Below are 55,081 nucleotides of genomic sequence, written 5' to 3'. Positions count from 1 at the left end.
GTGCGCTTCATGATGCTGACCAAGCGGACCGATTCGATGCTCGAATTCGACTTCGCCAAGGTGGTCGAGGCGTCGAAGGACAATCCGGTGTTCTACGTCCAGTACGCCCATGCCCGGATCGCCTCGATGCTGCGCAAGGCGGGCGAGATCGGCGTGTCGCTCGACGTGCCCGCCGACCTCGATCGGCTCGACGGCGAGGAGCTGGCGCTGGTCAGGACGCTGGCGCAATATCCGCGCACGCTCGAAGGCGCGGCGATGGCCCATGAGCCGCATCGCATCGCCTTCTATCTTTATGATTTGGCAGCGCAATTTCACGCGCTATACAATCGCGGCAACGACGATCCGCAGCGGCGGTTCCTGCGCGAGGACGCAAAGGAATTGACCCGGGCGCGGCTCGAACTGGGCCGGGGGGTCCAGCGGATCCTTAAATCCGGCCTCGCGCTGATGGGCGTGGAGGCCGCCGAAGAGATGAGGTGAGGGCAGGGTGAGCGGACAGCCGATGATCGATCCGGACCGGCTGCCGTGGCTCGAGCCCTATCGCGAGCCGGCCAAGCCCGCACCCGCGGCGAAAAAGCCCGCGCCCGCGCCGCAACAGGTCGCGAAGGCGCCCGACCCCGCGCCGCTCCCGCCTGCCGCACCCGCGCCGCGCCGTGCCGCTGCGCGACCGCGCCCGGTCTTCTCGACGATCGGCTCGACCCTCGCGATCGCCGGGGCGGCGGCGCTGGCGCTGGCGGGCTATATCGTCGGGCGCGAGACGAAGCCGGAGACGGCGCCGAGCGGGGTCAGCGCCGCGCTTCCCGCCGGGCCGACCAAGGTGCTCGCCTATCCGACGATCGGCGACGAGGCGTCGCTGTCGGCGCCAACGCCGGCGCCGGCGCCCGAGACGCCGCAGCCGCTCGCCCCGCCGATCGCCCGCCTGACGAAGGCGACTCCGGCCCGCGAAGCCGCGCGGGTCGCGCCGCCTCCGCCGCCCGCGCCGCCACTGCCCAAGGCGGTCGTCAAGCCGGTCGCGCAAGCCGCGCCCGCGCCGATCCCGGTCACGCCCTACATCGCTCCCGCGCCCGTTCCGCCCGCCGCGATCACCCCGCCGCCGGTCGCGCCGCGGATCCAGGCCCCGGCGCGGATCGCGCCCAAGGGGACGGTCGCGCTGCTCGGCTATTACGTCAGCCAGCCGCACGCCGAAGCCGGGTTCCGCCGCGCCAAGCGCCGCTACCCCTATGTCGGTCGCCTCGGCCGCAGCGTCGCGCCGATGGTGCTCGGCGGGCACACCGTCTACGCGCTCCGGCTCGCGGCGGGGAACGGCACCAATGCCAAGACGCTGTGCAATTACCTGCATCGCACCGGGACCGCCTGCGCGGTCGAATAAAGCGGATGGCGGGGGCGCGGCTTTGCGCTACTGATTCAGTCATGAATCGCGATCTTGTCCCGAGGCCCGAATGAACGACGGGCGCGCTTATGACGAACAGGGCCTGCCGTGGCTCGAAGCGGTCGACGACGAGGACGGGCCGCGCCCGATCCCGGCGGGCAAGATGCTGGCCGCGATCGTGGTGGTGCTCCTCGCGATCGGCGCGGTGGCGGGCACCTTCTACTGGATCGGCCATCGCGAGCCGGTGGTGAGCGGCGCGCCCGAGCTGATCAAGGCCCCGCCCGGCCCGTACAAGGTCAAGCCCGACGATCCCGGCGGGCTCGATGTCGCGGGCGACAGCAGCACCGCCTTCGCCACCAGCGCGGGGCAGGACACCGACGCCGCGCTCGACCAGAGCAAGATGGGCAGCGAGGACCTTCCCGCCCCGCCGCCGCCCGCCGCCGCGACGACGCCCGCCAAGCCGGTCGCGCCGCCTTCGCCCAAGCCTGCGCCCACGGCCACCGCGCCCGATGCCGCACCGTCGGGAATCCGGATCCAGCTCGGCGCTTACGGCTCGACCACCAAGGCCGACACCGCCTGGTCGATGCTGTCGAGCCGCTTCCCCGCGGTCGGCGGGCTGTCGAAGCGGGTCGAGAAATATAGCGGCGGCTATCGCCTGCGCGCGGTCGCGCCCGACATGGCGGCGGCCAAGGCGGCGTGCGCGGCGCTGACCGCGGGCGGCGAAAACTGCTTCGTGGTGCCATGACGATGCAGGCAGCGATCTACGGGCTCGAGGGCACGGCGCTGACCGCCGACGAGCTGGCGTTCTTCAGGGACGCGAAGCCGGCGGGTTACATCCTGTTCAAGCGCAACATCGAGAGCAAGGCGCAGGTCCGCGCGCTGACGGACTCGCTGCGCGCGCTCGAAGGGCGCGACGACGTCGCCATCCTGATCGACCAGGAGGGCGGCCGGGTCGCCCGGATGCGTCCGCCCGAATGGCCCGCCTTCCCGGCGATGGACAAGTTCGACGCGCTTTACCAGCTCGGCCCGTCGAGCGCGATCGAGGCGGCGCGGGTCAACGGCCGCGCGCTCGGGCTGATGCTCGCCGAGGCGGGGATCACGGTCGATTGCGCGCCGATGCTCGACGTCCGCCAGGCGGGCGCGCACGACATCGTCGGCGACCGCGCCTTCGGGCACGAACCGATGCAGGTCGCCGCGCTCGGCCGCGCGATGCTCGACGGGCTCGCCTCGGCGGGCGTGGTCGGGGTGATCAAGCATATCCCGGGGCACGGCCGCGCGCTGTGCGACAGCCACCTCGACCTGCCGGTGGTCGAGGAGGGCGAGGAGGAACTCGCGATCGACCTCGAACCGTTCGAGCGGCTCCGCAATGCGCCGATGGGGATGACCAGCCACCTGCTCTACAAGGCGTGGGACGCCGAGCGGCCGGCGAGCCAGTCGCCGATCGTGATCGGCGACATCATCCGCGGGCGAATCGGCTTCGACGGCTTCCTGATGAGTGACGACATCGGGATGGAGGCGCTGGCGGGCGACCATGGCCAGCGCGCCGCCGCCTGCGTCGCCGCCGGGTGCGACGTCGCGCTCCACTGCGACGGAAAGCTGGACCATATGGTCGCGGTGGCGGGCGCGGTCCCGGCGCTTAGCGCCGAGGGCGAGGCGCGACTGGCGCGGGCGATGGCGGGGATCTTCGCGATCGACGACGAGATGGACCTCGCCACCGCGCTGGCCAAGCGCGACACGCTGCTGGCGATCGCGCAGGCATGAGCGAGGCGTTCGACTTCGTCGAGGGCCCGCCCGCCCGCGACGAGGCGGCGCTCAACCTGTCGCTCGGGGCTTGGGAGGGGCCGCTCGACCTGCTGCTCAACCTCGCGCGGGCGCAGAAAGTCGATCTCCACCAGATCTCGATCCTCGCCCTGACCGAGCAATATCTCGCCTATCTCGAACAGGCGCGCTCGCTGAAGCTCGAGATTGCCGCCGACTATCTCGTGATGGCGGCGTGGCTGGCTTACCTGAAATCCTGCCTGTTGCTGCCCAAGGACCCCGAGCAGGACCCGAGCCCCGAGGAGCTCGCGCTTCGCCTCCAGATGCGGCTCCAGCGGCTCGACGCGATGCGCGAGGCCGGCGCCCGGCTGATGGGCCGCGACCGGCTCGGCCGCGACGTGTTCATCCGCCCCGCGCCCGAGGGGCTGCGGACGGTGCGCCGCTCGGCGTGGGTCGTTTCCGGGTTCGACCTTTACGCCGCCTACGGCCGGGTACGCGCGCGGGCCCAGCCGGCCATGCACGTCGTCGCGCACCGTGCGGTAATGACTCTCGAGGACGCGATCCAGCGGGTCGCCGGGTTGATCGGGCAGGCGCTCGACTGGACCACGATCGAGGCGTTCCTCCCCGCCACCGCCGACCCGGCCTATCGCAAGTCGGCGCTGGCGAGCAGCTTCGTCGCCGCGCTCGAACTTGCGCGGCAGGGGCGGGTCGAGCTCGCGCAGGACGGCCCGTTCGCCGAGCTGATGGTCCGGCGGCGCGCGGCATGACCGACGAGCCCCTGCGCGCGGTCGAGGCGGTGCTGTTCGCGGCGGAGACGCCGCTGACGCCCGACGAGATCGCGGCGCACGCCGGGGAGGGCGACATCGCCGCCGCGCTCGCCCGGCTGCAGGCCGACTACGCCGGGCGCGGGATCGAGCTGGTGACCCGCGGCGGGCGCTGGCATTTCCAGACCGCGCCCGACCTCGCGCATATCCTGCGCCGGACCCGCGAGGAGCCGCGCCGCCTGTCGCGCGCGGCGACCGAGACGCTGGCGATCGTCGCCTATCACGAGCCGGTCAGCCGCGCCGAGATCGAGGCGATTCGCGGGGTGCAGATCTCGAAGGGGACGCTCGACGTGCTGATGGCGGCCGGGTGGATTCGGACCGCCGGGCGGCGCGAAGTGCCGGGACGACCGCTGCTCTATGCGACCACCCCCGATTTCCTGACCCATTTCGGGCTCGCCGGACGCAACGAGTTGCCGGGGATCGACGACCTCAAGGCCGCCGGGCTGCTCGACCCGCTCGACGAGGCGCTGACGCTTCAGCTGCAACTGGAAAGTGGCGACGAGGAAGCCTAAGAGCGTCTCAAACGTTCTATTAGGTGGAGATTTTTTCGATGGGCGGTTTCAGCCTCTGGCATATCCTGATCCTGGCGATGATCGTGTTGCTGCTGTTCGGCGGCAACCGCTTCTCGGCGATGATGGGCGATGTCGCCAAGGGGCTGAAGAGCTTCAAGCAGGGCATGGCCGACGACGACGATTCCCGCCGCCTGCCGCCGCCGAACCAGTACCAGCAGCTCCCGCCGCAGCAGACCTACGCCCCGCCGCCCGCGACCCCGCAGCAGCCGCCGCAGCAGGGCTATGCGCCGCCGCATCAGCAGCAGCCGTACGCGCCCCCGCCGCAGCAGCCCCACGCCCCGCCGGCCGACCCCTATGCCGCGCCGCCGCCGCCTCCCGCCCCGGGCGACGATCAAGCGCGCTAAGCCGCCGAACACGCCATGTTTGGCGTCGACACGTCCGAATTGCTGGTGGTCGCCATCCTGGCGCTGCTGTTCATCGGCCCCAAGGAACTGCCGACGGTCATGCTCCGGCTGGGGCGGATGATCGGCAAGGTGCGCGGCTATGCGCGCCACTTCACCAGCGGGATCGAGGAGGCGATCCGCCAGGCCGAGATCGAGGAGATGGACCGCAAGTGGCGCGAGCAGAATGAGCGGATCCTCGCCGCGCACCCGGCCGACGCGGTCTATCCCGAGCCGGGGCCGGTGATGACCGCGCTGCCGCCGCCGGGCGAGGGCGAGATGCCGGGCGCCGCGCACGACCCCGACCAGCCGCCGCTCCCGCTCGAGGCGCCCGCCGCGCCCGACGACGATCCGCGCCCGCCGCGCGAGAGGCCGCTGCCATGATCGACGAGATCGACGACACCAAGGCGCCGCTGCTCGAACATTTGATCGAGCTTCGCAAGCGCCTGCTTTGGGTCGCGGCGACGCTGCTGCTCGCCTTTTTCGCCTGCCTTACCGAGGCCAAGCCGATCTTCGCCTTCCTCGTCCAGCCGCTGCGCGTCGCGGGGCAGGGCAAGCTCATCTACACCGATATCTTCGAGGCGTTCTTCTCGGAGGTGAAGGTCGCCTTTTTCGCCGCGCTGATGATCGCCTTCCCGATGTTCGCGGTGCAGGCGTGGCGGTTCGTCGCGCCGGGGCTCTACGCCAAGGAAAAGCGCGCGTTCCTGCCGTTTCTCGTGATGACGCCGTTCTTCTTCGTCGGCGGCGCGGCCTTCGCTTATTACGTCGCGATGCCGTGGGCGCTGAAATTCCTGCTCGGCTACCAGGGCAATGTCGGCGGGGTGCAGCAGGAGGCGCTGCCCGGCGTCGGCAATTATCTGAGCTTCGTCACCCGTTTCCTGTTCGGCTTCGGGGTCGCGTTCCTGTCGCCGGTGCTGCTGATGATCCTCGAGCGCGCGGGGATCCTGACGCTCGAGCAACTGACCAAGTCGCGGCGCTACGCGGTGGTGATCTGCGCGGCGATCGCGGCGGTGCTGACCCCGCCCGACGTGGTGTCGATGCTGCTGCTGCTGGTACCGCTCTATTCGCTCTACGAGTTCGCGATCCTCGCGATCCGCCTCACCCACTGGCGCGCGGCGCGAAAGGCGACCGCGAGCGGCTCAGTCGATGACGAAAACCCCGGACGCAATTTGGGCCCGAAATCGCCACCGGGGGGGGGGAGGGTTGGCGATTCCGGGCCCATTTGAGTGGATAGCGAGAGCGGGGGGGCAAAAGGTCACTATCCGAACTGTAGAACGCTCTGATTTTCCGGCTAGTTCCGCCCGCCCGCAATTTTTTTTGAAGGCCGCGGTTCAGCCGCGCGGAAACACCGGCAGGTCGACGCTGTAGCGCCCCTGCTTGCGCTCGAGCGGCGAGCGCAGCTGGCGCGCGAGGCCGTCGAGAATCCGCTCGAACTGGCGGCGCTCGCTCGGCCCGTCGGCGCTGTCGTGGTCCTCCATCAGCACCGCGGCGATCAGGGTCAGCTGGCCGGTCAGCTCGCCCGACCGGCGAAGGACGACTTCGACCGCGCCGCGCGGCTGGCCGTGAAGCATCGCATATTCGACCACCTCGGTGACGATGAAGGCGGCGGCGACCGCGGCGTCCTGCGTGGTGAACAGCGGTTCGAGCTCGAGCTCGAGCGGCATGGCGCGTGCGTTCTCGGGCGCGCTGGCGCGAAGCTCGCCGGCCAGCTCGGTCAGCATCGGGCGAAGCGAAATGCCCTTGTTTTCCTCTAGCTCGGCATAATGGTTGCGGTGGACCACCGACAGCGCCGACACGCGCCGCCCGATCGCCGAATAGGCGGCGCGCGCCTCGGGCCCGTCGGCGGTGCGGCCATGAATCGACAGCATCGACGCGACCACCTGGAGGTTGTTCTTCACCCGGTGGTGGACTTCGCGCACCAGCTTGCGCTGCCCCTCCAGCGCCTCGGCCATCGCCTTTTCGCCCTGCTCGATCCGGTCGATCGCGCGCGAAAAGGCCAGCCCGAGCGAGCGGATCTCGACCGCCTGTCCGCGATCCTCGGGAACGACCAGCCCGGTGGTGTCGCCGGCCTGGAGCTCGCTCGCCGCCGCCTGGAGCCGCCGCAGCGGGACGATCAGCAGGCGGTTGACCAGCAGCCAGCTGATCAGCACGGCGATGACCCACATCAGCACGGGCAGCAGGATGAATGCCCGCTGCAGAAGCCCGATTGTCGGGATATCGCTCGTCACGACGAGGTGGAGGCGGTTGGCGGCGATTCCGCGTGCGTTCGCTTGGCCGCGCTGGCCTGCCGGGTCGGGATTGGCAAGGAGCGCGATCTTAACGTCGCCGTCGCTCAGTTCGGCGCCGATCGATTGGCTCGAGGCACCGATGAGAGCGCGTCGCAATTCGTCCTGTGACAGGCGGGTCGTGGCGCTGCCGCCACGGACCCCGACACGCAGCAGAACCGAATCGGGGTTATGGCTGACCCACGCCCGGATTTCGCCGGGCATCGTCGCCGGCCCGTCGATCATGCCGGCGGCGTCGTCGCTGGTGCACAGCGGTTTCCCGGCGGAATTCTCGATTTCGATCATGTGCGCGACGCCCGGTGCCGCGGCCAGCACCTTTTCCGCCGCGTCGCACGATTGCGGACCGGCCTTGTCGACCACCGACTGCGCGGCGAGCCGAAGCGCCAGCACGTTGCGCGCGATCAGCGCATCGATCGTCTGGGTCGCGACATCCGCCTCTTGTTCCGCGTCCTGGTGGATCGACCGTTCGGCGCCGCGCAGGCCCATCACCGACCAATAGACCGACAAGGCGCCAAGCGGCAGCAACGCGCCGGACAGCGCGAGCATCAGGCGCAGCGGGGTCGAAAGCTGCGGCTCGGAACGCTCGTCGCTCACGCGCCGCGCCCGAGGCGGCTCGCAGCGTCAGCCGAGCTTCTTGAGCAGGTCCATGAAATCGTCGGGGACGTCTTCGCGAAGCGTGTCGTCGTAGACCGACCGAAGCGCGCGCCCGACCGGGGACGCACGATCCTTCTTGCGCCCGGGACGCACGGTCTCGGGCGAGGCGCCTTTTTCCTGGTCGTTCGAACCTTCACCCAACCTCACATCCCCCTCGCGCGGGGCGACCGCGACGAAACGATGAAATACGCACCATAACGCGCACAGGGGGACGCAAAAGACACGAAGCCGCCCCTATTGCCGCGTGGGAAGTTCGTCAATCGACGTCTCTCCACCCGCGTCAGATGTGGCTTGGAAACCAAATCGCGGTTGCTTTGTTCCGACCATCGACCGCATGCCGTGGGGGCTGTCGCAAAATGGCAACGCTACCCCTTCGACAAGCGGCGGTTGAAACGTGCGCGCCGGACGGCCAATACGTCGGCGTAACAAGATTGGAGTCGCGAACGTCATGTCGCTTGGCCAGGAACTAGCCCCGCATCTGCCCTTTCTTCGCCGCTATGCGCGCGCGCTGACCGGGAGCCAGACGCACGGCGACAATTTCGTTCGCGCGACGCTCGAGGCGATCGTCGCCAGCCCCGAGGATTTCCCCAAGGGGGTCGATCCGCGGCTCGGGCTGTACCGCACCTTCCACGCGATCTGGTCGAGCGCCAACATCGACGAGGGCGAGGACCCGGCGTTCGGCGGGGCCGGGGCCGAAGGCATCGCCCAGGCGCGGCTGGCGCGGATCACCCCGCTGTCGCGCCAGGCGCTGCTGCTGACCAGCCTCGAGGGCTTCTCGACCGAGGACACCGCCTACCTGATCGACGCGCGGCCGGCCGACGTCGACAGCCTCGTCGCCGAGGCGCTCGCCGAGATCGAGCGGCAGACCCATGCCGACGTGCTGATCATCGAGGACGAACCGATCATCGCGATGGATATCGAGACGATCGTCCGCGACCTCGGCCACAACGTTACCGGGGTCGCGGTGACCCGCGACGAGGCGGTCGCGCTGGCGCGCAAGAGCCCGCCGGGGCTGGTGCTCGCCGACATCCAGCTGGCCGACGACAGCAGCGGGATCGACGCGGTCAAGGACATCCTCGGCGAATTCTCGGTCCCGGTGATCTTCATCACCGCCTTCCCCGAGCGGCTCTTGACCGGGACGCGGCCCGAGCCGACGTTCCTGATCACCAAGCCGTTCCAGCGGTCGACGGTCAAGGCGGCGATCAGCCAGGCGCTGTTCTTCGACGCCGCGACCGTCCCGGCCGTCTGACACACGAAGGAGCCGACGAGTGAGCGAGCCCGAAGAGCATCTGACGACCACCGAAGCCCGCGCCGGGAGCGGGGTGAAGGACAATGAGGTGGCGCTGTTCGCCGGCCTCGCGCTGGTCGTCGTGATTTTTGCCGTCGTGTTGTTTGTGTGGCGCTAAGCCCCTACATTCGTTCAGCCGACTGACAGCATAAGAGAGTATCCGCCCGACGGCACGGGCACGCGTTGAAGGGCGGGGAATGACGGATAGCGAACAGCAGGGCATGGTGGACGGCGAGCCGCGTGGCGAGCCGGTGCCGCTGCCCGATCCGGAGTTCAAGGAACAGCTGGCGCAGGTCATCCCGCATCTTCGCGCCTTCGGTCGCTCGCTGTCGGGCAGCCGCGACCTCGCCGACGATCTCGTCCAGGAAACGCTGCTGAAGGCGTGGGCGGCGCGCAAGCGGTTCCAGGCCGGGACCAACATGCGCGCCTGGACCTTCATCATCCTTCGCAACCTGTTCCTCAGCCAGATGCGCCGTGCGCGATTCAAGGGCGAATGGGACGACGTCACCGCCGCCAAGATCCTCGCCGCCCCGGCAAGCCAGGACCGGCATATCGAACTCGGCGACATGCAGCGCGCGCTGATGCAGTTGCCGCAGCCGCAGCGCGAGGCGCTGATCCTCGTCGGCGCGGGCGGGTTCGCCTATGAAGAAGCCGCCGACATTTGCGGCTGCGCGGTGGGCACGATCAAGAGCCGCGTCGCGCGCGGGCGCGTCGCGCTCGAAGGCCTGCTGTCGGGCGGGGCGCTGCCGTCGCGTCGCCAGCACGTCACCGATCCCGATCGGTCGGCACTGCAGTCGATCATGGGGCAGGTCGACGAGTTGAGCGGCGGCCGCGACTAGGCTCTTCGCCGCTACCGGCGTCAGTCGAGGCGAGCCAGCAGTTCGTCGAAGGTGCGGTCCATCTCGTCACGGCTCGACACCGAACCGAACGCACGCCGGAGCGCCGCCGCAATTCCTTGCTGGCGCTGCGGGAATTCCACCCGAATCAGCTGGCGGTCGGGGTCGTCGGACACCGCCGCTTCGGAGATTCGAACATGTTGCATGGTCGGGCTTAAACGAGCGAGGTGCGTGACGGTTTCGTGCGCTTCGCATTTGGTCCATGGATCGAGCCATGACGGCGACTAATCGCGAGGCCGCGATCGCACGGAGCGAGGCGAGCCCCTTCCTGCGCGACGCGCGCGCGCTTTTCCCCGCGATCGCCGCGACCTTCGTCGATGTCGGGGCCGAGGCGGCAATCGTCGCGGCGCGCGGCATCGACGCGAGCGGCTTTGCCGAGCGCTGGCGACGGCGGCGCCGTGCGCAGGCGCTGGCGGTCGCGCTCGGCGACCTGGCGGGGGAACTGTCGCTCGAGGCGGTCACCGCCGCGCTCAGCCATTTCGCCGACGCGGCGCTCGACGCGGGGGTCGCCGAGGCGATCGGCGAGCGGATGCCGGGCACCGTGCCGGAGGGGCTGGCGGTGCTCGCGCTCGGCAAGCTCGGCAGCCGCGAGCTCAACTATTCGTCCGACGTCGACCTCGTCCTGCTGTTCGACCCCGCCACCCTGCCGCACCGCCCACGCGAGGAGCCGGGCGAGGCGGCGGTGCGCTACGGCCGCCGGCTGATCGAGCTGCTCCAGGCGCGCACCGCCGACGGCTATGTCGCGCGGGTCGACCTTCGGCTTCGCCCGTCGCCCGAAGTCACCCCGATCGTGCTGCCGGTCGACGCGGCGATCGGCTATTACGAAAGTGAGGCGCTGCCGTGGGAGCGCGCCGCCTTCATCCGCGCCCGTGCCTGCGCCGGGGACCGGGCGCTGGGTCGGCGGTTCCTCGCCGAGATCCAGCCGTTCGTGTGGCGCCGCGCGCTCGATTTCGGCGCGATCGAGGAGATTCGCGACATCAGCCGCCGGATCCGCGACCATTATGCGCAGGGCCAGGCGTTCGGGCCGGGCTTCGACCTCAAGCGCGGGCGCGGCGGGATCCGCGAGGCCGAGTTCTTCACCCAGGTCCAGCAGCTGGTCCACGGCGGCCGCGAGCCTGGCTTGCGCGCGCCCGCCACCCTCGACGCGCTTCGCGCGCTGACCGCGGGGGGGCAACTGGACGCGCCGACCGCCGCGGCGATCGCCGACGGCTATCGCGCGCTTCGCACCGCCGAGCACCGGGTGCAGATGATCGACGACCGGCAGGAACATCGGCTGCCCGCCGCGCCCGATGCGCTCGACCGGGTGGCGCGGCTCGCCGGGCTGGCCGACGGCGCGGCGCTGCTCGGCACGCTGTCTGCCCATGTCGCGGCGATCGGCGGCGCGTTCGACACGCTGGTCGGCGAGCGCGACGACCGGCTGCCGGGCGACCCCGACCTGCTGGCCGATGCGCTCGGGCAGATTGGCTTCGACGACCCCGCCGCCGCCGCGCGCCACATCGCCGACTGGCGGTCGGGCAAGGCGCGCGCGCTTCGTTCGCCCGCGGCACGCGCGGCGTTCGAGGCGATGCTGCCCGGACTGCTGCGCGCGATCGCCGCCGCGCCCGACCCGGCGCACGCGCTCAACCGCTTCGGCGACCTCGTCGAGCGCATGTCGAGCGGCCTCAACTTCTTTCGCCTGATCGAGGCGCGCCCCGACCTTGCCGAGCAGCTCGCGCTGATCCTCGGCCAGGCCCCCGCGCTCGCCGAGCAGCTGGCGCGGCGCCCGACGCTGCTCGACGGGCTGGTCGACCGCAGCGCCTTCGACCTGCCGCCCGACGCGCCGACGCTTGCCGCGCGCTTCGCCGCCGAGCTGTCTTGCGACGGGCTCGACGAGGCGCTCGACCGGGTTCGGCGGCTGGTCGGCGAGCGGCGCTTCGCATTGGGGGTGCAGCTGGTGTCGGGCGCGCGCGACCCGCTCGACGTCGCCGGAAGCTACAGCGACCTCGCCGAGGCGAGCATCGTCGCGCTCGCCGCGCGGGTCGCCGACGCCTTCGCCGAGCGGCACGGGCGGATCGCCGGGGGCGAGCTGGCGGTGCTCGCGCTCGGGCGGCTCGGCGGGCAGGCGCTGACCAACGCCAGCGACCTCGACCTGATCTTTTTGTTCGACGCGCCCCCCGGCGCCCAGTCCGACGGCGAGAAATCGCTGACCGCGACCGACTATTACAACCGGCTCGCCAGCCGGATCGTCGCCGCGCTCAACGTGCCGACCGCGGCGGGGCCGCTCTACGAGGTCGACACGCGGCTTCGTCCGCAGGGGGCGCAGGGGATGCTCGCGGTCAGCCTCGAGGCGTTCGAGCGCTACCAGCGCGACGAGGCGTGGACGTGGGAGCATATGGCGCTGTGCCGCGCGCGACCGCTGACCGGGTCGGCGGCGATGCGCGAACGGATCGCGGCGCTGGTCCGCGCGATCCTTTCCGCCCCCGCCGACCCCGCCAGGATCCGCGCCGACGCGGCGGCGATGCGCGAGGAGATGGCGCGGCACAAGCCGCCCGCCGGGCACCTCGACGTCAAGCTGGGGCCGGGCGGGCTGGTCGACCTCGAGTTCGCGGTCCACACGCTCCAGCTCACCCGGCACGTCGGGCTCGACCCGAGGCTCGAGGTGGCGATCGCCGCGCTGGCCGGGGCGGGGCTGATCGATGGCGGGGCCGACGCCGACCTCAGGCTGCTGAGCCGCGCGCTGGTCGTGCTTCGCTTGGTCAGCCCGCGCGGGGTCGAGGTGCCCGAGCAGAGCCGCGCGCTGGTCGCCCGGCTGTGCGGGCACGACGACTGGTGCGCGCTGCTGGACGCGCTGGCGGCGGCGCGGCAAAGGATCGCGGCGCGCTGGGCCGCGGTTAAGGAGGACGCATGATCGACGATGGCGACAAGGTGCCGGGCTGGACCGGGCCGCTGAGCGACGGGACGCGCCTCGACCTCGCGGTAGCGGGGCCGCTGGTGCTCTATTTCTACCCCAAGGACGACACGTCGGGCTGCACCCGCGAGGCGCAGGATTTTACCGCGCTGGCGGGCGAGTTTGCGAAGGCGGGGGTCAGGGTCGTCGGCGTGTCGCGCGACCCGATGAAGAAGCACGAGAAGTTCGTCGAGAAATACGATCTCAAGGTGCCGCTCGCCGCCGACGAGGACGGGGCGCTGAGCGACGCGTTCGGGACGTGGACCGAGAAGTCGATGTACGGGCGCAAATATATGGGGATGGAGCGCTCGACCTTCCTCATCGGCAAGGACGGGCGCGTCGCGAGGAGCTGGCGCAAGGTCAAGGTGCCGGGCCATGCCGCCGAGGTGCTGGCGGCGGCGAAAGCGCTTTAGGGACTTCGCCTCAGTCGATCTTGAGCCGGACGAACGCCATCGCGCCGTTGCGGTCGCCGCCATAGGCCGCGTCGAGGCTGGCGGGGACGACGTTGCGCGCGACGAGCCCGCCGAGCCCGACCTTGACGTGCGGGGCCAGCGCGAAATCGCGGATCGCGCCCGCCGAGAGTTTGCCGACGTTCGCGGTGACGCCCTCGACCAGCTCGTCATTCTCGGTCCACTCGGCGCGGCCGAACAGCGTCCAGTCGTCGACCCGGTACCCGAGCTCGCCCGCGAGCGCGTCGAGCCGGCGTCCGTCGTGGCTCTTGCGGCCCCACGCCAGCGTTGCCGAGAGGTGCCCCGGGCCGAGGTCGCGGGCGTAGAGCGCGGAGGCCGACCAGCGGGTCTGGTTCGCGTCGGGCTCGAGCTGCTCGGGGTGCTTGAAGCGGCCCCAGCTCGCCTGCAGCGACCAGTTCGCGTTCGGGTTCCAGCTCAGCCGGATCGCGGTCGAATCGAGCGGGCCGGTCTCGATATTGTAGCGATACTGGTCGGGCTCGCGCGCGTTGAAGCGCGACACTTCAAGCTTGGCGTTGCCGAGCACCAGCCCGCCGGTGAGCACGCCGAAGCTGATGTGGGTCGAATCGAGCCAGTGGTGGCTGATCGGTGCCTCGGGGCTGTCGAGCACCGCCTCGCGGTGCATGAAGGCGGGCGGGCCGAAGGCGGGCTCGCCGGGGAGCGCGGCGTAGAGGAAGGCCGAGGCGTTCGGCCCGACCGGCTGCGACACGCTGGCCGACAATTCCATGAACAGGTCGTGCGGGTGCTGGCGGTCGACCAGCGGGGTGACGCCGTCGGCGGTCTCGCCGCTCGCGAGCAGCAGCGGATAGCCGCGCTTGCCCATCAGCGGGTCGGGCGAGAGCATCGCCTTGAACTGGAGCGTGCCCGGCCCGAGCGGGCGCTGCGCCATGCCCATCACCATGCCGCTGACGAAGCCCATGTCGTCGCCGCGCGGGCCGCCCTGCGTGTCGTAAACAGCATTGAGGCGGGCGTGGCCCATCAGCATCCAGTCGCCGGCCATGGCCATGACGCCCGAATGTTCGCTGGCGTCGGGCTGCCACGCGGTGCCCGACGATTCGCGGGTCGAAGGGTAGCGGCCGAGCGCGGCGCGCATCGCCATCATATGGTCCATGCCGGGCATGGCGGGGTGGGTCATGGCCGCGTGGTCCATCGCCGAGTGATCCATCGGGGCTTCGGGCGCGGCGGGCATCGTCATTCCCGGCATCGCGCCATGGTCCATCGTCATCTGCCCGCCCGACGGGGATGTCGTCGCTGGCATCGTCATGCCGGGCATCGACGAGTGGTCCATCGTAGAATGGTCGACCGGATTCGGCTTGGCGGCGGGCGGGGCCGATTTCAATTTCTTCGCCGTCGTCTTTTTCTTGACGACGGTCTTGTTGGCGACCGACCTCTTGTTGGGAGGAGCGGAGTGGTGGGGCATTGCCATGCCGGGCATATTCATCCCGGGCATCGACTGCGCGGTCGCGGGGGCGGCCAGCGCGATTGCCGCCGCACCGGCCAGCGTCATCGTTACCGTCTTCATGCCATGCCCCGCATCATCCAGATCGCCATCGCGACCATCATCACATTCTCGGTCAGCGAGACGAATCCCAGCGGGACGTTGCTCGACCCGCCCACGCACGCGCATTTGAGCTCGCGTTTGTCGACGTACACCGCCTTGAACACGCTGAGGGCACCGATCGATCCGATGGTGAGCGCGATTGGCACCGACAGCCACTTCGCTCCGCCCCAGACCATCAGTACCCCGGCCAGCCCCTCGAGGAAGGGATAGAGGCTGGCATAGGGCACCCAGCGCTTCGCCAGCAGGTCGTAATTGAGGAACATCGCCGAGAATTTGCCGACGTCCTGCAGCTTCAGCAGCGCCAGCACGCACATCGAAAAGGCGATGAACCATTCGCCCGCGCGGATCGTCAGCGGCGTGCCCTCGACCGCCGCGCTCGCCGCCAGCGCCATCGCCGCGGTCATCGCGAACAGCGCGATCACCGGGCTGTAGCTGGTCTCGCCCGGCGCGGCGACGTGAAGCCCGAGCCGGCGGCGAAGGTCGTCGTAGCCGCCGACGCGTTCGTCGCCGATAAAGATCTGCGGGGTGGTTTTCACGCCGAGCTTCGCCTTGAGCGCCTCGGTCTCCTCGCGGGTGCGAAGCGGGCGGTCGTCGACGGCGAAGCCCTTTCGCTTCAGCAGGTCGAGCGCCTTGAGGCCCCACGGGCAGGTATGGCCGGGCATGACCATTCGATAGAGGGTCGCGCGGCGCGCGGCGGGGGTGGTGATTGCGTCCATGCCGCCCCATATAGCGTCCGTACCATAGTCCGGAGTCAAGCCGCATGAGCCTTACCATCGCCCAGCTGGCGAAAGGCGCCGGTGTCGGGGTGGAGACGATCCGCTATTACCAGCGGCGCGGACTGCTCGCCGTGCCCGAGCGCGAGGCCGGGTCGATCCGCCGTTACGGCCAGGACGACGCCGCGCGGCTGGGCTTTATCCGCTCGGCGCAGCGTGCCGGTTTCACCCTGTCGCAGATCGCCGAACTGATCGCGCTCGATTCGACCGCCGACCGCGCGCGGGCGCGCGACATGGCGCGCGAGCGGATCGCCGCGCTCGACGCCGAGATCGCCGCGCTCAAGGCCTCGCGCGCGTCCCTCGAGCGGCTGGCGCGCGATTGCGCCGACGGCCCCGCCGGCCCCTGCCCGATCCTCACCGCGTTCGAGGTTTGAACGCATCCGCGCGCCATGCTAGCGGCGCGTCACACCTAGTCGCCGAGGACCCCCGTGGCCGAATTCACGCTTCCCAAGAACAGCAAGATCACCAAGGGCCGCCGCCACGCCGCCGAGGGCGGGGCGAAGCCCAAGTCGTTCAAGATTTATCGCTACGATCCCGACAGCGGCGCCAACCCGCGCTACGACAGCTACACGATCGACCTCGCCAAGACCGGGCCGATGGTGCTCGACGCGATCATCCGCATCAAGAACGAGATCGACCCGACGCTGACCTTCCGCCGCTCGTGCCGCGAGGGGATCTGCGGGTCGTGCGCGATGAACATGAACGGCAAGAACGGGCTCGCCTGCACCACCGCGATCGAGGATTTGAAGGGCGAGATCCGGATCACCCCGCTGCCACACATGGAAGTGGTCAAGGACCTGGTCCCGGACATGACCCATTTCTATGCGCAATATGCCTCGATCCAACCGTGGCTGAAGTCGTCGACCCCCGAGCCCTCGGGCAAGGAACGCTTCCAGTCGCCCGAGGACCGCGCGAAGCTCGACGGGCTGTACGAGTGCATCCTGTGCGCCTGCTGTTCGACCAGCTGCCCGAGTTACTGGTGGAACGCCGACAAGTTCCTGGGGCCGGCGATCCTGTTGCAGGCCTATCGCTGGCTGGTCGACAGCCGCGACGAGGCGACCGGCGAACGGCTCGACCAGCTCGAGGACCCGTTCCGCCTCTATCGCTGCCACACGATCATGAACTGCGCCAACGTCTGCCCGAAGGGGCTGAACCCGGCCAAGGCGATCGCCGAGACGAAGAAGCTGGTCGCCGAACGAGCCGCCTAGCGCAGCGAGCCTGGCGCGAAGCGCCACGTGAGCAGCGCGAAGAGCCGGCGAGTTCCGGACGGCCTGCGCGAAGCGACAGGACCGACGGCGCGGATTTACTCCGCGCCAACCCCCCTCTAGGCCACCCCAATGACCACCCCCCGCCTTCCCAACGGCGCCGTCCCCGACCCCGAGCATGACGGCTGGTACAGCTGGGGCGACTTTCCGCGCGGGAGCTTCGCCGCCGCGACCGGCCGCCTGCTCTTCCGCCCGGCCGGCGAGGGCAGCGCCGAGGTGCGGATGGACCCGACCGAGGCGCACCAGAACATGGGCGGGTCGATCCACGGCGGGGCGGTGATGAGTTTCATCGACATGAGCCTGTTCGCCGGGGGGCGCTGCGCGGGGATGGCCGAGGGGCATTATGTCACGCTGGAGATGCACACGCGCTTCCTTAAGCGCGGCGAGATCGGCACGCCGCTGACCGCGCACGTGCGGCTGGTGCGACAGACGCCGGGTGGGATCGCTTTCCTGTCGGGCTTCCTCGAGCAGGGCGGCGAGCCCTGCTACGATTTCACCGGCACATTGAAGAAGGTGAAGCGGGCCGCCGACGATGACCGGCAGCGTCGCTGACGCCTATGCCGCGCTGGTTGCGGCGGGCGAGGTGCGCGACGACCCCGACCAGCGGCGCGGCGCGCTGGCGCTCGACCGGTTCGCGGCGGCGCTCGGGCGGACGCGGCAGGGGTTCCTCAGCCGCCTGTTCGCGCGCGAGACCCCGGTACGCAGCGGCGTCTATCTGTGGGGCGGGGTCGGGCGCGGCAAGTCGATGCTGATGGACCTCGCCTTCGCGAATATCGCGGTCGAGCCGAAGCGGCGGACCCATTTCGCGCCCTTCATGATCGAGGTCCACGAGCGGCTGCGCGACCTGCGCAAGGGCGGCGAGGGCGACCCGATCGCGGCGCTGGCCGAGGCCTATGCCGACGAGGTCCGCTTCCTCGCGTTCGACGAGCTGATGGTGACCAACCCGGCCGACGCGATGATCCTCGGGCGGCTGTTTACCGCGCTGGTCGAGGCGGGGGTAGGGATCGTCGCGACGTCGAACCGGCCGCCGTCTGACCTTTACCGCGACGGGCTCAACCGCGCGCTTTTCCTGCCGTTCATCGCGCTGGTCGAGGCGCGGTTCGAGATCGTCGCGCTCAACGGGCCGATCGACTATCGGCTCGACCGGCTGGGGGGGATGCCGACCTGGTACGTGCCGAACGGGGCCGCCGCGACCGAGGCGCTGCGCGAGGCGTTCTTCCGGCTGACCGACTATCCGGTCGAGGACAGCGCCAACGTGCCGAGCGAGGAACTCGATGTCGGGGGAGGGCGGAGCCTGCACGTGCCCAAGAGCCTGAAGGGGGTTGCGGTCTTTTCGTTCAAGCGGCTGTGCGGGGCGGCGCGGGGAGCGGCGGATTATCTCGCCATCGCGCGGCGATTCCACACGGTGATCCTGGTCGGCATTCCCGTGATGACGCGCGAGATGCGAAACGAGGCGGCGCGGTTCGTGACGCTGGTCGACGCGCTCTACGAGCACCGGGCCAAGCTGCTCGCCAGCGCCGATGCCGAGCCGGCGGGGCTTTACCCGGCGGGGGACGGAAGCTTCGAATTCGCGCGGACGGTCAGCCGGCTCGAGGAGATGCAGAGCGCGGATTACCTTGGAGAAGGTCATGGCGCGGCGCGGGTCTGACGGCGAAGAGGCCGACCGCGTGAAGCACAGCGAGCATGCGGCAAGCGGCGGTCGCGCGACGAAATCGTTCGCCCACATTAGGTGAATGGCCCGCCCCGTGCTATCGAGCGTCCATCGCACGAGAACGCTTTGAGCAACGTGCGGCTGAGAGACCATCGCGCTCCCGCTTAGTCAGGAGCATCCGTGGACCTCAATCTCATCTACATGCGACATTTCTTCGCGCGTCGCGCCGTTTGCAGGGCGCGCGACGTGGCGGAACGCGCGCTTCACCAGGTCGAGGCCGAGCGGTTGGGATCGATCATCGCGCATGCGAAGGTGCGCGGCACGCCCTGCGCGGCCGTGTGATGGACGTCCCTCGGCTCACCGTCGACCAGCTGCGCGCGCAAGCCGACGCCTTGCGGCGCCTCGCGGCCGCGCGGGGCCTTTCGAATCGCGGGCGGACGTTTTTCGATGTCGCCGATTATTTCGAATCGCAGGCCCGTCGCGGCGAGTGGCTGCAAAGGCGCGGGCATTGAGCGCGCACGGGGACGCGGAGGATTCGGCCATGCTCAAGCTCGACCACCTCGGAATCGAGGTCGTTTCGGTGAAGACCTATCACTGGAATGGCTATCGATACTCGTCGGCACGCGATGCGGTAGCCGCCGCGGAGCGTGCGCGAAACAACCCGAATAGTAAGTGAAGGAACAGACATGCCTATCGGAACGGTAAAATTTTTCAACGACGGCAAGGGCTTCGGCTTCATCGCGCCTGAAGATGGCGGGACCGATGCCTTCGTCCACATCACCGCGCTCGAGAAGTCGGGGATGCGCTCGCTCCGCGAAGGACAGCGCGTCGGCTACGATCTCGAGGAGGATCGCCGCGGCAAGATGGCGGCGGTGAACGTCCGCGACGCCAGCGAGGTCCAGTTCTCTCCCCAGGACACCGATGCCGAGTAGCCCGGCAACGCTGGGCTTCTACCTCGCCCGCGCCGAACAGGCGCGGGTCGAGGCGGGGGCGGCCACGCTCGCGCATGTGCGCGAGCGGTGCACCCGATCCGAGGCGGCCTGGCTCGCCCTTGCCGAACGGGCCGAGCGCGGAGCGAAGCTTCGGGCGCTGGAGCTGGGTCGGAAGGCTGCATCGGGCGCGATGTAGGCCGCAAGGTCGTGGCGACCCGACGTGTCGGGACGTCGCGGGCGGAACATCCACGTCGAGATCATGTTATAAAGGCGCAGGTTTCGGCCTGGCGTGGACCGCGAGACGGGTCGTCCCTCGCCCTTCGGACGATCGAGCAGGCTCCGACCCATGCCGTCCCCTACGATTGTCCTCCTGGTCGAGGACGAGTCCATGATCCGTGTTTCCACTGCGCAATATTTCGAGGACGCCGGATACACGGTGTTCGAAGCCGAAACGGCGCACGAGGCGATCCTCATCATCGAACAGAATGAAGCGGTGTCGATCGTCTTCACCGATGTCGATCTTGGCGACGAGGTCGACGGGGTCGCGCTCCTTCACTTGATCGCTTCCCGCTGGCCGCCGATCCGCCTGTTCGCGACTTCGGGCGCGGTCAATGTCCCGCTCGCCGATCTTCCCGCGGGCGCGGCCTTCTTCCCCAAGCCGTATAATCACGCGACGGTCGTGGAGTCGTTCGAACAGGCGATGATAGCGGCGAATCCTCCACCGAAGGCCGAGCGCGACTGAGCTGGCGGTCGCTTGGGGTCGAAACGCGAGTTCAAAAGGCGAGGGTCAGGCTGGCGGCGAGCGGCACGGGAGTGTCGTGCTTGCTGCGCTTGTGGACCAGCAGCAGGCCCGCCGCTTCGCCGATCGCCGCGCCGACGAGGACGTCGTGCCAGTAATGCTTGTCGGCCTTCACCCGCGCGAGACCGACGAAGCCGGCGAGGAGGTGGGCGGGGAGGCCGACTTTCCAGCCGTAACGCTGCCCAAGGCCCGCCGCGGCGGCGAAGCTGATCGCGGTGTGGCCGCTCGGGAAGCTCTGGTTGTTGCTGCCGTCGGGGCGGCGTTCGTGGATCGTCGATTTGAGCGCGAAGGTGATCCCGCCGGCGAGCAGCAGTGCCTTGGCCTGCCGGCGCACGGCGCGGTCTTCGCCGTCGAGGAGCGGGGTGCCGAGCGAGAAGCCGGCGAGGCCGGTCCGGACGATGCCGCTGACCCGGTCCCAGTCTTGCACGTCCCAATCGTTCGGCGTCCAGCCGCGGGGCGCGGCGGCGGCCGGGGTCGCGGCGGTCAGCGCCGCCGCCAGCCACATCGCCTCAAGTCTGGCCCGCATTACCCCGCTCCTTTCGCCGCGACCCTTCTAGTCGGGCCGGTGGCGCCTTGTCAGGCATCGGCGCGGCCGCTTGCGGGAAGTCAATGCGCGGCCTAGCCTCATTTCGGGGGTGGCGTCATGAAGTCACTGAAGTTGCGGCCGCGCGAGGGGTGGCGGGCGTTCTCCGGCGAGGTCGGGGTGATCGTGCTTGGCGTGCTGATCGCGCTGGTCGCGCAGCAGGTCGCCAACGACTGGCAGTGGCGGCAGGACGTGGCGCGGACCAAAGCCGGCCTCGACGCTCAGATTACCGATTCGCTGGCGATGGTGGCCGAACGGGCGGCGGTCGAGCCGTGCCTGACGCAGCGGCTAGCCGACCTGGCCGCCAAGGTCGCGGCAAGCGACGGTCGGTGGAAAGCGGACCCCTATGTCCTGCCCGGCGAGCATTCGGATGCCAAAATCGTCCATTATGCGATCGCGCCCGCGTACCGGATGCCAGGTCGGAGCTATCCCGACGACGTCTGGCAGCAGGCGAAGGCGGGCGGGATGCTGGCGCACATGACGCCGGCCGACATCGTCAATTACACGAGTGCGTTCGTGGAAATGGAGGGCCTTCGCACGTCCACGGAGGTCGAGCACGACCTGGCCCCCGACCTGTCGTTCCTGTCGTTCGACGGGACGCTGGACCCGACGGTCCGGGCGCGCGCGCTGTCGACCATCGCCAAGCTCGATGCCGCCGATCGTTCGACCCTGAATTTCGCACGGCTGCTGGTGGAAGACGCCCGGGCGCTCCGGCTTCGGCTGTCGCCGACCGACGAAAAGACGTTGAACGACAATCTCGACATCCAGCAGAAATTCCGAGGGGCGTGCGTCGATCGCGCGGCAACGACGCGGCTTCTCGCTCCGCTCGCACAGGCCGCCGCCCGGTGAACCAGGCCGACGCCTTCCTGGCGTTCTACACGCTGCTGCTAGGACTCGGGGTGGCGGCGCTGCTGACCGGGCTGGCGGGGACGATGCGCCAGCATCGGCTGCGCGAGATCGGCTGGGCGGGGGCGCTGCTGGCGATCCTGATCGTGTTCGAATTCCTGACCGCCTGGTCCGGCGCGGCGCGCGGGTTCCGAAGCGCGGACGCGCATGTCATCGACCTGTTCCTGCCGCTGGGAACCGGGGCCTGCTACTTCGTGGCCGCCACCCTGCTTTTTCCCGACCCGGCCGATGTCGGGCGCGAAGGGCATATCCGGGCCTATGTCGGCGGGCAGGTGCGGACGGTCGCGGCGATGCTGCTGGCGGCGAACGTGTTGCTGATCGTGCAGGAAGCGCCGGACACCGTCGCCCGCATGGCGCGCAACCCGGCCTATCTGGCGACCTTCTACCTTCCGTACAACGGCGCGATCCTGCTGTCCTATGCGGCGATGATGGCGGCGCCGCGACGGCGCGTCGCGGTCGCGGCGATGGCGGTGCTGCTGGCGATCTACCTGTGGGTGACGTTCATCCGGCACCTCTAGCGGCGGTGCGCGGCGCCGCCGCAGACGCGAAGCCATTTGTTCGTGGGGGCGTTGTGAGGTCGGCGGAGCTCTAGCGCCTCGCCTTCGCGGTAAATGACGGGAAGGATCGCGAAATGCGCGACGGGCTGAGCAAGGTGCCGGCAGTGACGCTGGGGTTCTGGATCGCCAAGATCTTCGCGACGACGCTCGGCGAGACGGGGGGCGACGCGGTCAGCATGAGCTGGCTCGGCGAGACGACGCCCGACGCCGGGGCGAACGGGATCAACGGCTACCTCGTCGGGACGATCGGGTTCGGGCTGCTGCTGGCGGTATTGGTCGCGGTGCAGGTGCGCGCGCGGCGATACCATGGGTGGCTCTACTGGGCGACGATCGTCGCCTCGACCACCGCGGGGACGACGCTGGCCGACTTCGCCGACCGCTCGCTCGGGATCGGCTATACCGGCGGGTCGGCGCTGCTGCTGGCGCTGGTGCTGGCGAGCCTGGGGGCGTGGAAGGCGAGCGAGGGGCGCATTTCGTCGAGCCATGTCGTGAGCGGGCGCGCCGAGCTGTTCTACTGGCTGACGATCACCTTTTCGCAGACGCTGGGGACCGCGCTGGGCGACTGGGCGGCGGACGACGGCGGGCTCGGCTATGCCGGCGGGGCGGCGCTGTTCGGCGGGCTGATCGCCTTGGTCGCGCTGCTCTATTTCACGACGCGGGTGAGCCGGACCGCGCTGTTCTGGGCGGCGTTCATCCTGACCCGGCCGCTCGGCGCGACGGTCGGCGATTTCCTCGACAAGCCGGTCGCCAAGGGCGGGCTCGACCTGTCGCGGCCGGTGGCGACGGTGGCGCTGCTGGCGGCGATGGTGGGGGTGGTGGCGCTGTTCGTGCGCGCCGAGGCGCCGCTTGACGCAGGCGCGGAGGATCGTAGCGTCCCGGCCTGAACTTCCTTCGTGCCGGAGATGTCGATGCGCGCTGCCGTCCTTGCCGCCCTGTTGCTGACCGCTTCCACCGTGCCTGCGCTGGCCGAGCCGGTGCCGCAGATGCTGAGCAGGCCGACCCAGCTCGACCCGGCGTGGCAGGCGAAATCGCGCGCGCTGTTCAAGCAGCTGATCGAGATTCCCTCGGTCGAGGGGCGGGGCAATGTGCCCGAGGTGGCGGCGGCGCTGGCCGATGCGCTGAAAGCGGGCGGGATCCCGGCGAGCGACATCCACATCATGCCCTACGAGGGGCGGACCGGCGACCATACGGTGGCGCTGATCGCGCGCTGGCGCAGTCCGCACGCGACCAAGAAGCCGATGATGCTGCTGGGGCACATGGACGTGGTCGAGGCCAAGCGCGCCGACTGGGAGCGCGACCCGTTCAGCTTCATCGAGGAAGGCGGCTATTTCTACGGGCGCGGCACCGCCGACATGAAGAACGGGGTGGCGGCGACGACGCTGGCGCTGCTCAAGCTCAAGGCGGCGGGGTTCGTGCCCGACCGCGACATCATCCTCTTCTATTCGGGCGACGAGGAGACCGACGGGCACGGCGCGACGCTCGGGGCGAGCAAGTGGCGGGAGTGGACCGACGCCGAGTTCGGGCTCAACGCCGACGGCGGGGCGGGGGCGTTCGACCGGGCGGGCAACCCGCTCGGCTTCTCGGTGACGACCGCCGAGAAGACCTTCCAGACCTATTTCTTCACCGCGCGCAACCGCGGCGGGCACAGCAGCCGGCCGCGCCCCGACAATGCGATCTACGACCTTGCCGACGCGATCGAGAAGCTTCGCAACCATCGCTTCACGCCGATGCAGAACGAGGTGACCCGCGCCTATTTCACCGCGCGGGCGAAGCAGGAGGGGGACAGCGCGCTGGGCCGCGAGATGCGCGCGTGGCTGGCGAACCCCGCCGACGGCAAGGCGGCCGACGCGATCGAGGCGAGTGACACCGAGGTCGGGATCACCCGCACCCGCTGCGTCGCGACGATGCTCGAGGCCGGGCATGCCGACAATGCGCTGCCGCAATCGGCGGTGGCGACGGTCAACTGCCGGATCTTCCCGGGGGTAACGACCGCGGCGGTGCGCGATGAACTGCAGGCGCTGGCGGGGCCGAAGGTGGCGGTGACGCTCGACCCGCGGTTCCTGGGCGAGACGACCCCCGCTTCGCCGCTGCGCCCCGACGTGATGGGCGCGGTGCGGACCGCGGTGGGCAAAATCTACGGGCCGTCGATGCCGATCATCCCGGCGATGTCGACCGGGGCGAGCGACGGAAGCTTCTTCCGCGCCAAGGGGATCCCGGTCTACGACATCGACGGCAGCTGGGGGATCAGCCCCGACGACGAGCGGATGCACGGACTCAACGAACGGACCCCGGTGCGCGCCTTTTACGACGACGTCGTCTACTGGGAGACGATCGTGAAGACGCTGGCGAGCTGAGGCGAACGGCAAAAGGGCCGCCCCGGCGGTTGCCGGGACGGCCCCTGACGGCCGGTTGCACTCGGCCGAGCGGTGACTAGCGAATGAGGGCGCCGAGCACCCGGCTGATCAGCTGGGTGCGGGGGTCGACCTGGTAATAATAGCCATTGTCGTAGGCGTAGCGCGCATAGGGGTCGTAGGCGTAGCGCTGCTGGTAATAGTCGGGCAGCTGGTTGTAGCCCATCAGCCGCGAGCCATAGTAGCGCTGGCCGACGTTGTAGCGCTTCTTCGCCTGCCCCGGGGGAAGGCAGCCGTTGTTCTTCTTGGCCAGCCCCGGCGGGCAGCCGCCAACGCCGTAGCCCTGCGCGCGCTGGTTGCCCCAGCCGTGGCCGTGACCGGGATCGGCCAGCGCGGGGCTGGCGGCGATCGCGCCGAGGGCGCCGAGCGCGGCGCCGAGGAGGATGGTCCTGTTCATCTCATGTCTCCTTGTTCGGGTCCGACGATAGGCGCGGCGCGATGAACCGGGCTTGAGCCGCCCGCTCATCGCGCCGCAAGGCTCGGGATCTAGCGGGTGAGCGCGTCGATCACGCGCTGGACCGCGTAGGTGGTCGGGTCGACCTGGTAGATATAGTTATTCGAGTAGACGTAGCGGCGATTCGGATCGAGGTTGTACTGGGTCACATACTGCTGCGGCAGCCGGTCGTAGGGGGTCCAGGCGTAGCTCGGGCGGAAACGGTAGCCGACGTTATAGGCAGCACGGCGCTCGGCGCGCATCTCGCGGCGTTCCATGCGGTTGTGCCAGCCGCGGGTCTGCCACGCGACGCAATGGCCGCGGTGCCAGCGGGTGCAGACCTTGTTGTGGCCGTAGGCATAATGATGGCCGCGGCCGGGGTGGGCGGCGGCGGGGGTGGCGGCAGCAAGGGCGACGCCGGCCGTGGCGAGCGCAAGAAGGGCGAATTTCATTGGTTTTCCTCTCTCCGGTTCCGGCCGGGCGTGGGATACGATGTCGCGTAACCCGGTCCGTCGGCTTGAACCCGCCGTGGCGGTGGCGGTTCCCGGGCAGGGCGCCGACCGGGCGATCGGCGGTTGAAGCGCGCCGCCCCAGCGGCTAAGCGGCGCGCGTCAGGGCGGAGTCTTCCGCCCCGCTCCCATTTGACCTGTCCCTATGTTCAAGAAGGATTGCCGCCCCATGGCTCGCAAGAAAATCGCGCTGATCGGTTCCGGGATGATCGGCGGAACGCTCGCCCACCTGGCGGCGAAGCGCGAGCTGGGCGACATCGTGCTGTTCGACGTCGCCGAGGGGCTGCCGCAGGGCAAGGCGCTCGATTTGAGCCAGTGCGGCCCGGTCGAGGGGTTCGACGCGAAGATCAGCGGCACTAACGACTATGCCGACATCGCCGGGGCCGACGTGGTGATCGTCACCGCGGGCGTGCCGCGCAAGCCGGGGATGAGCCGCGACGATTTGCTGGGCATCAACCTCAATGTGATGAAGGCGGTCGGCGCGGGGATCAAGGCGAACGCGCCCGACGCCTTTGTCATCTGCATTACAAACCCGCTCGATGCGATGGTGTGGGCGTTGCGCGAATATAGCGGGCTGCCGGCGGAAAAGGTGGTCGGCATGGCGGGCGTGCTCGACAGCGCGCGCTTCGCCCATTTCCTCGCCGAGGAGTTCGAGGTGTCGGTCAAGGACGTCAACGCCTTCGTGCTCGGCGGGCATGGCGACACGATGGTGCCGGTCACCAGCTACACGACGATTTCGGGCATCCCGGTCGACGACCTGGTCAAGATGGGTCGTTCGTCGAAGGAAAAGATCGACGAGATCGTCAAGCGGACGCGCGGCGGCGGCGGCGAGATCGTCGCGCTGCTCAAGACCGGCAGCGCCTATTACGCCCCGGCGACCAGCGCGATCGCGATGGCCGAGGCCTATCTGGGCGACCAGAAGCGGATCCTGCCGTGCGCGGTGAAGGTCGAGGGGAAATACGGGCTCGACGGGCTCTACGTCGGCGTGCCGACGGTGATCGGCGCGGGCGGGGCCGAGGAAGTGATCGAAATCGCGCTCGACGAGGAGGCGAAGGCCAATTTCCAGGTCAGCGTCGACGCGGTCAAGGAACTGCTGGTGGCGTGCAAGGCGATTGATGGGTCGCTGGGTTAGGTGTTTCCCCTCATTCTCATTGTGACGCTAGTCATATTGGCGGCCCCGTTTGCCATCGCTGGGTATCGCCGCCGTTGGCTCGCGCCGTTGGTGATCGAGCTTCTTATTTTGGGCTACGCAGCCTTCCTTTGGACATTACCGATTAATTCGGCCGATGACGTCCAAATGCAGCAGCTTTGGCGCCTGATGGTCTACGGTGCCGCGATCATGCTAGCGGCCGTGTTCCTTTCCGGGCTCATTGCATCAAAGCTTGCCCAGCATCGGAAAAAAGAAGGTTTCGAATGAGCATCCTCGTCGACAAGAATACGCGCGTCATCGTCCAGGGCATGACCGGGGCGACCGGCACCTTCCATACCGAGCAGGCGCTCGCCTATGGGACGCAGATGGTCGGAGGCGTCACGCCGGGGAAGGGCGGGAGCACCCATATCGGGCTGCCTGTATTCGACACGGTCCATGAGGCGGTCGCCAAGACCGGGGCCGATGCGTCGGTGGTGTATGTCCCGCCGCCGTTCGCGGCCGATTCGATCCTCGAGGCGATCGATGCCGAGGTGCCGCTGATCGTCGCGATCACGGAAGGGGTGCCGGTGCTCGACATGGTCAAGGTCAAGCGGGCGCTGTCGGGCTCGAAGTCGCGGCTGATCGGGCCGAACTGCCCGGGCGTGCTGACGCCGGGCGAGTGCAAGATCGGGATCATGCCGGGCAACATCTTTTCCAACGGCAGCGTCGGCGTGGTCTCGCGTTCGGGTACGCTGACCTATGAGGCGGTGTTCCAGACGACCAACGAGGGGCTGGGCCAGACGACCGCGGTCGGGATCGGCGGCGACCCGGTCAACGGCACCAACTTCATCGACGTGCTCGAGCTGTTCCTCGCCGACGAGGAAACCAAGTCGATCATCATGATCGGCGAGATCGGCGGCGATGCCGAGGAGCAGGCGGCGCAGTTCCTGATCGACGAGGCCAAGCGCGGCCGGTCGAAGCCGACCGTCGGCTTCATCGCCGGGCGCACCGCGCCGCCGGGCCGCCGCATGGGCCATGCCGGCGCGATCGTGTCGGGCGGCAAGGGCGACGCCGATTCGAAGATCGCGGCGATGGAAGCCGCTGGAATCCGCGTGTCCCCGAGCCCATCTGAGCTCGGCACGACGCTGACGGAGCTGTTGAAGGGCTGACGTGACCGAGATCGAGACCATGGGCGTGGACCGCGAGGCGGGACCGAGCTGGGCACGGGCGAACTGGCCGGTGGCGGCGCTCGACGAGGTCAACCTCGGGCTCGACCCGACCGAGGCGGCGATCGCCACGGTGCAGAAGGCGGCGAAGGCCGAGGCGGTCGCGGCGGGCGTCACCGATCCCAAGGCGGTTGATGCGGCGGCAAGCGACAGCATCCGCGCGATGATGCTGATCCGGCTGTACCGGGTGCGCGGGCACCTGATGGCCGAGCTCGACCCGCTGGGATTGGCGCACCACGAGCCGGTGCCCGAGCTCGACCCGGCGTTCCACGGCTTTACCGAGGGCGACATGGACCGGCCGATCTGGCTGGGCGGGACGTTGGGCTACGAGCGTGCGTCGATCCGGCAGATCGTGGCGATGCTCAAGGCCAATTACTGCGGGCATGTCGGCCTCGAATATATGCACATCAACGACCTCGAGGAGCGCAAATTCCTCCAGGAGCGGATGGAAGGGCAGCACGCCGAGATCGTCTTCACCCCCGAGGGCAAGCAGTCGATCCTCGCCAAGGTGATCCAGGGCGAGCAGTGGGAAAAATTCCTCGCCAAGAAATATGTCGGGACCAAAAGGTTCGGGCTCGACGGGGGCGAAAGCGCGATCCCCGCGCTCGAGGCGGTGATCAAGTACGGCGGGCTGTCGGGGGTGCAGGAAATAACCCTCGGCATGGCGCATCGCGGGCGGCTCAACGTGCTCGCCAACGTGATGGGCAAGCCCTATCGCGCGATCTTCAGCGAGTTCGCGGGCGGGGCGGCCAACCCGGCCGACGTCGGCGGGTCGGGCGACGTCAAATATCACCTCGGCACCTCGAGCGACCGCGAGTTCGACGGGGTCAAGGTCCACCTGAGCCTCGTCCCCAACCCCTCGCACCTCGAGGCGGTCGACCCGGTCGTGCTGGGCAAGAGCCGCGCGGTGCAGGCGATCAAGGGCGACCGCGAAGGCGACAGCGTGCTGCCGGTGCTGCTGCACGGCGACGCGGCGTTCGCGGGGCAGGGGATCGTCGCCGAATGCTTCGGTTTTTCCGGACTGCCGGGTTATGGGACGGGCGGCACGATCCACTTCGTCATCAACAACCAGGTCGGCTTCACCACCAGCCCGCAGTTCGCCCGCTCCTCGCCCTATTGCAGCGATATCGCCAAGTCGGTCCAGGCGCCGATCCTCCACGTCAACGGCGACGATCCCGAGGCGGTGACCTTCTGCTGCAAGCTGGCGATGGAATTCCGCCAGAAATTCAACCGCGACATCGTCATCGACATGTGGTGCTACCGCCGCTTCGGGCACAACGAGGGCGACGAGCCGAGCTTCACCCAGCCGCTGATGTATGCCGCGATTCGCCAGCACCCCCCGATCAGCGAGATCTATGGCGGCAAGCTGGTCGCCGAGGGGGTCGTCGACCAAGGCTGGATCGACAAGCAGACCGCCGATTTCACCACGCTGCTCGAAAGCGAGTTCGCGGCGGGGGCGTCCTACCTGCCGAACAAGGCCGACTGGTTCGAGGGGCGCTGGCAGGGGCTGGGCAAGCCGGGCGAGCCGGTGGACGCGCGGCGCAACGTCAATACCGCGATCCCCGACGAGCTCTACGACCGGCTGACCGCGCTGACGACGACGGTCCCCGAGGGTTTTTCGATCCACAAGACGCTGGCGCGGATCATCGAGGCGCGCCGCAAGACGCTGTCGGACGGCGCGGGGATCGACTGGGCGACCGCCGAGAGCCTCGCCTTCGGCAGCCTCGTCGAGCAGGGCCACGGGGTGCGGCTGTCGGGGCAGGACAGCGGGCGCGGCACCTTCAGCCAGCGCCACGCGGTGTGGGTCGACCAGGCGAGCGGCGAGAAATATATCCCGCTTCGCCAGATCAACGACGGCGAGACGATGAAGCCGCGGTTCGAGGTGCGCGACAGCCCGCTGAGCGAATTCGGGGTGCTGGGCTTCGAATATGGCTATTCGATCGCCGACCCGACCAAGCTGGTGCTGTGGGAAGCGCAGTTCGGCGACTTCGCCAACGGCGCGCAGACGATCATCGACCAGTTCATCGCCGCGGGCGAGGCCAAATGGCTGCGCGCGAGCGGGCTGACGATGCTGCTGCCGCACGGGTTCGAGGGGCAGGGGCCCGAGCATAGTTCGGCGCGGCTCGAGCGCTATTTGCAGCTGTGTGCCGAGGACAATCTGCAGGTCGCCAACTGCACCACGCCGGCCAACTATTTTCACATCCTGCGGCGGCAGATGCTGCGCGATTTCCGCAAGCCCCTGGTGATCATGACGCCCAAGTCGCTGCTTCGCCACAAGCTGGCGGTGTCGAGCCGCGCCGACTTCACCGGCGAGGGGCATTTCAAGCGGATCCTGAGCGACCTCAACCCGCCCGCCGAGGGCGAGACGCGGCGGGTCGTGCTGTGTTCGGGCAAGCTTGCCTACGAGCTGATGGAGGCGCGCGACGCCTCGGGCGCCGACCGCACCACCGAGATCGTCCGGATCGAGCAGCTCTATCCGTTCCCGTCCGAGCCGCTGGTGCGCCGCCTCAAGGCGATGCCGAAGCTTCGCGAGCTGGTCTGGGCGCAGGAAGAGCCGAAGAACAACGGCGCCTGGTTCTTCGTCGAGGAGCGGCTCGAGCAGTGCCTCGACGAGGCGGGGCGCAAGGGGATGCGCCCGCGCTATGCCGGGCGCGCCGCTTCGGCCTCGCCCGCGACCGGGCTGGCCAAGCGCCACGCCGCCGAACAGGCCGCGCTGATCGCCGACGCGCTCGGGATCGCCGCCTCCGCCACCATCGCCAAAGCCAGCTAGGACTTATCGAATGCCCACCGACGTCAAGGTTCCGACACTCGGCGAATCGATCACCGAGGCGACTATCGGCCAGTGGCTGAAGAAGCCCGGCGAGGCGGTCGCGGCGGACGAGCCGATCGCGAGCCTCGAGACCGACAAGGTCAGCGTCGAGGTCAATGCGCCGGTCGCCGGCACGCTCGCCGAGCAGCTGGCGGGCGAGGGCGACACGGTCGAGGTCGGCGCGGTGATCGCGCGGATCGGCGAGGGAGCGGCGGCGACGGCAGCGCCTGCGCCCGCCGCCGCGCCGATCCCGCAGCAGGTCGCGGGGACGCCGGTCAACCCGACCGGGGCGGGCGAGAATGTCGAGGCGCGCCAGCCCGGGCCAGGCGCGGCGGCCGATGCCGCGCTGACGCTGTCGCCGGCGGTGCGCCGCGCGGTGCTCGAGCATCATGTCGATCCCTCGTCGATCAAGGGCAGCGGCAAGGACGGGCGGATTACCAAGGACGACGTGATCGCCGCGGCGAGCGCGAAGGCGCCCGCGCCCGCGCCCAAGGCCCCGGCCGCGACCCCCGCAGCGCCGCGCGCGAGCGGCGGTGCGCGCACCGAAGAGCGGGTGAAGATGTCGCGGCTGCGGCAGACGATCGCGACCCGGCTGAAGGAAGCGCAGAACACGGCGGCGCTGCTGACCACCTTCAACGACGTCGACATGAGCGAGGTGATCGCCGCGCGCGCCCGTTACAAGGACTTGTTCGAGAAGAAGCACGGCATCCGGCTCGGCTTCATGAGCTTCTTCGTGAAGGCGGCGGCGCTCGCCGCGCGCGACGTGCCGTCGGTCAACGCGCGGATCGAGGGGCCAGAAGGCAATCAGGAGATCGTCTACGCCGATTATCTCGACGTGTCGGTCGCGGTGTCGGCGCCGAAGGGGCTGGTCGTCCCGGTGATCCGCGACGCGCAGGCCATGAGCTTCGCCGAGATCGAGAAGACCATCGCCGACTATGGCAAGAAGGCGAAGGACGGGACGCTCGGCATCGAGGACATGAAGGGCGGCACCTTCACCATCTCGAACGGCGGGGTGTTCGGATCGCTGCTGTCGACCCCGATCATCAACCCGCCGCAGTCGGCGGTGCTCGGCCTCCACCGGATCGAGGAGCGGCCGGTGGTTCGCGACGGCCAGATCGTGGCGCGGCCGATGATGTACCTCGCGTTGAGCTACGACCACCGGCTGATCGACGGGCGCGAGGCGGTGACGTTCCTGGTGCGGATCAAGGAAGCGATCGAGGACCCGACGCGGCTCCTGATCGACCTTTAAAGGACAAGATGATGGCTGAGTTCGACTATGACGTGCTGGTGATCGGGGCCGGTCCCGGCGGCTATGTCGCGGCGATCCGCGCGGCGCAGCTGGGGCTGAAGACCGCCTGTGCCGAGAGCCGCGAAACGCTCGGCGGGACCTGCCTCAACGTCGGCTGTATCCCGTCGAAGGCGATGCTCCACGCGTCGGAATATTTTGACGCGGCGGCCAATGGGGCGATGGCCAAGATGGGGATCAAGGTCACGCCCGAGCTCGACCTGCCGGCGATGCACGGCCAGCGCACCGACGCGGTCAAGCAGCTGACCGGGGGAATCGAGTTCCTGTTCAAGAAGAACAAGGTCACCTGGCTGAAGGGCAAGGCGAGCTTTGCCGACGCGCACAGCGTCGAGGTCGGCGGGCAGACGGTCACCGCGAAGAACATCGTCATCGCCACCGGCTCGTCGGTGACGCCGCTGCCCGGCGTGACGATCGACCAGCGGGTAGTGGTCGATTCGACCGGCGCGCTCGAGTTACCGAAGGTGCCGGGGCACATGGTCGTCATCGGCGGCGGGGTGATCGGGCTCGAGCTCGGCAGCGTGTGGCGGCGGCTGGGGGCGAAGGTCACCTGCGTCGAGTTCCTCGACCAGATCCTCCCCGGCTTCGACGGCGAGGTGCGCAAGGAAGCCAACAAGATCTTCAGGAAGCAGGGGATCGAGTTCAAGCTCGGGACCAAGGTGACCGGGGTTACCGTGAACGGCGACAGGGCGAGCCTGACGCTCGAACCCGCCAAGGGCGGGGCGGGCGAGACGATCGAGGCCGATTGCGTGCTGGTGTCGATCGGGCGGCGGCCGAACACCGAGGGGCTGGGGCTCGAGAAGATCGGCCTTTCGCCCAACAATCGCGGGCAGATCGAGACCGACCACGACTTCCGCACCAAGGTGGACGGCGTCTGGGCGATCGGCGACGTCATCCCCGGCCCGATGCTGGCGCACAAGGCCGAGGACGAGGGCATCGCGGTGGCCGAGAATATCGCCGGGCTGACCGGGATCGTGAACCACGACGTGATCCCGAGCGTGGTCTATACCTGGCCCGAGATCGCCGGCGTCGGCCTCACAGAGGAAGCGGCGAAGGAGCAGGGCGAGGTCAAGGTCGGCAAGTTCCCGATGCTCGCCAATTCGCGCGCCAAGACCAACCATGAGCCCGACGGCTTCGTGAAGATCATCGCCGATGCGAAGAACGACCGCGTGCTCGGGGTGTGGGCGATCGCGAGCGTCGCGGGGACGATGATCGCGCAGGCGGCACAGGCGATGGAATTCGGCGCGACGAGCGAGGACATCGCCTACACCTGCCACGCCCACCCGACGCACAGCGAGGCGATCAAGGAAGCGGCGATGGCGGTGACCGGGAAGCCGATCCACATCTGAGGCTAGTCGTGCCCCTCCGCCGTCGCGTGGACGGTGGTCAGCTAAGCAACTCCAGCAGGATCGCGCGCCAGCCGGTGGCGGCGGGGAGCGCCCTGGGCGCGGCGACGGTGACCGGGGGGCAATCGAGGCACGCGACCTGGACGGTCGGGCCGGTCAGCAGCTGCCGCGCGCGATCGAGCGCCTGCGCGACCAGTCCGGCGGGGGCGGGCGAGAGCGAGGCAAGCGCGTCGGTCGCGTTGGCATCGTCGTCGTCGTTGCGGTCGGCGAGGCCTTCGGCGATCGAGTCGGCGAAGCTCGGCCGGGTCGCGATGATCGTGGTGCCGCGTTCGTCGCCGAGCTTGGCAAGCTCGGCCGCCTTGGCGACCGCCGCGTCGAGCCCGCCGAAGCCGTCGACCAGCCCAATCTGGTGCGCGCTGCCGCCGTCCCACACGCGGCCCTGCGCGATCTTGTCGATGTCGGCGGGGCTCTTTTGCCGCGAGGCGGCGACGAGGCCGAGAAAGGTTCGGTAGGTCGAATCGATCCCCGCCTGGACCAGCGCGTCGGCCGCGGGCGAGAAGCCCTTGAGGAAGTCGGGCTGGCCCGACAGCGGGGTGGTCTGCACCCCGTCGGCGTGGACCCCGAGCTTGGCGAGCGAGCCTTCGAAGCTGGGGAGGATGCCGAACACCCCGATCGAGCCGGTGATCGTCCCCGGCTCGGCGAAGATATAGTCGCCCGGGGTCGAGACCCAGTAGCCGCCCGAGGCGGCGACGTCGCCCATCGACACGACCACCGGCAGCCCCGCCTTTTTCGCGCCGACGATCGCCTGGCGGATCTGTTCGGAGGCGGTGACCGAGCCGCCGGGGCTGTCGACGCGCACGACCAGCGCCTTGAGCTTGCCCGAGGCGACCGCCCTGTCGATCAGCCGGCTGATCGTCGCGCTGCCCGCGGTGCCGGGGCCGGCCTTACCGTCGACGATCATGCCGGCGACGGTAACGATCCCGATCGGGCCGGTGCCGCGATTGTCGGCGGTATCCCGAAGGTAGGAATCGAGCCCAATCTGCCGGAAGCCGCCGGGGCGGTCCTTGTCGCTGCCACCGAGCTGGGCGAGGCGGGCGTTGAAGTCGGTGCGGGTGGCGACATGGTCGGCGAGCTTGAGCGCGAGCGCCGACTTGGCGAAGTCGCCCCCCGAGGCGGCGAGCGTTCCGACCGGGTCTTTGAGCAGTGCGTCGACCCCCGCCGCCGCCTGCGGGCGCGCCTTTTTGATGTCGTCCTTCCAGTTTTCGAGCATCGCCCCGGCGAGCGCCTGCGCATTCTGCCGCGCCTCGGGCGACATGCCGTCGCGGATGTAGGGCTCGACCGCGCTCTTGTAGGTGCCGACGCGGAACACGTGGGCGTTGACCCCGAGCTTGTCGAGCAGCCCCTTGTAATAGAGGTTGGTGCCGCCCGGGCCGCGCAGCGCGACAACCCCCATCGGGTCGACCATTACGTCGCTGGCGTGGGCGGCGAGCTGGTAGCCGCTGTCGGTGTAGCCGGTGGCGTAGGCGATCACCGGCTTGCCCGCCTTGCGCACCGCATCGAGCGCGGCGCCGACGGTGGCGATCCCGCTTTCGCCCCCGCCGGTGAAGCCGTCGAGGTCGAGCGCCACCGCCTTGACCCTCTCGTCGCCCGCCGCACGGACCAGCGCCTGCGATAGATCGTTGATCGCATATTCGTTCATCCGCGCGCCGCCGCCGACGAGCTGCGCCGCCGAGGCGCGCGAGGGCTGTTCGGTGAGCGAGCCGTTGAGGTCGACGAGGAGCACCCCGTCGCCGATCGGCCGCGGCTTCGACTTCAGCCCGGCGAACAGCAGCCCGAAGAAGAGCAGCATGAAGACGAGCACCAGCGCGTCCTTGACCCCGACGAGAAGCTTCCAGATTGCCTTCACGAACGCCATCGACCGGAATCCTTTCGCCGAGCGGCGTAGCGAAGCGCCGGGCGAACGGCCATCGCTTTTCGACGACGGGTGCTGCTAAGCGCCGGCGCATGGACACGAGCGGGCGGGACTGGGCGGCATGGCGGGCGGAGGCGCGCGCGACGCTGGCGCTCGCGTGGCCGCTGGTCGTCGCCAACCTCACCAGCCAGCTGATCAACGCGACCGACGTGCTGTTGATGGGGCGGCTGGGGGCGGCGCCGCTGGCGGCGGCGACGCTGGCGCTCAACCTTACCTGGACGCTCAACATGCTGCTGTTCGGGATGGTCATCGCCGCCTCGCCGATGATGGCGAGCGCGCTTGGCCAGCGGTCGAGCAACGTGCGCGACGTGCGGCGGACGTTCCGCGCCGGGCTATGGCTGCTGATCCTGACGCTGCCCTTCTACTGGTTGGCGCTGTGGCACATCGGGGCGGTGATCCGCGCCTTCGGGCAGGACCCGGCGCTGGCCGACATGGGGCAGGCGTTCATGCGCGCCTACATGTGGAGCAGCCTGCCGTGGCTGGTCTTCCAGCTGCTGCGCAACTTCGCCGGGGCGCTCGAGCGGCCGAAGGTGGTGCTATGGCTGTCGCTGGCGGGGATCCCGCTAAACGCGCTGCTGAGCTGGTCGCTGATCTTCGGCAGGTTCGGGCTGCCCGCGCTGGGGCTGGTCGGCGGCGGGGTCGGCAGCGCAATCACCTGGGCGATGCTGTGCGCCGCGATGATCGCGGTGGTGCGGACCGACCGGCAGTTCCGGCGGTTCCACCTGTTCGGGCGCTGGTGGCGGTTCGACCGCGAGCGGGTCGCGGCGATGGTCCGGCTGGGGCTGCCGATCGGGGCGACGATGATGCTCGAGATGGGAGTGTTCGCGCTCGCCACCTATTTCATGGGCTGGCTCGGGGCGGGCGTGGTCGCGGCGCACGCGATCGCGCTCCAGATTGCCTCGACCACCTTCATGGTGCCGCTGGGGATCGGGCAGGCGGCGACGGTGCGGGTCGGGCTGGCGCTGGGGCGCGGCGATGCCGACGGGGTGACGCGCGCGGGGTGGACCGCGTGGGTCATCGGGGTCGGTTTCATGAGCGTGACGGCGGTGGCGATGTGGGTCGCGCCGCACCCGCTGGTGACGCTGTTCCTCGCCGATGCGCCCGCCAACCGGGCGGTAATCGCGCTGGCGGTCCGGTTCCTGGCGGTCGCGGCGCTGTTCCAGGTGGTCGACGGCGGGCAGGTGATCGGCGCGGGCATGCTCCGCGGGCTCCACGACACGCGGGTGCCGTTCCTGTTCGCGCTGGTCGGCTACTGGGTGATCGGCCTGGGGATCGGGGCGTGGCTGGCGTTCGCGCGCGACTGGCGCGGGGTCGGGATCTGGACCGGGCTCGCGGCGGGGCTGGCGGTGGTCGCCGCGCTGATGCTGTGGCGCTGGTCGCGGCGCGGGGCGCTCGGGCTCGGGCGTCAGCTCTCGATGTCGACCGGGTCGCCGAGCTTCGTCAGCGAATAGAGCCGCTTCGCCACTGCCAGCGGCAGGCGGATGCAGCCGTGGCTGGCGGGATAGCCGGGGTTGGTGCCGGCGTGGAGCGCGATGCCGTACTGGTCGAGCCGCTGCATGAACGGCATCGGCGCGTCGCTATACTTGTTCGACTTGTGGAACTTAGCCTTCTGCAGGATCGGCCAGTGGCCCGGGACGGTCGGATGGCCGGGCATGCCGGTCGAAACGGTGGTCATGCCGATCATCTGCTCGTTCCTGAAGATCCACGCGCGCTGCTGGCGGAGGCTGACGAGGACGCGGATCGGACCGGTCGCGGGGATCGCCTTGTCGGCGACCCAGACATAGTGGCCGGGGGCGAGCGGCTGGTTGGGGAAGACCTGCGCGGTCTGGGCGAGCGCGGCGCGGGTCATCGGGTTGTCGCTGACCCGCGCGATGTCGGGGCCGGGACCGGCGGGCTGCATCGCGCAGCCGGCGAGCGCGGCGAGCGCGAAAAGGGGCGAAAAACGGCGGGTGAGCATGGGAATACCTCGACGGGAACGGCGGACTTCCGCCTTGCCTAGCCTGCTTCGGCCGCCAATGCACCCGGCGCGCGATTATCGTTGGCCCGAGCCATTGACGCGCCCGGCCCCCCGAACCATATCCCGGCCACCGCTGGCACTCGTTACAAGCGAGTGCCAGCAACAACATTAGCAAGGGAATCGACAATCATGGGTTTCAGGCCGCTTCATGACCGCGTCCTCGTCCGCCGCGTCGAGGCTGACGAGAAGACCGCCGGCGGGATCATCATCCCCGACAGCGCCAAGGAAAAGCCGCAGGAAGGCGAAGTCGTCTCGGTCGGCACCGGGGCGCGCGCCGAAAACGGCACCATCACCCCGCTCGACGTCAAGGCGGGCGACCGCATCCTGTTCGGCAAATGGTCGGGCACCGAGGTCAAGGTCGACGGCGAAGACCTCATCATCATGAAGGAAAGCGACATTCTCGGGATTGTTGGCTGACGCCAACGGGCTGGGCATCGTCGCCCGAGCCGATTTCTTCCCGAGTTCACCTGATTTGAAAGGACAGCCATCATGGCAGCCAAGGACGTAAAATTCAGCCGCGACGCGCGCGAGCGCATCCTCAAGGGCGTCGACATCCTCGCCGACGCGGTCAAGGTGACGCTGGGGCCGAAGGGCCGCAACGTCGTCATCGACAAGAGCTTCGGCGCGCCGCGCATCACCAAGGACGGCGTCACCGTCGCCAAGGAAATCGAGCTCAAGGACAAGTTCGAGAACATGGGCGCGCAGATGCTGCGCGAGGTCGCTTCGAAGACCAACGACAACGCCGGTGACGGCACCACCACCGCCACCGTGCTGGCGCAGGCGATCGTCCGCGAGGGCATGAAGTCGGTCGCCGCGGGCATGAACCCGATGGACCTCAAGCGCGGCATCGATCTCGCCGTCGCCAAGGTGACCGAGGACATCAAGTCGCGCAGCAAGCCGGTCAGCGGCAGCCAGGAGATCGCGCAGGTCGGGATCATCTCGGCCAATGGCGACACCGTCGTCGGCGAGAAGATCGCCGAGGCGATGGAAAAGGTCGGCAAGGAAGGCGTGATCACCGTCGAGGAAGCCAAGGGGCTGGAGTTCGAGCTCGACGTCGTCGAGGGCATGCAGTTCGACCGCGGCTACCTGTCGCCCTACTTCATCACCAACCCGGAAAAGATGCAGGTCGAGCTCAACGATCCCTACATCCTTATCCACGAGAAGAAGCTGTCGTCGCTGCAGGCGATGCTGCCGATCCTCGAGGCGGTGGTGCAGTCGGGCCGTCCGCTGCTGATCATCGCCGAGGACATCGAGGGCGAGGCGCTCGCCACGCTGGTCGTGAACAAGCTTCGCGGCGGGCTCAAGGTCGCGGCGGTCAAGGCGCCGGGCTTCGGCGATCGTCGCAAGGCGATGCTCGAGGACATCGCGATCCTGACCGGCGGCGAGATGATCTCGGAAGACCTCGGCATCAAGCTCGAGAACGTCACCGTCCAGATGCTCGGCACCGCCAAGAAGGTCGTGATCGACAAGGACAACACGACGATCGTCGACGGCGCCGGCAGCCACGAGTCGATCGAGGCCCGTGGCGGCGCGATCCGCCAGCAGATCGAGAACACCACCAGCGATTATGATCGCGAGAAGCTGCAGGAGCGGCTGGCCAAGCTCGCCGGCGGCGTCGCGGTGATCAAGGTCGGCGGGGCCTCGGAAGTCGAGGTCAAGGAGCGCAAGGACCGCGTCGACGACGCGCTCCACGCGACCCGCGCGGCGGTCGAGGAAGGCATCGTCCCGGGCGGCGGCACCGCGCTGCTTTATGCGACCAAGGCGCTTGACGGGCTGACCGGGCAGAACGACGACCAGACGCGCGGCATCGACATCGTCCGCCGCTCGCTGTCGGCGCTGGTCCGCCAGATCGCCACCAACGCCGGCCATGACGGCGCGGTGGTCGCGGGCAAGCTGCTCGAGGGCGGCGACTCGTCGCAGGGCTTCAACGCCCAGACCGACAAGTATGAGAACCTCGTCGCGGCCGGCGTGATCGACCCGACCAAGGTCGTCCGCACCGCGCTGCAGAACGCGGCGTCGGTCGCCGGGCTGCTGATCACCACCGAAGCGGCGGTGTCGGAATTGCCCGAGGACAAGCCGGCGATGCCGATGGGCGGCGGCGGCATGGGCGGCATGGGCGGAATGGATTTCTAAGCCTGAGGCGGCCGGGGACAGCGAAGCGGTCGCAAGCGACCGTTAGCTGTCCCCGGACTCGCCGAAGGCCGGACGACAGGTCGCGCAGCGATCCTGATCGACGACGCGGATTTACTCCGCGTCGGCCCAGCCCGAAGCGAGGCGGCCTGGCCTAGCGACGCTAGGCCAGGACTCGCCGAAGGCCGGACGGCCTGCGGGCGAAGCCCGACAGGACCGACGACGCGGATTTACGCCGCGTCGGCCCAGCCCGAAGCCACCCAAGAAAGGGGCCGGAAGCACCCGCTTCCGGCCCCTTAGTCTTACCCCCGATGCAGCATCGCGACGTTGCAGCGGCTGTATTCGCCGCCCAGCTCGTCCTTCAGCGCCTCGTCGTGGACGAAGCCGTTGCGTTCGTAGAGCCGGATCGCCGCCGCGCTCTTGGTGCTGGTGAGCAGGAACAGCCGGGTCGCGCCGAGGGCCTTCGCCGCCTCGATCCCGGCCTTCAGCAGCGTCTCGCCGACCCCGAGCCCCTGTGCGACGGGGTCGACCCCCATCTTGATCAGCTCGTAATCGCCCGGCCCGATCCGCAGCAGCCCGCAGGTGCCGACCGGGCCGAGCTTGTCGTCGATCGCGAAGAAAATCTCGCCGCCCGGCTCGACGATCGTCGCGCGCGGCTGGCCGAGCTGGTCCTCGTCGACCGGCTCGATCACGTGCATCTCCTCGATCCAGCGGCGGTTGATCCGGTCGAAGTGCGGGGCGAGGTCGTCGTCGAAGCGGGCGAGGCGCAGCCCCGGGCGCGAGTGGCGGGTGAGAAGCGCGTCGATGGCATCGTCCATGGCCTCATTATCCGGCCGATTCCGGGCCAGCGTCAATCGGCCATCAACCTTTGGCGGGTAGCGCGGCGCGACCTATTGGAGTGGCTCGGTCGATGACGATGATCCTGGTTGGCGGCGCGGTGGCGCTGGTCGTGGTGCTGGCGGCGTTCGCGCTGATGCGGCGCAAGTCGCCCGAGGCGCCGGTCGAGACGGTCGAGGCCGAGCCCATGCGCCGCCGCGCGGTCGGCGCGACACTGATCGCCGACGAGGCCGCCGCGCCGGTGGCCGAGCCGGTCGCCCCGGTGCGCGAGAGCCGGTCGATCGGGCTGACCCCGTGGAGCGGCGACGAGCGCGCGGCCGAGGAGGTCGTGCCCGAGGCGGAGGAAGAAGCGGGCGAGGACGAGACGCCGTGGACCGAACCGCCGCGCCCCGAGCCGCTTCCCGAACCGACGCCCGAGTCTGCGCTCGCGCCGTCGCCCGACGCGGGCGTTGAAGAGGATTTTCCGCCCGATCCGGTCACGCCGGTCGCGGCGGCGGGCGGGGACGAGCCGCCGTCGATCCTGTCGCAGCTGGCGAAGAAGAAGAAAGGGGGCGGGGCGAATCCGCTCGCCGGGGCGATCGAAGACGCGGCGGGCGGCGTCGCCGGTCCGGCGCCGGGCGCGGCCACCTATGCCGAGAGCGCGCCGCCGCCGCCGCGCGAGGTCGAGGAGAGCGTGTCGGTGGTGCTCCGCCGCCAGGTCCCGCCGCGGCTCGACGAGGCGCCGCGCAGCTGGCTCGGCGGACGGCCGATGATGCCCGCCGAGGTCGAATGGCCGCGCAGCGTCCAGCCCGACGATCCGGCCGCCGGGCCGGTCCCGCTCAACTTCGTCGCGCAGGTGGCGTGCGAGGACTTGCCCGCCGAGCTGTGGGGCGGGGTCGGGCCGCGCACGGGCTGGCTGCTGTTCTTCCTCAACCCGCGCGACGAGGCCGGGGACGACGAGCGCATCTTCCGCGCGATCCACGTGCCCGTGCTCGGCGAGGAGCGCGCGCCGCCCGCCGACCTGCCGCCGGTCGCGGTCGAGGGCTTCGGCGGGGGCGACTGGCCGTTCGTGCGGCCGGGCGACATCCCGGGCGAATGGCGGCGCTGGCCGGTCGACCTGGTCGAAATGCCCAACGAGGCGTTCGACGACGGCTACCGGATCGTCGTCACCCCGAAGGATTATGCGAGCGCGCTGTACGAGGGGGCGCCGGTCGAGGGGCAGGCGCCCGACCTATCCGACGTCGCGCCGTTCAGCTGGCGCGGCGCGCTCTACGCGGTCGACGCGGTGCTTCGCCGGCTCGACGACCCGGCCGAGGCGCCGCAGCCGCTCGGGCCCGGACTTCGCGAGGCACTGGGGCGCGAGGGATTCGTCGCCGCGCTGGTGCCCGAAATGCGCGCGCGCGAGGCGCGCTGGCTGAGCGAAGGGGAAGGCGCGATCCTGTCGAAGGAAGAGCCGCTGACCGCGCGCGAGCGCGAGCGGCGCGAGGCGATCGCCCCGGTCGCGGCGGCGCGCCACGCGGCGGTGGAGCGGCTGGCGGGGTTCATCAACCAATATCCGGGCGCCGCGGCGATCGCCGCACGGATCGACGACGACGCCGCGAAGGAAGCGGCGTGGCGGTCGAGCGCGGCCGGGCGGCTGGGGCAGATCCGCGAGGCGATCCTAGCGCACGAGCTCGACTCGCCGCTGTCGGACGAGGACTGGACCGCGCTCGCCGCGCACCTCGACGCCGACCGGTTCGAGGGCTGGAGCGCCGGCTGGACCAGCCGCAACAGCGATTTCCCGGTGTCGCTCGATTATCGCGCGCTGAGCCTGCTCGACCTCGCCCGGCGCGGGATCGGGGCGGCGACCGCCGAGCTGGTCGCCGACTATTATCTCGATCCGGCGCGGCGCCACCTGCTGCCCGAGGGCGTTGCCGAGCGGATGGAGCCGCACTGGCGCGCGCTGGTCGAGAACCGGCCGATCCGGATGGGCGGGTTCCACGACGGCATCCAGTCCGATCCCGAGCCGGGGCCGCAGGCCGAGGTGCTGCTGCTGCAGGTCGCGAGCGACGATGCGATGCGGTGGATGTGGGGGGACGCGGGGGCCTATTACGCCTTCATCTCGCCGTACGACCTCGGCACCGGCAACCTGGGCGCGGCGCGGATCCAGCTCGAGCAGCCCTAGCCGGCGTTGCCCGCCATGGCGTTGAGCATGTTGGCGGCCTCGTCCATCTGCGCATTCTGCTCGGCGCTCGGCGCGGGCGGGCGCTTGTCCTGGCAGGCGGACAGCGCGAGCAGCAGAAAGAGCAGCCGTTTCACGCGATCAATCTACTGCCCCGCTCGAAAATGATAAGGGGCCGCCCGGACGTGCCGGACGGCCCCTCGCTTTCCGCCCCCGAAGGGTGCGAAAAGGCGATGATTACATCTTGTTGTTGGCGTTGTTCACCGTGTTCGCGGCGGCATTGTCCATCGCGTTGGCGGCGTTGTCGGCCGCGTTGGCGGTGTTGTCGAGCGCGTTGTCGACGCTGGCGGCGGCCGCGTTCGCGTCGGCTTCCATCGCGTTCGACACGTCGGTGTTGTTGACGGCGTTGGCCGTCTTCGATTCGCACGCGGCGAGGCCGAGCGCGAGGACCGCAACGGTCAGTGCAACCTTCTTCATGATCGTTCCATTCCTTGCTTCAGGTGGTCCGGCGAGCCGGGCCACGGGGCTCGGCCTGCGCGACTGACGTCGTTCAGGCCAGGGCCGCGGAGATAGACGGAATCGTGTCGGTCACGCAATTGCCATTTTGATGAACCGTCGTTCAGCTTGGAATGGACAGCCGCGGCAATGCTATATAAGCAGTTGTTTATGTCCTTATCCAGGCCCACCCAGCCGCTCGCCGCGCGGTTCCAGGCGCTTGCCGACCCGACCCGGCTGCGCGTGCTGTCGCTGCTTCGGGCGATGGAGCTGGCGGTCGGCGAGATCGCGCAGGTGCTCGGCCAGAGCCAGCCCAACATCTCGCACCACGTCAAGGTGCTTGACGATGCCGGGCTGATCGAGCGGCGCAAGGAGGGCAGCTTCGTCTATCTCGGCCTGTCGCCGCAGAGCCGGCCGCTGTTCGAGCTGACCGCCGCGTGGGCCGACGACGACAGCGTCGCGCAGTTCGATGCCGATGCCGCGCGGCTCGAGGTGGTGCGCGCCGAGCGCGCCGAGGCTGCGCGCCGCTATTTCGAGGCGCACGCCGCGACCTGGGAGTCGGTTCGCGCGCTCCATGTCGCCGAATGCGAGATCGAGCAGGCGATTGGCGCCGCGCTCGGCGACGGGCCGCTCGGGGTGCTGCTCGACATCGGTACCGGGACCGGGCGGATGCTCGAGCTGTTCGCCGCGCGCGCCGAGCGGGCGATCGGGGTCGATCGCTCGTCGGAGATGCTTCGGCTGGCGCGGGTCCGGCTCGACGATGCCGGGGTCGCGGGGGCGAGCCTTCGCCAGGGCGACATGTTCGCGCTGCCGCTGGGGGAGGACAGCGTCGATTCGATCATCCTTCACCACGTGCTCCATTTCGCGCAGTCGCCCGGCGCGGCGATCGGCGAGGCGGCGCGGGTGCTTCGCGACGGCGGCCAACTGGTGGTGGTCGACTTTGCCCAGCACGACCGCGCCGAGCTTCGCGAGCGCGACGCGCACCTGCGGCTCGGCTTTGCCGACGAGGCGATGCGCGGCTGGTTCGATGGCGCCGGGCTGGCGCTCGACCGGATCGACCGGCTCGAGGGGGGCGAGCTGACCGTCATCCTGTGGCGCGGGGTCAAGCAGGGCGGGGTGCGGCGTGGCCACGCCGTCGCCGGAAGGCGGGCGGCATGAACGCCGAGGCCCGCGAGGCGCTGGCGACCCATGCGCCGCTGTTCGAGAAGACCCGTGGCGACATCGCGGTCAGCTTCGAATTCTTCCCGCCCAAGACCGACGCGATGGCCGAAACGCTGTGGCGGTCGATCGAGACGCTCGCCCCGCTCGGGCCGCGCTTCGTCAGCGTCACCTACGGCGCGGGCGGATCGACCCGCACGCGCACCCACGCGACGGTCAGCCGGATCGTCAGGGAAACGCCGCTGACGCCCGCGGCGCACCTGACCTGCGTCGGGGCGAGCCGGGCCGAGGTCGACGCGGTGGCGCGCGATTACTGGGAGGCGGGGGTGCGGCACATCGTCGCGCTTCGCGGCGACCCGAGCGAGCCGGGCGCGCCCTATGCGCCGCACCCGCAAGGCTATGCCAACGCCGCCGCGCTGGTCGCCGGGCTGAAGGCGGTGGCGCCGTTCGAAATCTCGGTCGCGGCCTATCCCGAGGTCCACCCGCAGGCCGACTGCGCCGACAGCGATTTCGACAATCTCCTCGCCAAGATCGATGCCGGGGCCGACCGCGCGATCACCCAGTTCTTCTTCTCGCCCGACTGCTATTTCCGGCTTCGCGACCGGCTCGCCGCGGCGCGGCCGGGGGTCGAGCTGGTGCCCGGCATCCTGCCGGTGACCAACGTCGCCACCACCCGCCGGTTCGCGGGGCAGTGCGGAGCGGAGATTCCCGACTGGCTCGACCGGCTGTTCGACGGGCTCGACGACATGCCCGCCGCGCGCGGGCTGGTCGCCGCGACCGTCGCCGCCGAGCTGGCCGCGCGCCTCTATGCCGGGGGCGTGCGCGAATTCCACTTCTACACGTTGAACAGGGCCGAATTGACCTACGCCATCTGCCGCCTGCTGGGGGTGCGCGCATGAGCCGCGCCGCCGAGACCTTTCGCGCTGAGGCCGCGCGCCGCCTGATCGTCAAGGACGGGGCCTATGGCACCCAGATCCAGGCGGCGAAGCTGACCGAGGCCGACTATGCCGGCGACCTCGGGCTGGACCGCGACCAGCGCGGCAACAACGACCTCGTCAACCTGACCAGGCCCGACATCATCCGCGACATCGCGCAGCGCTTCGCCGCCGCCGGGGCCGACCTGCTGGCGACCAACACGTTCAACGCCAACGCGATCAGCCAGGGCGATTATGGCGAAGGCGCGGTGGCGCTGGTCGACGAGATGAACCGCGCCTCGGCCCGGATCATCCGCGAGGTCGCCGACGCGCAGGACCGGCCGATGTGGGTCGCGGGCGCGCTGGGGCCGACCAACAAGACGCTGTCGCTGTCGCCCGACGTCAACGATCCCGGCTACCGCGAGGTCGATTTCGACCGGGTCAAGGCGGTCTATCGCCAGCAGGTCGAGGCGCTGCTGGACGGCGGCGTGGATTTCATCCTGATCGAGACGGTGTTCGACACGCTCAACGCCAAGGCGGCGGTGATGGCGGTGCTGGAGGCGGAAGGCGCGCTCGGGCGGCCGGTGCCGATGATGATCTCGATGACGCTGACCGACCTTAGCGGGCGCAACCTGTCGGGGCACACGGTCGAGGCGTTCTGGGCGAGCGTTCGCCATGCGCGGCCGCTGACGATCGGGCTCAACTGCTCGTTCGGCGCGGCGCAGCTTCGCCCGCACCTCGCCGCGCTCAGCCGGACGGCGGAGACGCTGGTGATGGCCTATCCCAACGCCGGGCTGCCCAACGACCTCGGCGAATATGACGAGGCGGCGGCCGAGACCGCGGCGCAGGTCGCCGAATGGGTCGACGAGGGGCTGGTCAACATCGTCGGCGGCTGCTGCGGGACGACCCCCGCGCATATCGCCGCGATCGCCGGCGCGCTTCGCGGCGGCGCCCCGCGCGCCATCCCCGCCGCGCCGCGCGCGACCGTGCTCGCGGGCCTCGAACCGATGGTGATCGCCGCGTGACATCCGAATCCAGCGCCGCCGGCGCGCGCTTCGTCAATATCGGCGAGCGCAGCAACGTCACCGGCTCGGCCAAGTTCAAGAAGCTGATCCTCGCGGGCGATTACGACGCCGCGGTCGCGGTCGCGCGCGACCAGGTCGAGGCCGGGGCGCAGATCCTCGACATCAACATGGACGAGGCGCTGCTCGACGGCGAGGAGGCGATGGCGACCTATGTCCGCCGGATCGCCGCCGAGCCGGATATCGCGCGGATCCCGCTGATGATCGACAGCTCGAAGTGGAGCGTGATCGAGGCCGGGCTGAAATGGGTGTCGGGCAAGCCGATCGTCAATTCGATCAGCCTCAAGGAAGGCGAGGCGCCGTTCATGGACGCGGCGCGCAAGGTCCGCGCCTATGGCGCCGCGGTCGTGGTGATGGCGTTCGACGAGACCGGGCAGGCCGACACCGCCACGCGCAAGGTCGCGATCTGCGAGCGCGCCTACAAGCTGTTGACCGCCGACGGCTTTCCCGCCGAGGACATCGTGTTCGACCCCAACATCTTCGCGGTCGCGACCGGGATCGACGAGCATCGCCGCTATGCGCTCGACTTCATCGAGGCCGCGCGCGAGATCCGCGCGCGCTGTCCGGGCGCGCACATCTCGGGCGGGCTGTCGAACCTCAGCTTCTCGTTCCGCGGCAACGAGCCGGTGCGCCGGGCGATGCACAGCGTGTTCCTCTACCACGCCATCCCCGCCGGAATGGACATGGGGATCGTCAACGCCGGGCAGCTCGACGTTTACGACGCCATCGACCCCGAGCTTCGCGAGGCGGTCGAGGACGTCATCCTGGACCGGCGGGACGACGCGACCGACCGGCTGATCGCGCTTGCCGAGCGATTCAAGGGGACCGACGCGGCCGCCGAGAAGGCGGCGGCCGAGTGGCGCGGCTGGCCGGTGCGCGACCGGCTGAGCCATGCGCTCGTCAAGGGGCTCGATGCCGACATCGTCGCCGATACCGAGGAGGCACGGACCCAGTTCGCGCGGCCGATCGAGGTGATCGAGGGGCCGCTCATGGCCGGGATGAACCTGGTCGGCGACCTGTTCGGGTCGGGCAAGATGTTCCTGCCGCAAGTGGTCAAGTCGGCACGCGTGATGAAAAAGGCGGTCGCGCACCTGCTGCCCTACATCGAGGCCGAAAAGGGCGAGGGCACCAATTCGTCGAAGGGGCGGATCGTCATTGCGACGGTCAAGGGCGACGTCCACGACATCGGCAAGAACATCGTCGGGGTCGTGCTGGCGTGCAACGGGTTCGAAGTGATCGACCTCGGTGTGATGGTGCCGTGGACCAGGATCCTAGAGGCTGCGAACGAGAATGACGCGGCGATGATCGGGCTGTCGGGCCTGATCACCCCGAGCCTCGACGAGATGGTCACCGTCGCCGAGGAGATGGAGCGCGCCGGGATGGAGCTGCCGCTGCTGATCGGCGGGGCGACCACCAGCCGCGCGCACACCGCGCTCAGGATCGCCCCGGCCTATAGCGGGCCGGTGCTCCACGTGCTCGACGCCAGCCGAGCGGTCGGGGTCGCGACCCAGTTGGTGAGCGAAGGGGCGAGCCGGGGCGAGCTGATCGCGCGCACCGCCAACGATTATCGCGCGCTGCGCGAGGCGCGCGAGGGGCGCGGGTCGAGCGAACTCGCGACTCTCGGCGAGGCTCGGGCGAACAGCTTCGTGCCCTTGCACCGCGAGCCGAGCCCGCGCCCGGCCAAGCCCGGGAGCCACACGTTCGACGACTGGCCGCTCGCCGACCTGGCCGAGTGCATCGACTGGACGCCCTTCTTCCGCGCGTGGGAGCTTGCGGGCAATTATCCGGCGATCCTCGACGACGAGGTGGTGGGGACGAGCGCGCGGAGCCTGTTCGCCGACGCGCAGGCGATGCTTGCAAAAATTGTTGACGAGAAATGGTTGCAGGCACGCGGCACGGTCGGGCTGTGGCCGGTGCGGCGCGAGGGCGACGACCTCGTCGTCCAGCAGGGCGACGGCGTGCGGCTACCCTTCCTTCGCCAGCAGGTGAAGAAGCGCGCGGGGCGGCCGAACCTGTGCCTCGCCGACTTCCTCGTTCCCGGCGAGGAGGACTGGCTCGGCGGGTTCGCGGTGGCGATCCACGGAATCGAGCCGCATCTCGAGCGGTTCAAGGCCGAGCATGACGACTATAACGACATCCTCTTAAAGGCACTGGCCGACCGGTTGGCCGAGGCGTTCGCCGAGCGACTCCATGCGCATGTCCGCACCGACTTGTGGGGCTATGCACATGGCGAGGCGCTGACCAACGAGCAGCGGATCCGCGAGGAATATCGCGGGATCCGTCCCGCGCCGGGCTACCCCGCCTGCCCCGACCATAGCCTAAAGCCGCTGCTGCTCGACCTGCTCGGCGAGGGAGCGGGGGTGCGGCTGACCGAGAGCTTCGCGATGCTGCCGACCTCGGCGGTCAGCGGCTTCTACTTCGCGCACCCCGAATCGAGCTATTTCGGGGTCGCGCGGATCGGGCCGGACCAGCTCGACGATTATGCCGCGCGCCGCGGGGTCGATCGCGAGACGGCGACGCGCTGGCTTCGCCCCAACCTCGACTAAGCGCGCGGGGCGGCGTAGCGGGGAGCGCGTGATCCGCCGACTGCTCTTCCTCCTCGCCCTGCTGATGCCCGGCGCCGCGATGGCGCAGGCGACGCATATCGTTCCCGAGATGGTCGCCGAGGGCCCGGTCGCGCCTGGCGGGACGGTCGACGTCGCGATCGTCATGCATACCGGGCAGGGGTGGCACGGGTACTGGAAGAATCCCGGTGCGGCGGGGCTTCCGCTGACCGTCGAGTGGACGCTGCCGGCGGGGGCGCGCCTCGATCCGCTCCGCTTCCCGGTGCCGCAGAAGCTGCTCGTCGCGGGGCTGGTCAACTATGTCTACGAGCATGACTATGCGCTGCTGACCCGGCTCCACGTGCCCGCCGGCGCAAGCGGGACCGCGGCGCTGAGCGGAAAGGCGAGCTGGCTGGCCTGCACCGACAAGATCTGCGTTCCCGAGCGTGCCGAGATCAGCCTGTCGGTGCCGGTGGGCCCGGGCGCCCCGACCCAGCAGGCGCGGTTCGACCAGTTTCGCCGCGCGCTGCCGCGTCCGCTCGCCGCCCCGGCGCGGTTCGCTTTGCAGGGCGGCGCGCTGAAGCTCGCCATCCCGCTGCCCGCCAGCGTGAGCGTCGCCGAGCCCTACTTCTTTCCCGCCGACCAGGACGTGATCGACTATGCCGCGCCGCAGCCGGTGGCGCGCGAGGGCGACCTGCTGGTCGTGACGCTGACCCGCGCCGACGGGGCCGCGACGCCGACCGCGCTCGGCGGGGTGCTGGCGCTTGGCGACGGGCGCGGGCTCGAGGTCGCGGCGGTGCCGGGGCCGGTGCCCGACCTCGCCCCGACGTCGACCGATGCGCGCGCAATCCTGCCCGCGCTGCTCGGCGCGCTGGCGGGGGGCATATTGCTCAACCTGATGCCATGCGTCTTCCCGATCCTCGCGCTCAAGGGCGTCCACCTCGCCCGCGCGGGGGGCGACGAGCGCGCGGCGCGGCGCGAGGCGCTGGCTTATGCGGGCGGCGCAATCGTCGGCACCGGCGCGCTCGGCGCGGCGCTGCTCGCGATCCGCGCTGGGGGCAGCGCGGCGGGCTGGGCGTTCCAGTTGCAGGATCCGAGGACGACGATCCTGCTGCTGCTGCTGGCGAGCGCGATCACGCTCAACCTGCTGCGCGCGTATGAGCTGCCGGTGCTCGGCGGCAGCCAGGCCCCGGCGGGAAGCTTCGGCACCGGGCTGCTCGCCGCCTTCGTCGCGACGCCCTGCGCCGGGCCGTTCCTCGGTGCCGCGCTCGGCAGCGCGCTGGCGCTCCCGGCGGTGGCGAGCGTGCCGGTGTTCGCGGCGCTCGGCTTCGGGCTCGCGCTGCCGTTCGTCGCGCTGGCGTTCGTCCCCGCGCTTCGCAACCGCTTGCCCAGGCCGGGTCCGTGGATGGCGCGGCTCCAGCGCTTCCTCGCCTTGCCGATGGCGGCGAGCGCGGCGGCCTGCCTGTGGCTGCTCTACCGGCAGGGCGGGACGCGGGCGCTGCTGGTCGGGCTCGCCGCGACGCTGCTGCTCGCGCTGGTGCTGTTGCTCGCGGGGGCGCGGCAGCGGAGCGGGAAGAGGAGCGCGCCGCTCGCGCTCGGCGGGGCGGTCGCGGCGGCGCTCGCCGCCGCGCTGCTGGTCCCGCCGCGCGCCGCGCCATCGAGCGAGCTCGACGGGGCCGAGCCGTGGAGCGAGGCGCGGGTCGCGTCGCACCTTGCCAAGGGCGAGCCGGTGTTCGCCTATTTCACCGCCGACTGGTGCCTGACCTGCAAGGTCAACGAGGCCGGGGCGATCGACCGGCAGGCGGTGCGCGACGCCTTCGCCGCGCACGGGGTCAAGGTGGTCGCGGGCGACTGGACCAACGGCGACCCGGCGATCGGGCGTTTCCTCGAGGCGCGGGGCCGCGCCGGAGTGCCGCTCTATTTGTGGTACGTTCCCGGCCGGCCGCCCGAGGAGCTGCCCCAGTTGCTGACCCCGGCGATGCTCACTTCACGGGCGCAGGCACTGCCGGAGTCCCGCTGAACACGCGCCGGCCCGCGATCCACGTTTCGAGCACCTTCGTCTTCGCCAGCGCCTGCGGATCGACTTTTTCGATGTCGCGGTCGACGATGATGAAGTCGGCCCACTGGCCGGGATCGAGCGCGCCGAACCGGGTTTCGGCAAACCCGGCGTAGGCCGCGCCGCGGGTGAAGGCGTGGAGCGCCTGGCCGAGCGAGAGCCGTTCCTGCGGGCGCCAGCCGCCGGGCGGATTGCCACCGGGGTCCTGTCGGCTGATCGCCGCGCCGAGGCCGGGAAAGGGGTTGGGGCTTTCGACCGGGAAGTCGCTGCCGAACGCCAGCGGGATGCCGAGCCGATCGACGCTCTGCCACGCATAGGCACCGCCGAGCCGGTTGGTCCCCAGCCGCGCCTCGGCCATCGTCCGGTCGCTGGTCTGGTGGGTCGGCTGCATCGAGGCGATGATCCCGGCGGGCTTGAGGCGCGGGATGTCGGCGGGATCGACGATCTGGAAATGCTCGATCCGCCAGCGCCGGTCGGTGCCGTAGCGCTTCGACAGATGTTCGTAAACGCCGATCACCTGCGCGTTGGCGGCGTCGCCGATCGCGTGGGTCGCGACCTGGAAGCCCGCCTTCGCCGCCGCGTCGGCCTGCGCCAGCAGCTCGGCGTCCGAGTGGAAGCGCAGCCCGCGCGAATCGGGCTTGTCGGCGTAGGGCGCCTTGAGCCACGCCCCGCGCGAGCCGAGCGCGCCGTCGGCGAACAGCTTGATCCCCGCGGCGCGCAGCCGGTCGCCGTAAAGCCAGCCGGTCGGGTGGGGGACCGAGCGGATCGCCTCGGGACCGAGCAGATAGGCCATCAGCCGGACCTTGAGCGTGCCGCGCTGCCCTGCGCGACGGAACGCCTGCCAGTCGGGGATGGTGGTGCTCATCGATCCGACCCCGGTGATCCCGACGGCGAGCAGCGCGCCCTGCGCCTCGGCCAGCGCGCGGTCGAGTTCGGCCGGGGTCGGATCGGGGATCGCCTTGGAAATCAGCTCGCCCGCCATGTCGACGAATAGCCCGTCGCGGATCTCGCCGCCGACCGGGGCGCGGGTCGCGGCGGTGACCTTCGCCGCGCGCATCGCCGCCGAGTTGACGACGATCGCGTGGCCGTCGACGCGCTGGAGCACGACCGGGCGCCCGGCGACGACCGAATCGAGGTCGGCGGCGGTCGGGAAGCTCTTGTCGGCCCACTGCTCCTGGTTCCAGCCGAAGCCGATGATCCACGGGGCGGCGGGGTGCGCCTTCGCGTAAGTCGCGAGCCGCGCCTTGACTTCGGCGAGCGAGCGGGTGCCGGTGAGGTCGAGCCGGGTGAGGAAGAAGCCGAGATCGGTGACGTGGCCGTGCGCGTCGATCAGCCCGGGGAGCATCGCCTTGCCGCCGAGATCGACCACGCGGGTGCCCGGACGAAGCTTGAGCTGCTCGCCGTGAAGCACGCGCAGCACCTTGCCGTCGTCGCCGACGAGCAGCCCGGAGAAATGCTCGAGATGGCCGTCGGGGGTCGCGCGAAGGCCGTTCGCGTGGGCGTAGAGCGTGTCGGCGTGCGCCGGGGTGGCCGAGGCGGCGAGCAGGGCGGCGAGGAGGATGCGCTTGGTCATGCGAGCGGCATAGCATTGTCGCCCGCGCGGGGAAGGGCTAGGCCGCGCGGGCCATGACCGATGCCTTCCCGACCCTCGACGATATCCGCACCGCCGCCAGCCGGATCGAAGGGGCGATCGTCGACACGCCGATGAAGCGCAGCCGGTTGCTCAGCGAGCGGACCGGCGCCGACCTGTGGCTCAAGTTCGAGAACCTCCAGCACACCGGCGCCTACAAGGAGCGCGGCGCGCTCAACAAGCTGCTCCAGCTGACCCCCGGGCAGGCGGCGCGCGGGGTGGTCACCGCCTCGGCCGGCAACCATGCGCAGGCGGTCGCCTATCATGCGCGGCGGCTGGGCATCCCGGCGACGATCGTGATGCCCGAGCCGACCCCGACGGTGAAGGTCGTCCAGACCGAGGGGCATGGCGCGCGGGTCGTGCTCCACGGGCAGATGGTCGACGACGCGTTCGAGCGCGCGTACCAGCTCGAGGCCGAGGAAGGGCTGGCGTTCGTCCACCCGTTCGACGACGCCGCGGTGATCGCCGGGCAGGGCAGCCTCGCGCTCGAGATGCTCGCCGCGACCCCCGACCTCGACACGCTGGTCGTGCCGATCGGCGGGGGCGGGCTGATCAGCGGGATCGCACTTGCCGCCAAGGCGATCAGGCCGGAGATCGAGGTGGTCGGGGTCGAGGCGAAGCTCTACCCGTCGATGAAGAACGTCATCGAGGGCGGCAACGGGCCGATCGGCGGCGACACGCTGGCCGAGGGGATCGCGGTGAAATATCCGGGCAAGCTGACCCGCGAGATCATCCGCAGCCATGTCGACCGGATCGAGCTGGTCGAGGAGCGCGACCTCGAGCGCGCGGTGGCGCTGCTGGTCGGGATCGAGAAGACGGTGGTCGAGGGCGCGGGCGCGGCCGGGGTCGCGGCGATCCTCGCCCAGCCCGAGCGCTATGCCGGGCGCAAGGTCGCGACCGTGCTGTGCGGGGGCAATATCGACACCCACCTGCTGGCCAACGTGCTGGTGCGCGAGCTGGTCCGCTGCGGGCGGATCGCGCGGCTGCGGATCGCCGCCGCCGACCGGCCCGGCGCGCTGGCCGCGATCACCGCCTGCTTCCACGCCTCGGGAGTCAACATCATCGAGGTCCAGCACCACCGCATCTTCACCGCGCTGCCCGCCAAGGACACGGTGATCGAGGTCGAGGCCGAGGCGCGCGACGCCGCCGCGATCGACGCGCTGGTGACCCGGCTCGAGCGCGGCGGGTTCGACGTCACCCGCGCCGCGCTCGACTGACGTTAACCCCGTTCCGCCCCAGCGCGGGACAGGGCGTCATTTTCGTGTCGAAACGACGCATCCGCCTCTTCCCCCGCGCGTTGAGCGAGCGCATAAAGGATTTCGTAACCATCGGGCGGCGGAAGGGAGACCGAAGCTTTGAGCGCACCGTTCCGCTTTCCCAAATTCTTCGTCACCAACCCCGCGCCCTGTCCCTACCTGCCCGGCAAGGTCGAGCGGAAGGTGTTCACCGAGCTGACCGGGCGCAACGCGGGCGAGCTCAACGAGGCGCTCGGGCGGATCGGCTTCCGCCGCTCGCAATCGGTCGCCTATCGCCCGAGTTGCATCGATTGCAGCGCCTGCGTGTCGGTTCGCGTCGTGGCGGGCGAGTTCGCCCCGACCTCGACCCAGCGCAAGCTGATCCGCCGCCATTCCGACCTCGAGGTCAGCGCGTGCAAGCCGTGGTCGACCGAGGAGCAATATGCGCTGCTCCGCCGCTATCTCGCCAGCCGCCACCCGTCGGGCGGGATGATCGAGATGGACGAGCACGACTATGCCGACATGATCGAGCAGACCCCGGTCCGCTCCTACGTCGTCGAATATCGCGAGCCGTCGGTTGACGGGCGGCCGGGGCGGCTGGTCGGCGCGTGCCTGACCGACCAGCAGGCCGACGGGCTGAGCATGATCTACAGCTTCTTCGATGTCGGCGAGGAGGCGCGCAAGGGACTCGGGACCTTCATCATCCTCGATCATATCCAGCGCGCGGCGCGCGCCGGCCTGCCCTACGTCTACCTCGGCTATTGGGTGCAGGGCAGCGACCGGATGGCCTACAAGACCAATTTCCGGCCGATGGAGCGGCTCGCGCGCGACGGCTGGCGCCCGCTCGAGACGATCGACGAGCCGGTGGCGGTCAAGCTCCCGAGCCGCGTCCGCCGCGCCCCGATCGACGCCTGAGCGAGCCGCTCACATCCGCGCGAAGGGCGCGGCCTCGACCTTCATCGGCAGGTCTTCGGGCTGGCAGCGGCCATTGTCGGCGACCGACAGCACCGGCGACCAGCTGACGCCGATTCCCAGCCGGTTGGCGGCGCGGGCGAGCTGGAAGGCGAGGTAGGGCCGGGTCTTCGGCGCCCGGTCGAACAGCGAGCCCTCGTAAATGTAGCGGTGGCGCGGGAAGCCCGACAGTTCGCGCTCGCTGAGGTCGCGATTGTCGCCCGACGCCTTGAGCGGGCGGACCGCCATCTCGCACGGTCCTCGGCCCGCGACGACGATCGGACCCTCGAATGCGCGGACGAGATGCGCGGT

59 protein-coding genes (2 of these 59 running past the window's edge) are annotated in these 55,081 nt (G+C 69.9%); 44 read left to right on the top strand and 15 right to left on the bottom strand.

Annotated elements, in window-relative coordinates; all coding sequences use genetic code 11:
• The 9 genes from argS to tatC all read left to right on the top strand — a co-directional run.
• Positions 1-477 carry the 3' end of an arginine--tRNA ligase gene (gene argS / locus ABDK56_RS05340; RefSeq protein ID WP_349807098.1) on the top strand. 1,239 nt of this gene lie to the left of the window's left edge, so 477 of the gene's 1,716 nt are visible here — the last part of the coding sequence; its start codon lies beyond the left edge, outside the window; its stop codon occupies positions 475-477.
• A 7-nt stretch (positions 478-484) separates the two neighbouring features.
• Positions 485-1,366, top strand: a complete 882-nt coding sequence (locus ABDK56_RS05335) for a hypothetical protein (protein WP_349807097.1) — start codon at positions 485-487, stop codon at positions 1,364-1,366.
• A gap of 70 nt (positions 1,367-1,436) precedes the next feature.
• Entirely contained in the window at positions 1,437-2,111 is a 675-nt protein-coding gene (locus ABDK56_RS05330) for an SPOR domain-containing protein (protein ID WP_349807096.1), read from the top strand.
• 2 nt (positions 2,112-2,113) lie between these two features.
• Complete coding sequence (nagZ, locus tag ABDK56_RS05325) at positions 2,114-3,127, top strand: beta-N-acetylhexosaminidase (protein ID WP_349807280.1); 1,014 nt, start codon at positions 2,114-2,116, stop codon at positions 3,125-3,127.
• Entirely contained in the window at positions 3,124-3,891 is a 768-nt protein-coding gene (locus ABDK56_RS05320; protein ID WP_349807095.1) for a segregation and condensation protein A, read from the top strand. Before nagZ ends, ABDK56_RS05320 begins: the two co-directional genes overlap by 4 nt.
• Positions 3,888-4,460, top strand: a complete 573-nt coding sequence (scpB, locus tag ABDK56_RS05315) for an SMC-Scp complex subunit ScpB (protein ID WP_349807094.1) — start codon at positions 3,888-3,890, stop codon at positions 4,458-4,460. The genes ABDK56_RS05320 and scpB overlap by 4 nt, the downstream gene beginning before the upstream one ends.
• Positions 4,461-4,483: 23 nt before the next feature.
• Positions 4,484-4,864 carry a twin-arginine translocase TatA/TatE family subunit gene (locus tag ABDK56_RS13135; RefSeq protein WP_502959268.1) on the top strand — a complete coding sequence of 127 codons (381 nt, stop codon included), beginning with the start codon at positions 4,484-4,486 and terminating at the stop codon, positions 4,862-4,864.
• 15 nt (positions 4,865-4,879) lie between these two features.
• Positions 4,880-5,284, top strand: a complete 405-nt coding sequence (locus ABDK56_RS05305; RefSeq protein WP_349807093.1) for a Sec-independent protein translocase subunit TatA/TatB — start codon at positions 4,880-4,882, stop codon at positions 5,282-5,284.
• A complete protein-coding gene (tatC, locus tag ABDK56_RS05300; protein WP_349807092.1) occupies positions 5,281-6,126 on the top strand; it encodes a twin-arginine translocase subunit TatC in 846 nt (281 codons plus the stop codon). The genes ABDK56_RS05305 and tatC overlap by 4 nt, the downstream gene beginning before the upstream one ends.
• 105 nt (positions 6,127-6,231) lie before the next feature.
• On the opposite strand, the gene ABDK56_RS05295 is transcribed toward tatC, so the two are convergent.
• Together ABDK56_RS05295 and ABDK56_RS05290 are read right to left on the bottom strand one after the other, a co-directional pair.
• Positions 6,232-7,779 carry a sensor histidine kinase gene (locus ABDK56_RS05295; protein WP_349807091.1) on the bottom strand — a complete coding sequence of 516 codons (1,548 nt, stop codon included), beginning with the start codon at positions 7,777-7,779 and terminating at the stop codon, positions 6,232-6,234.
• Between the two features lie 27 nt (positions 7,780-7,806).
• On the bottom strand, positions 7,807-7,980 hold the full coding sequence (locus ABDK56_RS05290) for a NepR family anti-sigma factor (RefSeq protein ID WP_349807090.1): 174 nt from the start codon (positions 7,978-7,980) through the stop codon (positions 7,807-7,809).
• A 307-nt stretch (positions 7,981-8,287) separates the two neighbouring features.
• Between ABDK56_RS05290 and ABDK56_RS05285 the strand changes: the two genes are divergently transcribed.
• The 3 genes from ABDK56_RS05285 (at position 8,288) to ABDK56_RS05275 (ending at position 9,966) form a co-directional block, all read left to right on the top strand.
• Positions 8,288-9,088 (top strand): response regulator, encoded by an 801-nt coding sequence (locus tag ABDK56_RS05285; protein WP_349807089.1) that lies wholly within the window; start codon positions 8,288-8,290, stop codon positions 9,086-9,088.
• A 19-nt stretch (positions 9,089-9,107) separates the two neighbouring features.
• Positions 9,108-9,245, top strand: coding sequence for a hypothetical protein (locus ABDK56_RS05280; RefSeq protein WP_349807088.1), 138 nt, complete (start codon positions 9,108-9,110; stop codon positions 9,243-9,245).
• Positions 9,246-9,324: 79 nt separating this feature from the next.
• The gene (locus tag ABDK56_RS05275; protein WP_502959267.1) at positions 9,325-9,966 is read left to right on the top strand and encodes a sigma-70 family RNA polymerase sigma factor; all 642 of its coding nucleotides are present in this window, start codon (positions 9,325-9,327) and stop codon (positions 9,964-9,966) included.
• A gap of 20 nt (positions 9,967-9,986) precedes the next feature.
• Here ABDK56_RS05275 and ABDK56_RS05270 read toward each other — a convergent pair whose 3' ends face one another.
• Complete coding sequence (locus tag ABDK56_RS05270) at positions 9,987-10,139, bottom strand: hypothetical protein (protein WP_349807087.1); 153 nt, start codon at positions 10,137-10,139, stop codon at positions 9,987-9,989.
• Positions 10,140-10,237: 98 nt separating this feature from the next.
• On the opposite strand from ABDK56_RS05270, the gene ABDK56_RS05265 reads away from it, so the two are divergent.
• Together ABDK56_RS05265 and ABDK56_RS05260 are read left to right on the top strand one after the other, a co-directional pair.
• Positions 10,238-12,910 (top strand): bifunctional [glutamine synthetase] adenylyltransferase/[glutamine synthetase]-adenylyl-L-tyrosine phosphorylase, encoded by a 2,673-nt coding sequence (locus tag ABDK56_RS05265; RefSeq protein ID WP_349807086.1) that lies wholly within the window; start codon positions 10,238-10,240, stop codon positions 12,908-12,910.
• A complete protein-coding gene (locus ABDK56_RS05260; RefSeq protein WP_349807085.1) occupies positions 12,907-13,362 on the top strand; it encodes a peroxiredoxin in 456 nt (151 codons plus the stop codon). The genes ABDK56_RS05265 and ABDK56_RS05260 overlap by 4 nt, the downstream gene beginning before the upstream one ends.
• Before the next feature lie 10 nt (positions 13,363-13,372).
• Here the strand turns inward: ABDK56_RS05260 and ABDK56_RS05255 are convergent, their stop codons facing one another.
• Both ABDK56_RS05255 and ABDK56_RS05250 read right to left on the bottom strand, forming a co-directional pair.
• Complete coding sequence (locus ABDK56_RS05255) at positions 13,373-14,938, bottom strand: hypothetical protein (protein WP_349807084.1); 1,566 nt, start codon at positions 14,936-14,938, stop codon at positions 13,373-13,375.
• Complete coding sequence (locus ABDK56_RS05250; RefSeq protein ID WP_349807083.1) at positions 14,935-15,693, bottom strand: glutaredoxin family protein; 759 nt, start codon at positions 15,691-15,693, stop codon at positions 14,935-14,937. Before ABDK56_RS05250 ends, ABDK56_RS05255 begins: the two co-directional genes overlap by 4 nt.
• A gap of 44 nt (positions 15,694-15,737) precedes the next feature.
• Between ABDK56_RS05250 and ABDK56_RS05245 the strand changes: the two genes are divergently transcribed.
• From ABDK56_RS05245 to ABDK56_RS05205, 9 genes are all read left to right on the top strand, one after another.
• Positions 15,738-16,124: a MerR family transcriptional regulator gene (locus ABDK56_RS05245; RefSeq protein ID WP_349807082.1), complete on the top strand. Its 387-nt coding sequence runs from the start codon at positions 15,738-15,740 to the stop codon at positions 16,122-16,124.
• Positions 16,125-16,178: 54 nt separating this feature from the next.
• The gene (locus tag ABDK56_RS05240; protein WP_349807081.1) at positions 16,179-16,958 is read left to right on the top strand and encodes a succinate dehydrogenase iron-sulfur subunit; all 780 of its coding nucleotides are present in this window, start codon (positions 16,179-16,181) and stop codon (positions 16,956-16,958) included.
• 129 nt (positions 16,959-17,087) lie between these two features.
• On the top strand, positions 17,088-17,567 hold the full coding sequence (locus ABDK56_RS05235) for a PaaI family thioesterase (RefSeq protein ID WP_349807080.1): 480 nt from the start codon (positions 17,088-17,090) through the stop codon (positions 17,565-17,567).
• Positions 17,548-18,663 (top strand): cell division protein ZapE, encoded by a 1,116-nt coding sequence (zapE, locus tag ABDK56_RS05230; RefSeq protein WP_349807079.1) that lies wholly within the window; start codon positions 17,548-17,550, stop codon positions 18,661-18,663. The genes ABDK56_RS05235 and zapE overlap by 20 nt, the downstream gene beginning before the upstream one ends.
• A gap of 183 nt (positions 18,664-18,846) precedes the next feature.
• A complete protein-coding gene (locus tag ABDK56_RS05225) occupies positions 18,847-19,008 on the top strand; it encodes a hypothetical protein (RefSeq protein WP_349807078.1) in 162 nt (53 codons plus the stop codon).
• A gap of 199 nt (positions 19,009-19,207) precedes the next feature.
• Positions 19,208-19,342 carry a hypothetical protein gene (locus tag ABDK56_RS05220; protein WP_349807077.1) on the top strand — a complete coding sequence of 45 codons (135 nt, stop codon included), beginning with the start codon at positions 19,208-19,210 and terminating at the stop codon, positions 19,340-19,342.
• A gap of 10 nt (positions 19,343-19,352) precedes the next feature.
• Positions 19,353-19,598: a cold-shock protein gene (locus tag ABDK56_RS05215; protein WP_349807076.1), complete on the top strand. Its 246-nt coding sequence runs from the start codon at positions 19,353-19,355 to the stop codon at positions 19,596-19,598.
• Positions 19,588-19,794, top strand: a complete 207-nt coding sequence (locus ABDK56_RS05210) for a hypothetical protein (RefSeq protein WP_349807075.1) — start codon at positions 19,588-19,590, stop codon at positions 19,792-19,794. The genes ABDK56_RS05215 and ABDK56_RS05210 overlap by 11 nt, the downstream gene beginning before the upstream one ends.
• Positions 19,795-19,944: 150 nt before the next feature.
• Positions 19,945-20,340, top strand: coding sequence for a response regulator (locus ABDK56_RS05205; RefSeq protein ID WP_349807278.1), 396 nt, complete (start codon positions 19,945-19,947; stop codon positions 20,338-20,340).
• Between the two features lie 31 nt (positions 20,341-20,371).
• Here the strand turns inward: ABDK56_RS05205 and ABDK56_RS05200 are convergent, their stop codons facing one another.
• Positions 20,372-20,923 (bottom strand): phosphatase PAP2 family protein, encoded by a 552-nt coding sequence (locus ABDK56_RS05200; RefSeq protein ID WP_349807074.1) that lies wholly within the window; start codon positions 20,921-20,923, stop codon positions 20,372-20,374.
• Positions 20,924-21,115: 192 nt separating this feature from the next.
• Here ABDK56_RS05200 and ABDK56_RS05195 point away from each other — a divergent pair, with 192 nt between their 5' ends.
• From ABDK56_RS05195 to ABDK56_RS05180, 4 genes are all read left to right on the top strand, one after another.
• Positions 21,116-21,829 (top strand): hypothetical protein, encoded by a 714-nt coding sequence (locus ABDK56_RS05195; protein ID WP_349807073.1) that lies wholly within the window; start codon positions 21,116-21,118, stop codon positions 21,827-21,829.
• A complete protein-coding gene (locus ABDK56_RS05190; protein WP_349807072.1) occupies positions 21,826-22,404 on the top strand; it encodes a hypothetical protein in 579 nt (192 codons plus the stop codon). The genes ABDK56_RS05195 and ABDK56_RS05190 overlap by 4 nt, the downstream gene beginning before the upstream one ends.
• A 113-nt stretch (positions 22,405-22,517) precedes the next feature.
• The gene (locus ABDK56_RS05185) at positions 22,518-23,327 is read left to right on the top strand and encodes a COG4705 family protein (RefSeq protein ID WP_349807071.1); all 810 of its coding nucleotides are present in this window, start codon (positions 22,518-22,520) and stop codon (positions 23,325-23,327) included.
• A gap of 24 nt (positions 23,328-23,351) precedes the next feature.
• The gene (locus tag ABDK56_RS05180; protein ID WP_349807070.1) at positions 23,352-24,797 is read left to right on the top strand and encodes a M20/M25/M40 family metallo-hydrolase; all 1,446 of its coding nucleotides are present in this window, start codon (positions 23,352-23,354) and stop codon (positions 24,795-24,797) included.
• 76 nt (positions 24,798-24,873) lie between these two features.
• On the opposite strand, the gene ABDK56_RS05175 is transcribed toward ABDK56_RS05180, so the two are convergent.
• Positions 24,874-25,251 (bottom strand): hypothetical protein, encoded by a 378-nt coding sequence (locus tag ABDK56_RS05175; RefSeq protein WP_349807069.1) that lies wholly within the window; start codon positions 25,249-25,251, stop codon positions 24,874-24,876.
• 89 nt (positions 25,252-25,340) lie between these two features.
• Entirely contained in the window at positions 25,341-25,739 is a 399-nt protein-coding gene (locus ABDK56_RS05170) for a hypothetical protein (RefSeq protein WP_349807068.1), read from the bottom strand.
• Positions 25,740-25,965: 226 nt separating this feature from the next.
• Here ABDK56_RS05170 and mdh point away from each other — a divergent pair, with 226 nt between their 5' ends.
• The 6 genes from mdh (at position 25,966) to lpdA (ending at position 33,612) form a co-directional block, all read left to right on the top strand.
• Positions 25,966-26,928, top strand: a complete 963-nt coding sequence (mdh, locus tag ABDK56_RS05165) for a malate dehydrogenase (protein WP_349807067.1) — start codon at positions 25,966-25,968, stop codon at positions 26,926-26,928.
• Positions 26,929-27,015: 87 nt separating this feature from the next.
• Positions 27,016-27,213, top strand: a complete 198-nt coding sequence (locus tag ABDK56_RS05160) for a hypothetical protein (protein WP_349807066.1) — start codon at positions 27,016-27,018, stop codon at positions 27,211-27,213.
• On the top strand, positions 27,210-28,094 hold the full coding sequence (gene sucD, locus ABDK56_RS05155) for a succinate--CoA ligase subunit alpha (protein ID WP_349807065.1): 885 nt from the start codon (positions 27,210-27,212) through the stop codon (positions 28,092-28,094). The genes ABDK56_RS05160 and sucD overlap by 4 nt, the downstream gene beginning before the upstream one ends.
• A gap of 19 nt (positions 28,095-28,113) precedes the next feature.
• Positions 28,114-30,921 carry a 2-oxoglutarate dehydrogenase E1 component gene (locus ABDK56_RS05150; protein ID WP_349807277.1) on the top strand — a complete coding sequence of 936 codons (2,808 nt, stop codon included), beginning with the start codon at positions 28,114-28,116 and terminating at the stop codon, positions 30,919-30,921.
• Positions 30,922-30,931: 10 nt separating this feature from the next.
• The gene (gene odhB / locus ABDK56_RS05145) at positions 30,932-32,209 is read left to right on the top strand and encodes a 2-oxoglutarate dehydrogenase complex dihydrolipoyllysine-residue succinyltransferase (RefSeq protein WP_349807064.1); all 1,278 of its coding nucleotides are present in this window, start codon (positions 30,932-30,934) and stop codon (positions 32,207-32,209) included.
• Between the two features lie 11 nt (positions 32,210-32,220).
• On the top strand, positions 32,221-33,612 hold the full coding sequence (lpdA, locus tag ABDK56_RS05140) for a dihydrolipoyl dehydrogenase (protein WP_349807063.1): 1,392 nt from the start codon (positions 32,221-32,223) through the stop codon (positions 33,610-33,612).
• Between the two features lie 37 nt (positions 33,613-33,649).
• Here the strand turns inward: lpdA and sppA are convergent, their stop codons facing one another.
• Complete coding sequence (sppA, locus tag ABDK56_RS05135) at positions 33,650-35,524, bottom strand: signal peptide peptidase SppA (protein WP_349807062.1); 1,875 nt, start codon at positions 35,522-35,524, stop codon at positions 33,650-33,652.
• An 89-nt stretch (positions 35,525-35,613) separates the two neighbouring features.
• Here sppA and ABDK56_RS05130 point away from each other — a divergent pair, with 89 nt between their 5' ends.
• Positions 35,614-37,032: an MATE family efflux transporter gene (locus ABDK56_RS05130; protein WP_349807061.1), complete on the top strand. Its 1,419-nt coding sequence runs from the start codon at positions 35,614-35,616 to the stop codon at positions 37,030-37,032.
• Here ABDK56_RS05130 and ABDK56_RS05125 read toward each other — a convergent pair.
• Complete coding sequence (locus ABDK56_RS05125) at positions 36,987-37,538, bottom strand: L,D-transpeptidase family protein (protein ID WP_349807060.1); 552 nt, start codon at positions 37,536-37,538, stop codon at positions 36,987-36,989. The two genes, ABDK56_RS05130 and ABDK56_RS05125, sit on opposite strands and share 46 nt — an antisense overlap.
• Positions 37,539-37,727: 189 nt before the next feature.
• Here ABDK56_RS05125 and groES point away from each other — a divergent pair, with 189 nt between their 5' ends.
• Both groES and groL read left to right on the top strand, forming a co-directional pair.
• Positions 37,728-38,015 (top strand): co-chaperone GroES, encoded by a 288-nt coding sequence (gene groES, locus ABDK56_RS05120; protein WP_349807059.1) that lies wholly within the window; start codon positions 37,728-37,730, stop codon positions 38,013-38,015.
• A gap of 72 nt (positions 38,016-38,087) precedes the next feature.
• Complete coding sequence (gene groL, locus ABDK56_RS05115; RefSeq protein WP_349807058.1) at positions 38,088-39,731, top strand: chaperonin GroEL; 1,644 nt, start codon at positions 38,088-38,090, stop codon at positions 39,729-39,731.
• Positions 39,732-40,030: 299 nt separating this feature from the next.
• Here groL and ABDK56_RS05110 read toward each other — a convergent pair whose 3' ends face one another.
• Positions 40,031-40,546 carry a GNAT family N-acetyltransferase gene (locus tag ABDK56_RS05110; protein ID WP_349807057.1) on the bottom strand — a complete coding sequence of 172 codons (516 nt, stop codon included), beginning with the start codon at positions 40,544-40,546 and terminating at the stop codon, positions 40,031-40,033.
• Between the two features lie 92 nt (positions 40,547-40,638).
• Between ABDK56_RS05110 and ABDK56_RS05105 the strand changes: the two genes are divergently transcribed.
• Positions 40,639-42,708: a DUF1963 domain-containing protein gene (locus ABDK56_RS05105; protein WP_349807056.1), complete on the top strand. Its 2,070-nt coding sequence runs from the start codon at positions 40,639-40,641 to the stop codon at positions 42,706-42,708.
• On the opposite strand, the gene ABDK56_RS05100 is transcribed toward ABDK56_RS05105, so the two are convergent.
• Together ABDK56_RS05100 and ABDK56_RS05095 are read right to left on the bottom strand one after the other, a co-directional pair.
• On the bottom strand, positions 42,705-42,842 hold the full coding sequence (locus ABDK56_RS05100; protein ID WP_349807055.1) for a hypothetical protein: 138 nt from the start codon (positions 42,840-42,842) through the stop codon (positions 42,705-42,707). The two genes, ABDK56_RS05105 and ABDK56_RS05100, sit on opposite strands and share 4 nt — an antisense overlap.
• Before the next feature lie 100 nt (positions 42,843-42,942).
• Positions 42,943-43,227, bottom strand: coding sequence for a circumsporozoite protein (locus tag ABDK56_RS05095; RefSeq protein WP_349807054.1), 285 nt, complete (start codon positions 43,225-43,227; stop codon positions 42,943-42,945).
• Between the two features lie 144 nt (positions 43,228-43,371).
• On the opposite strand from ABDK56_RS05095, the gene ABDK56_RS05090 reads away from it, so the two are divergent.
• Genes ABDK56_RS05090 through ABDK56_RS05070 form a run of 5 tightly spaced genes read left to right on the top strand, consistent with a single transcriptional unit; the run spans position 43,372 to position 50,917 of the window.
• Entirely contained in the window at positions 43,372-44,358 is a 987-nt protein-coding gene (locus ABDK56_RS05090; protein ID WP_349807053.1) for an ArsR/SmtB family transcription factor, read from the top strand.
• Entirely contained in the window at positions 44,355-45,257 is a 903-nt protein-coding gene (gene metF, locus ABDK56_RS05085) for a methylenetetrahydrofolate reductase [NAD(P)H] (RefSeq protein WP_349807052.1), read from the top strand. The genes ABDK56_RS05090 and metF overlap by 4 nt, the downstream gene beginning before the upstream one ends.
• Positions 45,254-46,297: a homocysteine S-methyltransferase family protein gene (locus ABDK56_RS05080; protein ID WP_349807051.1), complete on the top strand. Its 1,044-nt coding sequence runs from the start codon at positions 45,254-45,256 to the stop codon at positions 46,295-46,297. The genes metF and ABDK56_RS05080 overlap by 4 nt, the downstream gene beginning before the upstream one ends.
• Positions 46,294-48,900, top strand: coding sequence for a methionine synthase (gene metH, locus ABDK56_RS05075; RefSeq protein ID WP_349807050.1), 2,607 nt, complete (start codon positions 46,294-46,296; stop codon positions 48,898-48,900). The genes ABDK56_RS05080 and metH overlap by 4 nt, the downstream gene beginning before the upstream one ends.
• A 28-nt stretch (positions 48,901-48,928) precedes the next feature.
• Entirely contained in the window at positions 48,929-50,917 is a 1,989-nt protein-coding gene (locus ABDK56_RS05070) for a protein-disulfide reductase DsbD family protein (protein WP_349807049.1), read from the top strand.
• Here ABDK56_RS05070 and ABDK56_RS05065 read toward each other — a convergent pair.
• Positions 50,880-52,526 (bottom strand): amidohydrolase, encoded by a 1,647-nt coding sequence (locus tag ABDK56_RS05065; RefSeq protein ID WP_349807048.1) that lies wholly within the window; start codon positions 52,524-52,526, stop codon positions 50,880-50,882. The genes ABDK56_RS05070 and ABDK56_RS05065 overlap by 38 nt on opposite strands.
• Before the next feature lie 53 nt (positions 52,527-52,579).
• Between ABDK56_RS05065 and ABDK56_RS05060 the strand changes: the two genes are divergently transcribed.
• Both ABDK56_RS05060 and ABDK56_RS05055 read left to right on the top strand, forming a co-directional pair.
• On the top strand, positions 52,580-53,800 hold the full coding sequence (locus ABDK56_RS05060; protein ID WP_349807047.1) for a threonine ammonia-lyase: 1,221 nt from the start codon (positions 52,580-52,582) through the stop codon (positions 53,798-53,800).
• 138 nt (positions 53,801-53,938) lie between these two features.
• Positions 53,939-54,733 carry an arginyltransferase gene (locus tag ABDK56_RS05055; RefSeq protein WP_349807046.1) on the top strand — a complete coding sequence of 265 codons (795 nt, stop codon included), beginning with the start codon at positions 53,939-53,941 and terminating at the stop codon, positions 54,731-54,733.
• A gap of 9 nt (positions 54,734-54,742) precedes the next feature.
• Here the strand turns inward: ABDK56_RS05055 and ABDK56_RS05050 are convergent, their stop codons facing one another.
• Positions 54,743-55,081: the 3' portion of a hypothetical protein gene (locus ABDK56_RS05050; RefSeq protein ID WP_349807045.1), read on the bottom strand. 150 nt of this gene lie beyond the right edge of the window; only the last 339 of its 489 coding nucleotides appear in the window; its start codon lies beyond the right edge, outside the window — the gene reads right to left on this strand; the stop codon is at positions 54,743-54,745.

Origin of the sequence: Sphingomonas sp. ASV193 (assembly GCF_040203355.1) — a bacterium.
Lineage (GTDB): Bacteria > Pseudomonadota > Alphaproteobacteria > Sphingomonadales > Sphingomonadaceae > Sphingomicrobium.
This window is presented reverse-complemented; position numbering and strand designations above follow the sequence as displayed.

Excerpts from the sequence above, each read along its gene's own strand:
- scpB (WP_349807094.1), top strand. The coding sequence starts at position 3,888 with ATGACCGACGAGCCCCTGCGCGCGGTCGAGGCGGTGCTGTTCGCGGCG.
- ABDK56_RS05250 (WP_349807083.1), bottom strand. The coding sequence starts at position 15,693 with ATGGACGCAATCACCACCCCCGCCGCGCGCCGCGCGACCCTCTATCGA.
- ABDK56_RS05130 (WP_349807061.1), top strand. The coding sequence starts at position 35,614 with ATGGACACGAGCGGGCGGGACTGGGCGGCATGGCGGGCGGAGGCGCGC.
- ABDK56_RS05260 (WP_349807085.1), top strand. The coding sequence starts at position 12,907 with ATGATCGACGATGGCGACAAGGTGCCGGGCTGGACCGGGCCGCTGAGC.
- ABDK56_RS05080 (WP_349807051.1), top strand. The coding sequence starts at position 45,254 with ATGAGCCGCGCCGCCGAGACCTTTCGCGCTGAGGCCGCGCGCCGCCTG.
- ABDK56_RS05180 (WP_349807070.1), top strand. The coding sequence starts at position 23,352 with ATGCGCGCTGCCGTCCTTGCCGCCCTGTTGCTGACCGCTTCCACCGTG.
- ABDK56_RS05215 (WP_349807076.1), top strand. The coding sequence starts at position 19,353 with ATGCCTATCGGAACGGTAAAATTTTTCAACGACGGCAAGGGCTTCGGC.
- ABDK56_RS05150 (WP_349807277.1), top strand. The coding sequence starts at position 28,114 with ATGGGCGTGGACCGCGAGGCGGGACCGAGCTGGGCACGGGCGAACTGG.
- ABDK56_RS05110 (WP_349807057.1), bottom strand. The coding sequence starts at position 40,546 with ATGGACGATGCCATCGACGCGCTTCTCACCCGCCACTCGCGCCCGGGG.
- ABDK56_RS05065 (WP_349807048.1), bottom strand. The coding sequence starts at position 52,526 with ATGACCAAGCGCATCCTCCTCGCCGCCCTGCTCGCCGCCTCGGCCACC.
- ABDK56_RS05175 (WP_349807069.1), bottom strand. The coding sequence starts at position 25,251 with ATGAACAGGACCATCCTCCTCGGCGCCGCGCTCGGCGCCCTCGGCGCG.
- ABDK56_RS05285 (WP_349807089.1), top strand. The coding sequence starts at position 8,288 with ATGTCGCTTGGCCAGGAACTAGCCCCGCATCTGCCCTTTCTTCGCCGC.
- ABDK56_RS05255 (WP_349807084.1), bottom strand. The coding sequence starts at position 14,938 with ATGAAGACGGTAACGATGACGCTGGCCGGTGCGGCGGCAATCGCGCTG.
- ABDK56_RS05210 (WP_349807075.1), top strand. The coding sequence starts at position 19,588 with ATGCCGAGTAGCCCGGCAACGCTGGGCTTCTACCTCGCCCGCGCCGAA.
- ABDK56_RS05245 (WP_349807082.1), top strand. The coding sequence starts at position 15,738 with ATGAGCCTTACCATCGCCCAGCTGGCGAAAGGCGCCGGTGTCGGGGTG.
- ABDK56_RS05235 (WP_349807080.1), top strand. The coding sequence starts at position 17,088 with ATGACCACCCCCCGCCTTCCCAACGGCGCCGTCCCCGACCCCGAGCAT.
- ABDK56_RS05265 (WP_349807086.1), top strand. The coding sequence starts at position 10,238 with ATGACGGCGACTAATCGCGAGGCCGCGATCGCACGGAGCGAGGCGAGC.
- groL (WP_349807058.1), top strand. The coding sequence starts at position 38,088 with ATGGCAGCCAAGGACGTAAAATTCAGCCGCGACGCGCGCGAGCGCATC.
- ABDK56_RS05105 (WP_349807056.1), top strand. The coding sequence starts at position 40,639 with ATGACGATGATCCTGGTTGGCGGCGCGGTGGCGCTGGTCGTGGTGCTG.
- zapE (WP_349807079.1), top strand. The coding sequence starts at position 17,548 with ATGACCGGCAGCGTCGCTGACGCCTATGCCGCGCTGGTTGCGGCGGGC.
- ABDK56_RS05205 (WP_349807278.1), top strand. The coding sequence starts at position 19,945 with ATGCCGTCCCCTACGATTGTCCTCCTGGTCGAGGACGAGTCCATGATC.
- sucD (WP_349807065.1), top strand. The coding sequence starts at position 27,210 with ATGAGCATCCTCGTCGACAAGAATACGCGCGTCATCGTCCAGGGCATG.
- ABDK56_RS05170 (WP_349807068.1), bottom strand. The coding sequence starts at position 25,739 with ATGAAATTCGCCCTTCTTGCGCTCGCCACGGCCGGCGTCGCCCTTGCT.
- ABDK56_RS05185 (WP_349807071.1), top strand. The coding sequence starts at position 22,518 with ATGCGCGACGGGCTGAGCAAGGTGCCGGCAGTGACGCTGGGGTTCTGG.
- ABDK56_RS05305 (WP_349807093.1), top strand. The coding sequence starts at position 4,880 with ATGTTTGGCGTCGACACGTCCGAATTGCTGGTGGTCGCCATCCTGGCG.
- ABDK56_RS05330 (WP_349807096.1), top strand. The coding sequence starts at position 1,437 with ATGAACGACGGGCGCGCTTATGACGAACAGGGCCTGCCGTGGCTCGAA.
- groES (WP_349807059.1), top strand. The coding sequence starts at position 37,728 with ATGGGTTTCAGGCCGCTTCATGACCGCGTCCTCGTCCGCCGCGTCGAG.
- mdh (WP_349807067.1), top strand. The coding sequence starts at position 25,966 with ATGGCTCGCAAGAAAATCGCGCTGATCGGTTCCGGGATGATCGGCGGA.
- lpdA (WP_349807063.1), top strand. The coding sequence starts at position 32,221 with ATGGCTGAGTTCGACTATGACGTGCTGGTGATCGGGGCCGGTCCCGGC.
- ABDK56_RS05320 (WP_349807095.1), top strand. The coding sequence starts at position 3,124 with ATGAGCGAGGCGTTCGACTTCGTCGAGGGCCCGCCCGCCCGCGACGAG.
- odhB (WP_349807064.1), top strand. The coding sequence starts at position 30,932 with ATGCCCACCGACGTCAAGGTTCCGACACTCGGCGAATCGATCACCGAG.
- ABDK56_RS05090 (WP_349807053.1), top strand. The coding sequence starts at position 43,372 with ATGTCCTTATCCAGGCCCACCCAGCCGCTCGCCGCGCGGTTCCAGGCG.
- ABDK56_RS05200 (WP_349807074.1), bottom strand. The coding sequence starts at position 20,923 with ATGCGGGCCAGACTTGAGGCGATGTGGCTGGCGGCGGCGCTGACCGCC.
- ABDK56_RS05125 (WP_349807060.1), bottom strand. The coding sequence starts at position 37,538 with ATGCTCACCCGCCGTTTTTCGCCCCTTTTCGCGCTCGCCGCGCTCGCC.
- tatC (WP_349807092.1), top strand. The coding sequence starts at position 5,281 with ATGATCGACGAGATCGACGACACCAAGGCGCCGCTGCTCGAACATTTG.
- sppA (WP_349807062.1), bottom strand. The coding sequence starts at position 35,524 with ATGGCGTTCGTGAAGGCAATCTGGAAGCTTCTCGTCGGGGTCAAGGAC.
- ABDK56_RS05275 (WP_502959267.1), top strand. The coding sequence starts at position 9,325 with ATGACGGATAGCGAACAGCAGGGCATGGTGGACGGCGAGCCGCGTGGC.
- metF (WP_349807052.1), top strand. The coding sequence starts at position 44,355 with ATGAACGCCGAGGCCCGCGAGGCGCTGGCGACCCATGCGCCGCTGTTC.
- nagZ (WP_349807280.1), top strand. The coding sequence starts at position 2,114 with ATGCAGGCAGCGATCTACGGGCTCGAGGGCACGGCGCTGACCGCCGAC.
- ABDK56_RS05220 (WP_349807077.1), top strand. The coding sequence starts at position 19,208 with ATGCTCAAGCTCGACCACCTCGGAATCGAGGTCGTTTCGGTGAAGACC.
- ABDK56_RS05060 (WP_349807047.1), top strand. The coding sequence starts at position 52,580 with ATGACCGATGCCTTCCCGACCCTCGACGATATCCGCACCGCCGCCAGC.